Genomic DNA, 57,671 nt, shown 5'->3' with positions numbered 1-57,671 from the left:
TGGTAGAATGGAAGGCCGGAGTATCGCAGATCTATAAAAAAACCGTCGAGGCTAAAAATCCGTTATCTTTTAACGATTTGAACGTCGAATTTGGCTATGTGCTTTATCAGACCGAGATTACTACGGATGCCGAAAGTGAAGAACTAGCATTAGAGAATGTACGCGATTATGCGGTGGTCTATGTGGATGGCATGTTACAGGGAACTCTGACGGATCAAGATAAAAAACTGGTGATTAAAACAGGTTCGGGCACACATATACTTCAATTTTATGTCGAGAATATCGGGCGAATCACCTATGGGCCAGAAATTACAGACAATTCAAAGGGGTTGTTTGGTGCGGTTACTTTAGCTGGAAACGAACTGCACAACTGGAAAATGATCCCCTTGGATGCACGAAATTATCCACTTAAGAATCTGATTTTTGAACGAAGTGCACCCCCTAGTGGCCCTGGTTTTTACCAGGGTCAGTTCGAAATTAATCCGTCACAAAACAAGTATCTTAATATGACAGGGTGGGGGATGGGAGAAGTTTGGATAAATCAAAAATATTTAGGGTCTTATTGGGAAGAAGAAAAACAACAATCATTGTTAATCCCGTCAGAATATTTATTACCCGACCACAATGAACTGGTGATATTCGAGCTAAAAAACAAGCAACAAACGAAGATAAATTTGTCGCCTACTCCTGTTTTTAAGTAAATTGGCGGTTTTGATTGGTTTGGATTTCACTTGCTGAAAAAGAACTTATGCCATAATTTGGACGTGACTCTTTGTATAATAAAATGAGAATCGTAGTTTAACGGAATACTGTTTGTAAATAATATCGCTGAGCATTTTGATTGCAACTCGTGTCGGTAAATCTCTGATTGAACTTTAAGCAGCTTTAGAAGCATCTGCAAATGAATAAATACAGTCTAATAATTTGTTTTTTTATTTTCTGGGGGCAATGTGTTCTCGGTATTGATCTTTCAAGATACCGGTTTCACCTCATGCCCGAAACTTCGTATTATGGCGGTATTCAAAGCATTGCTAAAGACAGTTTAGGGCGTATGTGGTATACCGGACCCGATGCACTTTTCATGTATGATGGCAATAGCTTTTATCAGTTAAACGATATCGTTTCGGCGATGAAGCCAAAGCAGAAATGGGGCTATGGTTCTTTAATTCGCGATAGAAAAGGAAATTTATTTTTAGCGTCGGGACAGGGTTTGTTAAAATTTAATTACGAACGGTTTTCTTTTCATATCGTTGTCCCCGGAGTAATTCGTTCAGTTTGTCTACATCATGATGGTCAAGTTTACATGCTCTCTGAAAATAGTTTACTCCGCTATAACCCACAAAATGAACACATAGAAAGTTTTTTGTTGCCCAAAAACAAGTCTTTTCAAAATGTATTGAGTGTCAAAGACCAAGTATTTTTAACCCAAGATGCAATCTTACACACGGTAGAAATGTCTAAAAAGCGCCTTGTTCAGTTTGCGGATTTTAGCAGTACAGCAAATCAGGTGAACGATGTGGTTGCATACCGTGGGCTGTATTACTTTTTAACACCGCGGGGAGGAATACATGTCACAGATTTGACAGGTAATTTAAAGCAGAAAATTCCGGTAGCGGTTGCTGGAAATTCATTCGTTTTAACGAAAAAACTGTACTTGGACCAAACTGGGGTGATCTGGGTGGCTACCCAGGGAGGATTATTCCTTTATGATCCCGCCAATGAAGGTAGCAGCACCTTGCGGATGAACCTGAACGATATTTATTCATTGCCCAATAACTCCATTTGGACAATTTATCCCGATCCGGATCAGGGTGTTTGGATAGGTACCTACGGCGGTAAAATCGCCTATTGCTCGCTTTACGATTCGAGAGTACGTTACTTTAAACCGAGCCCTGGCGGTCTGAATCATCCCATTGTCAGTAGTTTTCAGGAAGATCATCTGGGAAATATATGGATCGGTACAGAGGGGGGGAGCCTAAATTACTGGGATAGGAAAAAAGATCAGTTTATTCATCCCGAAAAGTCGCAGGATAGGGGGCCAAGTCCCAATATGATTAAGCGGCTTAAGTTTGACGAAGCAAGCAAGAGCCTGTTGATTTCTGCCTATAATGGTGGAATTGGTAGTTATGATGTAAACAATCAGCGTTTCAGTAGTTTCGATTTCCGCTCTCCGGAAAGCCAGCAACTGCTGACGGTGTATGATTTTGCAAACGATCAGGAGGGTAACTGGTGGATGACAGATCCCGACAAATCATTTTTATATCGCAAGAACCGACAAGGTCCGATAGAAATGGTTAGAATCAAGGATTCCAAAGGCAATAAGTTGAATCTAGAAGTAGAAGCATTATATGTGAATAAGCAAAACCAGCTCTGTTTAATTAGCCATCAGGGATTTTTTGTCGTAAATACTCATACGCTAACCGTTTTAAAGCACTATATGGTCAAGGATGCTTCCTATTCTGCAAATAATCTGTGCAGTTATGCCGTGGCTTCGAATGGCGATGTATGGCTAGGGACCTTAGGGAAAGGTGTAAACGTGCTTAAAAAAGACGGAACGTATATAAATTATAGTGCAAGCAATGGTTTTCCGGCCAAAATGGTATTCGGTATTTTAGAAGATGCCGTTACGAAAAATGTGTGGTTAAGTACCAGTGATGGTCTTTTTTTCTTCGATTTGAAATCCAGAGCATTTGAAAAAGCGAGATTCTACCAGGAAGATAATATTGGTTCATTTTACATACATGCTGCATACAAAACTTCCAAAGGCGAAATGCTGTTTGGCGGCACCAATGGTTTTTTACTTTTTGATCCTACGTACCTCAATAAAAATCCGCAAAAACCAAAAGTTTTTTTTACAGGATTTCTGGTGAACAATACCTTGGTTAAACCCGATGACGGCTCGTCGATTTTATCCAAAGACATTGGAAGCCTGTCCAACCAAAAGGGAGATAAGATAAGGCTTTCTAGTAATCAGTCTAATGTCGAAATTAAGTTTTCGGCGAATAGTTATCTATTTGCCGAAAAGAATCAGTTTGCATATCGTATGCTGGGGCTTGGTGAAGATTGGCAAATCAGTCATGCCAACCAAAAATCTGTACAGTTTCTTAATCTTCCGGCTGGAGATTATACTTTCGAGATCAAGGCTTCCAATAATGATGGACAATGGGGCAATCAAATATCGCGCTTATACATCCACGTAGATCCACCATTTTTTTTGTCCTGGTGGGCTTATTGTTGCTATGTTGCCCTTATCTCTGCCCTGCTCTTTTTTATTATGCGATATTATAGCAATAAAAGAGTGTTTAAGGAGCGGTTGGCGCTGCAGCGTTTAAAGGAACGGAATATGCATGAGCTGAACCAGGCGCGCACTGATTTCTTTACCAATATCTCGCACGATTTAAAAACACCACTAACTTTGGTATTACAGCCGCTTAAGCAACTCAGAGAAACTATTGTACCTCATGATACTGCTTTGGTTTACATGGATTTAATAGAGAAGAATGTCTCTCGAATTCAACGTATGATTAGCCAATTGTTGCGCTTTAGGGAAATTGAAAGTCAAAAAATTACCCTAAATCCTCAAATTGGTGATTTTATTAATTTTGTACGCGATATATTTGGCCTATTTGAGCTCTATGCCAACAAAAAAAGTGTGGAAACGAATATTTCGGCTTTTAAGGATAACTTGTATGTCGCCTTTGATTATGATGTTATCGAAAAAATATTGACTAATCTATTCTCTAATGCCTTAAAATATACACCTGATAATGGGTATGTGGGGGTACGTATCTATCCTACCACGGCGGAGGAAAAAGAACGGTTTTCATCCTTGAATATGACGGAAGTCGAATATATCTCCATTGAAATTTTAAATACCGGTGACTGTTTTTCTGAAGAGCAGATTTCAACTCTATATACCTCTTTCAACAGGCTATCATCCCATCGGCCAACTTTCGAAGAAAGTTCAGGACTTGGGCTTGCCATTGTCAAGGAACTCGTAGATGTGCTGGAAGGCAAAATATGGATGGTCAATAAGACCGATAAAATTTCATTTACCATTTCCCTGCCTTTAAAAAATCAGGCCGGCTCGGGAGATATGCAATCTAATGTTTATGATTACACGGTTTCTGAAATCGATGAGATCATCACCCCGGATATTTTTGCGCCTGAAAGGGGATGCAAAAGCATAAAAAAGACAGATAATATCCTGCTCATTGAAGATGACCAACAACTTCGGGGTTATTTAGAGCAACGTCTGGCTGAAAAATATAATGTATATACTGCCAGTGACGGAGAAGAGGGCTTAATAAAAGCTGAAAAAATCTATCCACAACTCATTATTACGGATCTAATCATGCCGAATCGAAGTGGTTTGGATGTTTGTCGTAGCCTGAGGCAAAATTTTAAGACTAGCCATATTCCGATTATTATGATTTCTGGTACCGGAGATGACAATCAGAATAAAATAAAAGCGTTGGAATTTGGTGCCAATGTATTTATTGATAAACCTTTTCATATCGACTATCTGTTGCAACAAACAGAAACCATTTTAAGAAACCAGCAGGAATTAAAAGAAAAATACAGTAAACATATTCAAGTGGATCCGTCCAATGTTACCGTCACATCCATGGATGAGGAGCTATTAGTTAAGGCCATTCGGATCATTGAAGAAAACATCGATAATGCCAGTTATTCCGTAGAAGACTTTGTGGCTGACATGAATGTGGGCAGAACCATCCTCTATCAGAAAATAAATGATATTGTGGGCATGTCGATCAAAGAGTTTATTTTGAATATGCGTCTGAAAAGAAGTGCTTATCTGTTGGAGAAATCGGATTTGACCATTGCGGAAGTTGCTTATCAGACCGGGTTTAACAATGCCAAGTACTTTAGTGTCTGTTTTAAAAAGCAGTTTGAACTAAGTCCTTCAGATTTTAAAAAGAAAGTTTCCAGCGGGAAGAAATGAAAAACAGCCAATCCTAACGATGATGAAAATGATAATTTTTAAAAGAGTGCTTCTCTTTAGCTATTTTATTTGCTTATGTAATATTATGCATTTGACAGCAGCAGTCAACCAAGCGGTAGATGAAATGTATATTAGTCCCAATAATTATAAAACTGGTACGCAGTCTGAACGAATACAGAAGGCTATAAATGCGGCAAAAAACAGTACTGGAAAAGTAGTCATACCGAAATATGACGCCATAGCTAAAAAAAGTGTTTGGCTCATTGATCAGGCCATTTTACTTCCTGGTGATTTTGAACTCGAATTGAATAACTGCACCATTAAGCTTTCCGATAAATGTCGGGATAATTTTATTCGTTCAGCGAATTCTGGATTGGGAATCAATACTATATCTCCATTAAAAAACATCAAGATCATTGGGAAAGGTAATGTCCTTCTAGAAGGAGCTGATCATCCAAGAGCTACCGGCGATCATAATAAAACGCTATCGCTAAATCCCAGCAGATTTGACCAATCTTATGGCACTGATGCTGGCAAACCCGGAATGAATCAAAAGGGTGGTTGGCGAAATCACGCCATTATATTGGCTTATACCGATGTTTTTGAGGTTAGTGGCATTACATTGAAAGATTATCATGGGCATGGATTGGTGCTAGAGCGCTGTACAAATGGTAAGGTAAGCGATATTACTTTTAACGTAAGGCAAGCCGTGAATGTGGATGGAACTGACCATCAGATCTTAAACCAAGATGGGATGGGCATACGTTTTGGCTGTAAGAATATTCTTATTTCAAATTGTAGAGGAAAAAGTGGCGACGATTTTATTAACATCGGTTTGACAGATACTGGAGTGGGAGCTGGTGAAGAAAATGTTAATGTGGTCAGTGGCTCGATATACAGGGGTGAAATCGACAATATTTCGACTATTTATCTCCAAAATTGGCAGGACTTTTATTCGATCTCACACCGATCTATTCGGATTATGCCTGTAGGTAAACTCCGGATAAGCAATATTTTCATTGACAATATGGTCATCAGTCCCTTGGCGAAACAAGGTCTAGTGGTTGAGTATGCCGAGCATGTGAAAGGTTTGTTTGTGCGGAATTTCATCAGTCATCAACCTATAAAAGCCAGCGGTATTTCCCAGGCCAGTTTCAGAGACATCCTGTACAAAGGGCAAGGTGAGGCTATTGATGTGCAACAAAGCGATTCTGTACTTCTAGATCACGTAATGGAAATAAAAAATTAGTGATACAATCGCTCGCGATCTCATTTGTTTAAGGCAAAAACACCTGTTTTTGCCTTTTGTACAAAATCAAACCATTTTCGTACAAAAACGAACCCTAGGAATTGGTGATGATTATAGTTTTGTCTTAACCAATTTTAAAAAGGAAAATATGTGTATGAAAATTATTCCCGACCACGTGATCAGGCTCACGCAGGGTAATCCCAACTTTACAAAAACCAATGACATTACTTTTCGGAATATTGTATTTCGTCAATAGGTCGGCAAACGAGATGTTGCCTTCCGCATTGCGTATGTGTTTGCAGCCTCACCTATTATTTATCACAAGAAGTTAAATTAGTCCAAGCCTATTGAAGCATAATTATTTCAAATATATGTTCTCTACGAGAAAGGGAAAGTAAAGAACACAGGTAATTTTAAACTAACCATTATAAATCAATGATACAAAAGATACATATCTGGCTCAGGAGCTGGATAATGAGTGCTACCCTATTGGCGGTGGCATCCAATTACGCTTATTCGCAAGCAGCAGATCAAATGCAAGTCAAGGGTCAGGTGACTAATGATGCGGGAGAAGCACTTAAAGGTGTTTCGGTCATGATTAAGGGAGCGAGAAATGGTGTACAGACCGATTCAAATGGAAATTTTACTATCCAGGCGGCTCCCACTGCTACGCTACTATTTACCTATATTGGTTTCAATAGCCAGGAAGTAAAAGTCAATCCATCAGGAGTCATCCATGTGAAAATGTCTGGAACGAATGTTTTGGATCAGGTCGTTGTGGTCGGTTATGGTACAGCCAAGAAAAAAGATCTAACAGGAGGCTTGGCTGTCGTCGGAAAAGAGCAGCTAGGTATGGTATCGACCTCCAATCTGATGGATCGCTTGGTGGGACAGGTGGCCGGTTTCTCCATTACCACCGGTGAAGCTGCGCCAGGGGCATCGCAAAGCTTGTTGATAAGGGGCGAAAATTCAATTTCGGCCAATAATAGTCCACTCATTATCTTGGATGGTATTCCATACAGCGGATCTTTGGCAGATATTGATCCCAATAACGTTGAAAACCTTTCTATCCTAAAAGATGCTTCCGCATCGGCTATTTACGGTTCTCGAGCGGCGAATGGTGTTATTTTGATACAAACCAAAAGAGGAGCGCTAGGTAGAGCGCAAGTAAACTATAAAGGTTTGATTGGCATGGCTGAGCCAATGCAGCGTATCAATGTCATGGGCCCCAATGAATATATCCGCTTCCAACAAGACATTGCCCGTATCAAGCAGGGGTATACTGGTGCGTTGTTAGATCCTATAGCAGGCGATATTATTAGTGTAACTGAGCGTGGTAATTATGCGAAAGGCATTACCAATAATTGGCAAGACTACGTCTTTCGGAAAGCTTTGACCACGGATCATCAATTGAGCATTTCCGGGGGTACTGAAAACACAAAATATATGGCTGCCCTTGCAGCTTTAGATCAAGAAGGTGTAGTGTATAATTCCAAGTTGTCACGTTTAAATATAACCACAAATGTGGATCAGACTTTTAATAAATGGCTAACGACTGGTATTGGGTTGCAATACACCCGAAAAAGTGACGGTGGTATTACACCAAATTTGGAGCATGCCATTAAGCAAAGTCCTTATGGTAGTTATAAGGACGAATCTGGTAAGTATGTTCCTGAACCTATGGAGTACTCATTGATCGTCAATCCGATGCGTAACGTCAATGCGATCCAGGATAGATATAATAACAATTTCTTTCTTTCGGGATATGCCAATATTTTGTTGCCTATAGAAGGTCTTTCCTTACGATCAAATTTTGGCTATAATTACCGCAATGGATTTACAGGAACCTATTATGGGCGTAATACCTTTGAAGGCAGGGATCAGGGTACACAGGCCGGAGGCAGTGCTTCCATCAACAATTCTAATTATAACGATTATACCTGGGAGAACTTGCTTAAATACGAGCGGCAGATCGGCGATCATCGTTTTGATGTGACTGGTTTATTCAGTATGCAAAAAACAAAAAGCTGGTCGACGGGACAAAGCGGGGCTGGTTTTGTAACTGATGATACAGAATACTTTATGATAGGTTCGGCCAGCCGTCTTGTTTCCAACAGTGCTTCGTTGTCGGAGTCGGCCATGCTATCGTATATGGGTAGAATAAATTACGCCTACAAAGGGAAGTATTTATTGACCTTGACCGGACGTACAGATGGGGCTTCGGTATTTGGTATCAACAATAAATATGCATTCTTTCCTGTGGCAGCAGCGGCATGGCAAATTGGGGAAGAACGCTTTCTGAAAGATAATGTCAAATGGCTTGACATGCTGAAAATCCGCCTTTCTTATGGAGCCAACGGTAACCAGGCAATTACACCCTATCGCACTTTAGACCGCTTATATTCCAATGTAAAATATATCTGGGGCGATGATGGCGCTGCGGTGACTACAGCATATTTGGCCGGAGATGGTGTCGGTAACCCTAATTTGAAATGGGAAACGACCTATTCGACAAATCTTGGGCTGGACTTTCAACTATTTAACAACAGGTTTGGCGGAACTATTGATGCCTATCTTTCTAAAACGAAAGATCTGTTGATGACCCGTACCGTACCTATTATGAATGGGTACAATCGAATTTGGGACAATATTGGTGCAACTCAAAATAAAGGGATTGAGGTCACTTTAAATTCGGCGAATGTTAAAGGCGAAAATTTCCAATGGAATACGACTGCTGTATTTTCTCTAAATCGTGACAAAATCGTCGAGTTAAGGGGGGATGGCATAGATGATATTGCTAATAATTGGTTTATTGGTCAACCCTTGCGAGTTTTCTACGATTATAAAATGATCGGTGTATGGCAAAATGGAGAAACCATTACTGTTGACGGGGCAGCTCCTGGGGCCGCCAAGCTGTATGATCGCGATGGTAACGGCAAGATAGAGACCAGTGACAGAGTGGTTATCGGATCTAAAAATCCACGTTACACAGCTTCTTTGGCCAACCGATTCTCTTACAAAAATTTTTATGCATCTGCTTTAATCACTGGTGTTTTTGGTGTTTGGCGCGACGATCATATGGCCAATTTGGGGGCCTGGACTTTCGGAATTACTAACTATGTACACGATGCAAATTATTGGACACCGGAGAATTCTAATGCGACGATTGTTTCACCGGGCTATCTCAATCCATTGGGGCACGGGTACTATAAAAAGGTGAGCTATGTGCAGGTGAAAAATATCACCTTCGGCTATAAATTACCGCAAAAAATTGCTAAAAAGGTAGGTGTAAATGGTATTGATATAAATGCCAGCATCAACAATCTGAATACGATTTCTAATATCAGAGAGGTGCTCAATTATGACAATAGCTGGATGGCCTCTTATCCAACGGCACGTTCTTATATGTTTGGCTTAAATATAAATTTCTAATCGAATAGGACATGAAAATAAAAAATATTATCACAACAAGTTTAGGGCTTATCGTATTGTTCACCTTGGGAGGCTGTAAGAAGTTTCTGGAGGAAGAGCTCAAAACTGAACTGGCACCATCCAATACGTATACCAGTACCTACGGTTTCGAAGTGGGAAGTGCTGGTTTATACGCACTCACGCGTTCTGAATACAATACCTATGGTGAAGGTGGGGCGTTTATTCACAATGGCGCTTGTCCATACGAAGCCTTACAAGTATCGACAGATATCGCCGACGCAATTAATAGTGATGGTTCTTTGATGGCTTTTGCTAACCTCACGCTTACCGCTTCAGAGCGGTTTGTGGGCACTTACTGGAATTGGGCATATAATCTTATTTCTTCTGCAAACTTGATGCTGGTTTATTCCGAAAAAAACACCAATTGGGATACGCCGGAAGATAAGGCACGTTTCCAGGCCGAAGCTCGATTCTTTCGTGCTTATGCTTATCGTACCTTGGTTTACCTTTATGGTGATGTACCCTATGTAGAAACCATTCTGTATGACTTTCAGCTTAATTTTACCCGTACACCCAAAGCCGAAGTGATCGGGCACATGGTAGACGACCTAAAGTTTGCGGTGGATAATCTGCCCACGAATCCGGACGGTGTTAAAGAAGGTAAGCTGACCAAATGGGCCGCAAGCCATTTGCTAAGCGAAATATATCTGTTACAGGGCAATCATGCCGAAGCGGAAAAGGCAGCGTTGGCCGTTATCAATAGTGGTTATTATAACCTTATGAAAAGTAGATATGGGGTGAATAGCGGTAAACCGGGTGATGTATTCAGCGATTTATTTTTGGAAAATAATCAAAATAGAAAAAGTGGTAATAAAGAAAGTATCTGGGTATTGCAATTTCAGTTTAATACAATCGGTGGTGGAACCAACTCAGATGACTGGACCCGTAGGGCTTGGATACCGAATTACTCGACCATTACGGGATTTGTTTTGGCGGATACCTTGGGCGGTCGTGGTATCGCACAATTGGTTCCGATGAAGTGGTGGGTTGGCACCACTGGAACAAATGCAACAGGGAATGTCGCGGGTATTTTTGAAGCAAATGATATCCGTAATTCGGGCCATAATATTAAACGAAACTGGTATTATAACAACGTAAACGAGACCTCGCTTTATGGCAAAAAGGCTAATATTACTGAGCAAACTTGGTTTACGACAAAAAGCTTATTTCCAGCGATTACAAAATTCTTTTATGGACGGCCAGAAAATCTAAGTCTATCCGGTAGCTACAAAGACCGTATGAAATTTCGTTTGGCTGAAACCTATCTATTACTTGCCGAATCCTATTTGGGGCAAAATATGCCTGATAAAGCTGCGCAAGCTGTCAATGAGGTGCGAAAAAGAGCCGGGGCCTCCGAAATCACCGGTGCTCAAATCAATATGGATTTCTTGCTCGATGAGCGTATCCGCGAATTAGTTGGAGAAGAAAGCAGAAGATTCACTTTAGTGCGGACCAATACCTTGGTAGAGCGTGTCAAGAAGTATAATAATGCGATCAAGGATAAAATTACGGATAATAATATCCTGTGGCCTATTCCGCAGGTGATCAGGGATGCAAATACAGGAGCGCCATTCCCTCAGAATCCGGGGTATAATTAATGTTAGCGGGAAGCTGTACGAATGGCGCTCGAATTTTCGGCAGTTTCCCGATCTGATGATAAAACAGCAGTTGCGCCGGTCAGGCGCATGATATTATCCAAATGTTAGTAAAAACATAAACCAATGAAAATAATCAATTATTTATACAAAGCTTTATTTTTCTTATGCATGGTACTGTGCCAGTTATCGTGCAAACAGGAGATTCAGGATATACCCAAAGTCAATGAAACGATGGAGCTTCAGCCTTCGTCAGAAAACATTACGCTGGACGAGGTCAATATGACCAAAGATATTGTCACATTTAACTGGAAGCCTGCCAGGACACAGTCAGATGATCATTTGGTCAGCTACAGCACTATGTTGGATGTGGTGGGGAACAATTTCGGTACGGGTACGGCCATATTTAACTATGAAGACGACAATGTATTTAGCAGAAGCTTTACTTCCGAACAATTACAAAATTGGGCCAATGAAAAGTGGGGTATACCAGCAAACAAGAGCTTTACGCTGGAATTTAGGGTAGTTGCTCAATGGGAGGGCGGCGGTACTTTTGAAGCACCTGAGGTGAGGACGGCAAGAATTACAGTAAATCCAATCAAGACGGTTGTTTTTGATGCCGATAAAGTGTTCTTGAGCGGCAGCGCCGTTGGCGGAACTAAGGTGGAGCTGCCAAAAACATTGGAAAACCTAGATCAATATGCTTATGTATTGAATTTGCAGCCGGGCGAACTTGAAATTCCTGTCGAATTTAACGGAGAGACCAATTATGTGGTTACTGCCGATGGGAGCGCAGCAATAAACGATGGTAATGCGGTCGGGATAAAGATGAGAGAAACAGTATTCTCCTGGAAAATAGAAACTGCTGGTGAGTACCGTGTCGTGGTCAATATGCAGAAAGCTACCGCTACGATCTATTCGCCGGCGAAAGCACTTTCCGCAAAAACCGTGATATGGACAGGAGATCAACCTTATACGACCACCGTGACGGATTTATGGATGCATGGGAGTATTAATGGTTGGGGAGCGCCTGTTAAAATGAATTGTCAGGTAAGTTTGGCCGATCCGCAAATTTTGGTCTATACTGGTGGTAGAGTTGGTACTACTAAGTTTATTGTGACCGGAGATAACAGTAACAACAAAAATCTGGCTTACGCATTTAGTGCTCCGCCTACGTCCGACGGCGTCGCGCAAACTTTGTCTCTCAATTTGGGAAAAGTAACCGAAATGGGCGGGGGGACGATAAAGGGTAATCGCGATTCATATTTCACCATTCCCGCCACCACAAATGTGTTGATCCTTGATTTAAGAAATATGACTATTCTGGCGTTAAAACGATAAGAGATCGGGTAAAAAATACAAGTTAACCTCAACATTTCTAAAAGTGAAAAATATAACCTATAAAAAAGCCTATCTCAAAGCATGTCTTGTCATGCTTTGCTTTCTAGCATTTTCATGCAAGAAAAATGATGCTGATATCGAAAAAGATATATCAGGAACCTTGGTAAAACCCAGTTACAACAGGAGCACTATGTTTCGTAATCCCTTAAATGGTTGGGTAATGTACGCTTCGGCTTCGGGAAACCCTTCTTATTGGGATACCCAATTTTATGTACCTGATTTGGGTAAAACGGTCAAAGCGATTGATTATGCATCTGCCTGTTATATCCGTACCAGCTGGCGAACCTTTAATCCTGCAGATGGCGTGTATGCTTGGAGAGATCCTAGCACAGCAATCTACAAAATGATCAAAGGAGCACAAGATAAAGGATTACCCATCGCGTTTCGTATCGTTGTCGACGGTCGCGACCAAGGTGCAAATACGCCGCAGTTTGTGTTCGATGCAGGCGCTAAGTATTATTTGGCTAATCCTTCTTTTCCCGATAGAAAAACACCAGTACTGCAAGATCCTATTTTTAGGAAATATTATAGCAAGGTGATTGAAGAACTAGCGAAGGATTTTAACGATTTAAATAAAACCTCTTTTGTCGATGCCTATGGACTCGGTTTGTGGGGGGAAGGGCATAGTGTAATTTATGAAGATCCTAATCACCCTTCCGGTCAAAATATTGAAGTCATTAAAGAAGAAGTTGTTGACTGGATTTCCGATGTGTATTCCAAGAATTTTACAAAAGTACCCTTACTGATTAATTATCATCGTCTGGTTGGTGACCCTTCGGGCAGTGGAGCTGCGAACCCCAATTCGGAGAAGTTATTGAATAAAATGATCAATAAAGGCTACAGTCTGCGTCAAGATGCCTTTGGAATGACAGATTATTACCAAAGCTGGGAGAAGAATTTTGCTAAGGTGTGGAATTTTAAACGTCCCGTTATTATGGAGGGCGGTTGGATAACCACAGGTACGCACCGTTATTGGACTGATCCCAGCGGTAAATACAGACAAAACCACCCCGAAGATGTTCGGCAGGGTGAATTTGACAGCTCCTTGGAAGCGGCTGTAAACATGATGGATTTCCGGATCGGTGAAATTGAAAGCTGGTTTACCAAGTCCTTTACGTTATGTCAACGTTTTATATCTGAGGGGGGCTATCGTTTATATCCTGATCGGGTTTATTTACCGGAAAAAGTCAATGTCGGTACTGAAACAACAATTAACCATCGTTGGAGGAATATGGGCTGGGGTTATTTCCCTAATAATATTCCGCAGTGGAACTATAAATATAAGGTAGCCTTTGCCCTTCTGGACGGCGAAAATAACGTTAAAAAGGTTTTTGTAGATGATCAAGGAGAACCTTCGACCTGGCTTAAAAATAACCCGATGACCTACGAATTGAAAGCTATTGTTGATCTTCCTACGGGGAACTATACCTGGGCCGTCGCTATTGTAGATACCACAAATGATAATCAGCCTGGGATACGGCTTGCGGTGAACGGTGATATTACCAGCACTGGATGGTTAAAGTTATTGGGAGTACAGGTACTGTAATAGTTTGCATGAAGGTTAGAATGCAAAATTATTGGATGTTTTTTAATTAAAAAGGGGGCTGTCCTGACCGGACTGCCCCTTTCTGATGTCGTTTTTTATTTACATTGCCGGAACACACCCTATTTGACCTCCGATAACGGATTCTAAGGTTAGATAAAATCTTATAATCCGAACGAAATAATTCTCAGACTATAGTTCGCCATTGGCTAGCATATGCCTATAAATCGTTTTGCAATTTCCGAAGAATCCTGAACATGAGTTCTCTACATACGTTTCCGAAGTATGCGTAGCTACCACTTGGCCACTATTATTGTATACGTTTAATACGTAGACACATCTAATCAACCTCGAATTGTCTTCTTTTGTTTTGGCGGTGGTTTTAGCATCTACATTGGTTTTGGCTACCTTGTAGGCAGTTGTTTTTACATTGACATTTTCTTTGGATGCGTTTGCATCTGTGCTGGCGAAAGCTGCAGTTGATAGCGTAGCAACGGCTATCACACTCATCAATAATTTTTTCATTGTTTTTAAGTTTTTTTGTTAAATAATGTATGCCCTTTGAGCATATTTTAATTCTCTCATAATAAAAGTAAGAACAAGAAAATTGCGTGAGGTGAACGATCAGTATTCGCGAGAGACGATCTATTATTCGCAGCGACTCAGTCGATATTTATTTTGCTCAGGAAGTTAATGCGATTGTCAGCAAAAATCAGGCTTACCAGACCTACAGTCAAAGCCGTAGCGAAGTTGTTAAATCCTTGAAAAAATGGAATAAACTAAACTTTGTATTGCGTACAGGCATCCTCTAATCATCAGAAAATTATACGGTTATTAAATTGATGTTGAAATCGAAGAACTTCATGAATACTAAACTCGTTAATTTGGAGCATTTACCGGCCCATGAAGATTATGCCATTTGCATTATTTGCGCAATTGGGTTCGCATTATCCTGTAGAGGCTTACAACAATAACAACAGCTGCGAATGCTAGCACATGATGTGTTCCAGCGATAGGATAATGCAGAAATCCACCTATCCCCTGTAACATTAATACAAATTCATTCAAAAATATTCCAATAAGTAAACCGTAAATACCGTAGTGAACGCCTTGTTCCATTTTTAGCAGACAAATCTGAAAAGCATAACCAATTAAAAAGAGGGTAATGATCACCAAAAGAACGAGGTGCAGATAAGCAATGACAATTGGCCGAAAGCCATAAGCTTGTTGACTCAGCGCAGGTATGACGGACAGACCCTGTAATAACAGCTTGAGGAAAATAGCCGCTAGGACACATATCCAAATCTTTGCTGTGTCTTGGTTTAAGCGAAGTGCAGCATTGTTTCGGATCAGTCTGACGACTCTTTTTGCTAAGGTTACCCAAAGAACAAATTGCAATCCGACTGTCATAACGATAATGATATACAACCAAAGAGGTAGATTCTTCCACCATAGCACGGATAGGAAATAGGTAGGTATAACAGTCATGGCATAGGTGAGCGAGAAACGTGGGCTCATGGGTATTTTACCACCATGTTTATACAGCCAGCCAGCAAGCAGGGCGACACAAGCGAAGAAAAACCAACCATTGTACTGAAAATGAAGATAGAAATAGACCGATGCAAGTTGTTTTAATGGATCCATTTGGTGGGTCGCTTTGAGATAGGCGAGAAAATAGGTTCCAAATGAACTAAATATATTGAAAAATAGGGCCGCCTTTATTAAAATCGAAAGAGCTGGAGGAAGCATAGATGATTTAAGATCCCTGAATAATTGAGCGCAAAACCAATAAGAGACAAGGATTGATAAGAATGACCATATAATTGAATATATACTATAACCAGTACATAAAAAGGAAATAAGCATACCTGCAGAAATTGTGCAATTGGCCAATAGGATATGCTGATATTTTCTACATAAAATTTGATTGACTTTTATTTCCAGAACGGTCATCATGAGAAAGATCATGAGCGCTTGGGATACCCAGCCTGAAAATGCAAAATGCGAATGTGCGTGCATGATGTTTTTCTGGTCGATCCAGGGAATGGGAAATAAAAATTTTAAACGCATAATCAATCCCAAAATACCGACGATAAGCAAGTTGAATAGGGTAATGACGATCCATTTCTTAATACTTAAATAGTTCATTATTTTATTCATATGTTGATTTTTTCAGAACGCGGTATCGTTGTTTCAGCGTTCAATCTATGCCATCGGCGGGAACAAAGACTTTTCCGCGGACAATGTTTAATTTATCATCCTTTTCCATTTGCTTCATTGTCCGGATGATTGTTTCTACTCGTAGTCCAGTCATATTTGCCAATTGTTGGCGCGTAAGCATAAGTCGGTTGCATTCCTGACAAACGAGCCTTTTGCTTTCATTTAATTTGTGAATCAGATTGGACAGGATTTCTTCAGGTGAGCGATTGTAAATTAATTTGATCATGAATAGTTTAAAGTGCAGCTCACGGGCGATCTTTTGTGAAATTACATGATGTAGATGACCGTATTCATGCATGATTTCGAAGAATCTTTTCGAACTGATCTTCAACAAAGTACATGAACTGTCTGCAATTGCTGTTACTGTATTCAGTCCGTTGTCTAATATGGCCACTTCACCAAATCCCTCGTTGGCGCAGATCACGTTATGGAGGACTTCTCGGCCGTCGGACAAGAAATTAGAAAGACGAACTCGTCCATTTAACACCTGATAATAAAATAACGCCATGCTGTCCTCGTGAAAAAGTATTTCACCAACATCGGCATGTATGCTGCTCGCTCCCTTTTCGAGAAGTATTACGCTTGGAATCATCGTTCGACATTAGTTAAAATTAACTATACGGAATAAAGATATAGCATCATCGAAAAATAGATGTTGATGTTGGTCACAGGAATGAGTGATTAAAATCAATTTTGTTTTAATGTGCTTATATATAGTGTTTTATGTCTTTTGGTCGGTGTTTTTTTTGAAGCTGAAGCACTTTATGATTTGCCTCATAAAATAGCTACAACCTTCCCCTATACCTTTGGATTACGTAAAACACAATCAAGTTTGAATACAAAACCAAAATAAGATGAGAAAGCTAATTGTATGCTGTTTGATGGGATTATTTATCTACTCCTGTTCATCAAACAATGGCGAGAAAAAAACAGTTGCCAACAGTGCGAACGAAACTGGAGCTACGGCAAATGACGCCAGTGGATATGATCCACACCGAGGTGAGGGAAAATTTGACCAGGTTGAAATCGGCGAACATTTGGATGCGCCAATGGCCACAGCCGGAAAAATGATTGTTGATTTAAAATGTGCTTCCTGTCATAAGCTTACCGACGAAAAGCTGGTAGGACCCGGGTGGAAAGGCGTGACACAACGGAGAAAGCCACAGTGGATCATGAATTTTATCACGAACCCTGATCCGATGATCGATAAGGATCCTGAATTACAGGCACAACTTGAATTATGTATGGTCCGAATGCCCAACCAGAATCTAACGGATGAGGAAGCCCGAAAGGTATTGGAGTTTATGCGACAAAATGATGGCGTAAAATAATAAAGCTGAATAAGAATCAACAAAACTGCATAGGTATTAACCTTAAAATAAGAATAGAATGACTTTAACAAAATACATATTGACGAGCCTAATGGCGAGCGCAATGTTGTCAAGTTTCCACGCCTGTAAACCCAAAGGAGCGGGATCCGCCGTGAGTGGCGATGCCGCCGAGAAGGTGTATGTTGCCCCAGGGAAATACGATGAATTTTACAATTTTGTATCTGGGGGATTTAGTGGACAGCTCTCCGTTTACGGACTTCCATCCGGCAGATTACTGCGTGTAATCCCCGTTTTTTCACTAGACCCTGAAAAGGGCTGGGGCTTTAGTGAAGAGACTAAACCGATGCTCGAAACGTCCCATGGCAATGTACCCTGGGACGATTTACACCATGTGCAGCTTTCCAAAACAGATGGAAACTACGACGGTCGTTGGGTATTTGTCAATGCTAACAATACCCCCCGTATTGCCCGGATCGATCTGACAACTTTTCGTACGGCAGAAGTCCTCGAGCTCCCGAATAGCGGTGGAAACCACTCCTCACCTTATATAACTGAAAACACCGAATATGTTGTCGCAGGAACCCGATTTTCGGTACCGCTTGACGGCGAGTCTGGCGATGTACCTATCAATACCTTCAAAAAGAATTTTCGCGGAACATTGAGTTTTGTCAGCGTAAGCAAGGATAATGGCAACATGGAATTAGCTTTTCAGATTGAGACACCCGGTGTAAACTATGACCTGAGCCGAGCCGGTAAAGGGACTTCTCACGGCTGGTTTTTCTTCTCCACCTACAATACTGAACAGGCAAATACATTGCTGGAAGTTAATGCTTCCAAAAATGATAAGGACTTTATATTAGCCGTCAACTGGAAAAAAGCCGAAGAATATTTGAAAGCCGGAAGGGGGAGAAAGGTAACTGGTTTGAAGTATGCCCATAACACTTACGACGAGAAGTCCCATACTGCGAAGACAACATTCAACACAGAAACTGTCGTATTGAAGGCGGAGGAACTGGAGGGGCTATGCTACTATATTCCTTGTCCTAAATCTCCGCATGGTGTCGATGTTGATCCTACCGGAGAATACATTGTAGGATCGGGTAAATTGGCTGCTGTCATACCTGTATTTTCATTTGCTAAAATGCAGAAAGCAATCCAGGAAAAACAATTTGAAGGTAAATTCGGTGGGATCCCAATTATAAAATACGAATCTGCACTGTATGGTGAAGTACAAAAACCTGGTTTAGGCCCACTACATACGGAATTCGATGGTAAAGGAAATGCAATTACCTCATTCTTTGTGTCCTCCGAATTGGTCAAATGGAATATTAAAGATTTAAAGGTGCTAGACCGAACACCAACATTTTACTCAACAGGTCATTTGATGATACCGGGAGGAGATACCAAAAATCCAGACGGCAAATATGTCATTGCGTATAATAAAATCACGAAAGACCGCTTTCTTCCTACTGGACCTGAGTTGGCGCAGAGCGCCCAATTGTTTGATATCTCGGGAGACAAAATGCAGTTGTTGTTAGACTTTCCGACGATTGGGGAACCGCATTATGCGCAAGCCATTAAGGCTGAGAAGGTAAAAGATAAAAGTGTGAAAATCTTTAAAATTGAAGAAAACAACAGCCCATATGTCGCCAAAGGAGATAAAGATGCACGCGTGGAGCGTAAAGGTAATCAGATACATGTATACCTGACATCCATCCGTTCACACTTCACGCCGGATAATATTGAGGGCGTACAGCTTGGCGATGAAGTCTATTTCCATGTGACCAACATTGAACAGGACTGGGATATGCCACATGGTTTTGCTGTCAAAGGTGCAAAGAATGGTGAATTGCTCATTATGCCAGGAGAGACACAGACGTTGAAATGGATTCCGGATAGAGTAGGTGTGTTTCCATTCTACTGTACTGATTTTTGTAGTGCGCTACATCAAGAGATGCAGGGTTATATCCGCATATCAAAAAAAGGAAACAACGTTCCGTTGATTTATAGTCTGGGAACCAATCAACCGCAAGAGAAGACCAATTAATATAACCTACAATGATGAAAACTACAAGTCACCTGTCAGCAGTGCATCGGATTCTTTTGATCCTGAGTGGCCTGGCCCTGGTAGCGGTCATCTTCCTACCCATCTGGCGTATTGAGCTCGACGTAGCACAATACCCAGAAGGGTTAGAACTACAGATCTACAGCAACAAGTTGGCCGGACAAGTTGATATTATCAACGGACTGAACCACTATATCGGGATGAAAACGCTGCATGCGGAAGATTTCATAGAATTTACGGTCTTGCCTTATATCATCTTATTTTTTGCGCTTGCTTTTCTGCTTACCGGTTTCGTGCAGAATAGAAAACTGCTCTATGGCTTATTCTTTTGTTTTCTGCTTTTTGGAGTCGCAGCCCTGGTTGACTTTTATATCTGGGAATATAACTATGGGCATCAGCTCGATCCATCTGCACCGATAAAAGTTCCCGGAATGTCTTATCAGCCACCACTGATCGGATACAAACAGCTTTTAAATTTTGGCGCCTATTCTATACCTGATATCGGGGGATGGATCTTTATACTCTGTGGAATTATCTTGGCCTTTTGTACAGTGCAGGAGTGGCAAAATAATAAAACCCTAAAACTAAAATAATATGAGAAACTATAAATTATTTGCGTTGATCTGTAGTAGTATATTGCTGTTTATGTGTAGTTTACAGGCCTGTCAGGGCAACAATAAACCCAAGCCTATTAAATACGGTAGCGAGCAATGTGCCCACTGTAAGATGACAATAACGGACGCGCGTTTTGGTACGCAGCTGCAGACAAAAAAGGGGCGGGTCTTTAATTTTGATGACGTACAATGTATGATCGCTTTTGTCAAAGGGAACTCGGTCAAAAAAGAAGAGATTGCCGTTTATTACCTGCCGGATTATGTTAGCCATAAGCTCATACCGGCTGAAGGTGCATATTATCTCAAAAGTGAAGGCTTGAAAAGCCCAATGCGAGGCAATGTTGCTGTATTTGAAAAACGCGTCGAACTGGATAAGGTCAAAGCAGAGATCGGTGGCACGGTGATGACCTGGAATGATCTATGGAAATAAATGAATAACAATGAAGAATCTAGCTTTAGCGTTGTACTGTGCATTGGCTTGTCTTTGGCTCGTAAACGTGCCTGTATCGGCGACAACCATTCAGGTAGGAAAGGGGCAGTCTGTCGGGACAATAAAGGCTGGCCTAGCACAAGCGAAATCAGGTGATACCGTTTTAGTAGCAGCGGGTGTGTATAAGGAGGGGAATATTGTTATTGATAAGGCAATTTTCCTGAAAGGCCTGGGAAAACCTGTGCTGGACGGCGAGAAAAAATATGAACCGCTCTCGATTAAATCGCCGGGGGTTACTGTTCAAGGCTTTTCAATACAGCATTCGGGACATTCTTCCATGAATGATATTGCCGGTATTAAAATTTACAATACAGCGCATATCAAAATTTTTGACAATGAGCTCGTGGACAATTTTTTCGGGATCTATGTGCAGAATGCGACAAACGTTGAAATACGGGGCAATATCCTCAAAGCTTTTGGTACAGCGGAACAGCTGATTGGTAATGGTATTCATGCTTGGAAATCAGATAGTTTAAGTGTTGAAAATAATGAAGTGTCAGGACATAGGGACGGTATTTATCTTGAGTTTGTGACCCATACGCGAGTACAGGGCAATCTTTCTGAAAAAAATCTGCGCTATGGTCTCCATTTTATGTTTTCCCATCAGAACAGTTACATCTCAAACACCTTTCGCAGCAATGGTGCAGGTGTAGCTGTTATGTATACCAAGCATGTCCATATGGAAAACAATAATTTCGAAGAGAATTGGGGCGATGCCGCCTATGGATTGTTGCTCAAAGATATTTCTGATAGTCAGATCATCAACAATCAGTTTAGCCGCAATACCACCGGTATTTTTATGGAAGGATCGAATCGAATCCATATTGAACATAACAATTTTAAGAGCAACGGATGGGGGCTCAAGATTCAGTCGAGCTGTATGGACAATGTGCTTAAAGACAATAATTTTCTTCAGAATACCTTTGATGTTGCTACCAATGGCACCCTTACACTCAACAGTTTTGTGCATAACTATTGGGACAAATACGAGGGATACGATCTGGATAAAGACGGATTTGGGGATATCCCTTTTCGTCCCGTAAGCCTATTCTCGATGATGGTTGAGCGCTATCCTTCGGCGATGTTACTTTTTCGAAGTTTTATGGCCATGTTGTTCGACCGGACTGAAAAGCTATTACCAAGTCTGACACCCGAGGGGCTTAAAGACGATAAGCCTCGCATGAAATCAATAAAAGTATGATTAGTATCCAGCAGTTAACGAAAAGCTTTGGCAAATTCAATGCATTAAAGGGCATTGATCTGACGTTGAATGGCGGCGAATGCGTTGCCCTAATTGGCCCCAATGGCAGTGGTAAGACCACCTTGATCAAGTCTATCCTAGGTATGGTCATGCCGAGTGCCGGACGGATCACTTTTGAAGGACAGGACATTGGACGGCAATGGGCTTATCGGAACCATATTGGCTATATGCCGCAGATCGGTCAATATCCTGAGAATATGTCCATCAAACAGGTCCTGGATATGATCAAAGATATCCGCAAACAGCCCCAGACGGATTCGGATCTTTATCAGGCTTTCGGCGTGGACAAGCTATTGGAAAAACGGATGGCGACGCTTTCCGGTGGTACAAGACAAAAAGTAAGTGCCTGTATCGCATTTATGTTTGACCCCAAGGTACTCATCCTGGACGAACCTACAGCAGGACTGGATCCTCTGTCTACCGAAATTCTCAAGGATAAAATCAAGAAAGAAATCGGACGCGGTAAACTGATCATCATCAGTTCCCATGTACTTAGTGATCTCGATGAGTTTGTATCGCAGATTGTCTTTCTGCAGGAAGGAGAGCTGAAGTTTCATAAGAGCTTGCAGCAATTAAAAGAAGATACAGGTACTGAAAAACTATCCAAAGCAATCGCTTTTTTGATGCAGAACCGCGACCTGTCTAATTAGAGAAAAGATGAATAAAATTATACGCTACGTTTTTGTGGATCTCTTGCGCAACAAGACCATTTTATGCTACACCATATTACTCTTTGTACTTTCCATGACGGTATACAGCATGGAGGACAATTATGAAAAGGGATTACTCAGTCTACTGAATATTGTGTTGTTTGTAGTTCCGCTGATGAGTATCGTTTTTTCTGGCATCTATATCTACCAGAGTTCCGAGTTTATCAATTGTCTTGTCAGCCAGCCTTTGCAACGGAAAAGCATTTGGGGCAGCCTGTATGTGGGTTTGGCAGGTGCACTCAGTTTAGCTTTTTTTATCGGGGTCGGCGTACCAACTTTTATCTATGCATTTAGCTATTCGGGTATTACTTTGGTCGGTTGCGGACTGTTACTTTCCTTGATTTTCGTTTCCATAGCGATGTGGACATCTGTATTGATCAGGGATAAGTCGAAGGGGATAGGATTGGCAATTTTGCTTTGGCTTTATTTCACGCTGCTTTTCGACGCATTGGTGCTTTTCATCCTATTTCAGTTTGCGGATTATCCCATCGAACATGGAATGATTGCACTGTCTATGCTCAATCCCATCGATATCAGTCGCATCCTTATTTTATTACAGGTGGATCTTTCCGCCATGATGGGCTATACAGGAGCGATATTTCGGGAGTTTTTCGGTAATACATTCGGCATTGCGATCACCCTGTTGGTCATGTTGCTCTGGAGCATCATTCCTCTAGGACTATCTATTCGCTATTTTAAGAAAAAGGATTTATAATAATTTATTTACCATTTAATACTATTATCATGATTAAATCACCTTTATTGGAGGTTTTCAATATAGAACCTCGACTTAAACACCCAACCATATTTGATCACTTCGATGCCCTGGATTCGGGCGAGTCATTTATTATCAAAAACGATCATGATCCCAAGCCGCTCTATTATCAGTTGTTGGGTGAACGTGGAAAGGATCTCATTTGGAATTATCTGGAATCGGGACCCGAATATTGGCAGGTTCGCCTTGGCAAACCGTTGGAAAGCGAAACACTAGAAACCGTTGGCAATATTGCGGCCACGGATATCCGCAAGGCCCAAGTTTTAAAACAGCTCGGAGTAGATTTCTGTTGCGGTGGTAAGCAGACGCTTAAGGAGGCCGCTCATAGTATTGGTCTCAATGAAATTGAATTGCGCAGACGGTTAAATCAATCCGAAGAGCTTCCTATAGCGGGGCCGCCGCTAAATTTTAAAGATTGGGATACCGATTTTTTAAGTGATTATATTAAGAATGTCCATCATCGGTATGTTCGGGAAAAAGGACCGATTATTCAGGAACTCGCACATAAAGTAGCCGATGTGCATGCACAGCAGCATCCCGAGCTGGTCAGCTTGTCCAAAGAACTCGATGCTTTTCTTGATGACCTCTATCATCATTTGGATAAAGAGGAGAAACAGCTTTTTCCGGCAATCAAGAATGAACAAGAATTGACCAGCAAACAGGTGGATCAGCTCATTCAATTTTTGATTTCAGAACACGAGGATTCAGGAAAGGAGCTTCAGCAGCTGCGCAAAATTACCGAAAACTATACATTGCCAGCCAATGCCTGTAATTCTTACACGTCATTATTTTCACAGATTGAATCATTTGAATCCGATCTTCTGCAGCATATCCATCTGGAGAATAATATTTTATTTCCAAAGTTGCTCGCGAGCTACGGTGTTCAAGTGAATTAAAAACTAGAAAAGCCATGCGGATAAACCAGCATACCAAAATTTCAGAACTCATCAGCTATAATGTCTTGAGCATTGAAGCCATTGCCGCTATTGCCAAACCCTTGCGCAAGATCCGTATTCCGGTCTTGCGTCGAATATTGGCCCCTCGGGTCTCCATAGGCGAAGCAGCAAAAATTGGCGGATGTTCGGTTGCAGATTTTCGAGCTGCGCTGGTGCCGCTCGGCTTTGTTTGGATGTCAGATGAAGCCGAGAAAACCATAAATTTATTCGATGCAGTAGAAAGGCCAAGTTGGATGGATGAAGCAGCAGTGACGGTTATATTAGATGTGAGACCCCTCTTGGAAGTGGGTCAAGATCCGTTAAAAGATATTTTTCAGTTGTATCGCTCACTCGCCGCAGGCGGGATTCTTTGCATCAGCAATTCATTTGTCCCCACTCCATTGATCAGGCGAATGGAAGATCGCCAGGTACCAAGCTATACCCACGAATGGGCGGAAGGCGAATTCAGAAGTTACTTTTATAAAAATGATACAGCTCTGTCTGTTCAGCCTGCTGAGGACGATTATATTTCATTTGTGCCGAAGGAACTTTTTGAGCAGAAATTAACGAGCCTTTCTCCGCTTCATCTGGTTACATTGGATGTCAGCGAACTTCCTATGCCACAGCCGATGGAATTAATTCTTGAGGCCCTTACCCAACTGAAAGCCGATGATGTGGCTTATATAAAACACCGCAAGATTCCGCTCCATCTGCTGGAAGAACTTGATCATTTATCTTATCGTATTTTCATCTATGATCGACACCCTGGAGAGGTCCATCTGTTAATTTATCCCGTAAAATAAAATGGCAAATATTTCTATTCATAAAGCACCTGAACAATATGTCGTATTGCCATTCTTTATCACTTCAGGCATTTTTTTTCTAATTTTCACGGTCCTGATCGTCATTACCGGAGGGGGGCTCTTTGGACACCATTTTCAACCTAAAGTGCTGGCTATTGTCCACAGTCTAGCACTGGGATGGGGGACGATGGTCATTTATGGGGCGGCTTATCAGCTGGTGCCGGTTATTTTCGAACGTCCGCTTAGCTCTTCCCGATTGGCATTTTCCACTTATATCCTATTGACATTGGGAACCTGCTTGTTGGTTTATAGTTTCTGGCATTTCAAGATCGGTTTACTCATGTGTCTTGGAGGTTTATTGATTACCCTCAGCTCCTACCTATACTTCTATACGCTGTGGATGACTACTAAAGATGTGGAGCACCTATTTGAACTACGCCTTTACTTTACGCTATCGGCCTTTTGGCTTTGTTTTACCACAACCTTAGGCCTTTTGCTCGCCATTAATTTATTTCATGGTTTTCTAACTAAAAGTCACCTCGATATTCTAAAGCTACATGCCCACGTTGGTATTGTTGGTTGGTTTTTGCAACTGATCCTGGGAGCAGGAGCAAAGATGCTGCCCATGTTTCTGTTGGGGCGATCTGCCAAAACAAAGTGGCTCTATGTTTCGATCATTTTGATAAACCTTGGCTTGGTCCTTTTTTTATTGGACGGCTATACTCATCCTGTGGGATTAAGATCTCTTATTTTTGGAGTAATTGTGTTATTGGGAGTTATATGCTGGGCTGTTTTTGTTGTAGACTGTTATATACACCGTGCACGTAAGATTTTGGATATTCCAATGAAACATAGTTTCATTTCCTTTTTGAGTTTACTTTTCGCTTTCTTCACATTGCCTATGGTTGTGCAGCAGCAGTTTGGTAGTTGGGTTAATTTATATTTCGTATGGTTATTTTTTGGATGGATAACAGGCCTTATTTTGGGAATGACTTTTAAGACCCTGCCTTTTATGATCTGGAACTGGCGCTATAAAGATCTCAATGGAACCAAAAAAATACCTATGCCTAAGGAGCTTTATAGTCAGCGGCTGCTTTCGATACAATATTACCTTTACCTATTGGCACTTTTTGTTATGGCCATTGCTGTGGCCTTTAAATTCAAGTGGCTACTGAATTGTGCTGCCTGGACTTGGGTAGCACTAGCCGTTGTATATGTTTTTAATATCGTTAAAGTAGTTTTTCATCGAAGAACACTATAAATAAAGTATGCATCAGTTTGTATAATGAATGAAAGATAATATGAAAATTGATCTAACAAAACCCGAGGCCTTTGAGGAGTTAAAAGCTGTTCAGGCATTGATGCTTGTGATGGATCCCGAACTGGGAATCAATATCGTAGATATGGGTTTAATTTATCATCTTGATTTAACTGATCCGAGTTGCATTGTCGTAACCATGACATTATCTTCTGCATATTGCCCAATGGGTGACTCTATCGTTCAAGGTGTTGAAAACACATTGCAACAGCAATTCCCAAATAAAGCCATAGTTATCAATCTCGTTTGGGAGCCTATTTGGACGCCGGATCGGATCAGTGAGGAGGGAAAGATCCTATTGGATCGCGGATGATCTGATTAAGAATAAATTCAACTTTCCATACGCATCATTAAAGGAGTTCCCTAATCGCTGGTCTGCGGCCTGAGGTTTGTATGCTACCGTAAATATTTGTCGATGTAAATATTTAGCATTGCCTTTTTGTACGGATTAAGACCTTCGGAAACGGCTGAAATTTCCTTCTGAAATTCCGATTCTCTATTCAGTTTTCTGTATTCTCTTGCTAATTCAAGCCTGATTCTCATCAATTTTTAAATTTGAACAATCATCAAGACTGACCTAGTGAATTTAGAGCGCGAGGGTAATACCCCATCTACACGGTCAAATACCTGTCGGTCTCCGTATAAACCTCCCTTTGCACAATATACTTACCTGTATATTTATTTCATAGCGCATGCGGCATTTTTTTTGGAGCGTATTGTCACCATTAAGGGTAAAACTGAAGATATAAAACTATGGGCTTACAAATAAGTGACGTAAAGGGAATAAGTAACCTGGCATTGGGAATAGGAAATACGCAATTAACATCGCTATCTTCGCTCAGTTCCAGTCTAGGTATGCAAATCTATGCGAAGATGGAAATGGGTAATCCTAGTGGTAGTGTAAAAGATAGGTCGGCTACAAACATTTTACTTGAAGCCATTCGAAAAGGTGATATTAATAACGAAACGACTATTATTGAATCTTCCTCTGGAAATATGGGTATTGCACTGGCGCGGCTCTGTAAGTTGCTTTGCCTCGATTCTTATATTGTTGTAGACCCGCATATTAACCAGCACGCAAGGAAACTTTTGAATGCTTTCGGTGCAAATATCGTCGAGGTAAATGAGAAAGATGAGAATCAGGGTTACCTCGGCAACCGTCTAAAAAAAGTGCAGGACCTTTTGGATAAAGTTCCCAATAGTTATTGGACGAATCAGTACGGTAATCCAAATGTGCATATTGCGCATGAAGGTATATTTCGTGAAGTAACCAGTCAACTCCATGCCGCCCCCGACTATATGCTGGTTGCCACCAGTACATGTGGTACAATCCGCGGCATTGCCGACGCGATTGAGAAAGCATCTGCTACCACCAAGTTGATTGCCGTTGACGCAGTGGGTAGCATTCTTTTTAAAAATAAGCCGAACGCTAGAAATATTCCGGGAATGGGAGCAAGCCATCCCTCTGCGTTTTTGCAAAAGCATCAGATTGATCATTATACATTAGTCTCAGATCTTGAAGCTGTAAAAGGTTGTCAATTGTTGCGCGAACGCGAAGGTATGCTCATCGGAGGCTCTTCTGGAGCGCTAGTAGCTGCACTCCATAAATTAAAAAAGCAGATCCCGACAAACTCTTCAGTAGTGCTGCTTTTCCCGGATAGTGGCGAGCGCTATCTCGATACCATATACAATGAGGAATGGGTAGAGCAGACATTTAAAGAAGTATTGGTATGATTTGGAATACGCAACACATTAATCCACAACGAGACCTATATTCCTATTATCAAGAACGAGAGCAAAAAAAATTGCAGCCACACGGGGATAATACAATTGCCATTGTTGGGGGTGGGCCGAAGGGTTTGTATGGACTCAATCATTTCATTAACCGTATGCGTCTCCACCAAGCTACAAAACCCTGTAAAGTTTTATGGTTCAACAGAGATGAACTATTTGGTTGCGGCCCAAACTACAGTATACACCAACCTGATTACCTGTTAATTAATTACTGTATTGGCCATTTGAATGCTTTTCATGATAAGTATAGTCAGAAAGAAGATCAACAAAGTTTTATGGAGTGGCTCAGTAAGGTGAAGTGTATAGATACAGATGTCCAGCCAACTGACTTTGCTTCGAGAGCTTTGGTGGGCTATTATTTGCAGTGGGTAGCTAAGGAGACGATGCGGCAGCTCCCCGCAAATGTCCAACTTCAGCTTATCGCAGAACCTGTTGTGGCAATAGCGGAACAGCATTCTAAGGCAAGGATTGAAACCAACACGGGGAGTTGGGATGTTGCAAGTATATTGCTCGCTACAGGACATTGTTACAATAACACGCCGCTAATCACTGAATCTGAAGTCACAATGGCAAATTTTATCAGAAGTCCATATCCGGTGTCAAAATATGATGATATTACTTCTGATGCCCAAGTAGGTATTACCGGCATGGGACTTACTTTCATCGACATTGCATTGGCTCTTACTGAAGGACGCGGCGGCACCTTTGATGATAACGGAGAATATTGTCCTTCAGGAAAGGAACCATTGATCTATTCATTTTCAAGAACTTCCCTACCTATACTTTGTCGTGGTCCACAGTATCAAGAAAAACGTTCGCTATATTTATTAAATGCTTCGAAGTTTAAATTATGGATGCAACAGTCTACAAAAATTGATTTTGAGAAAGATATGCTCCCAATAATCGAGCAGGAAATTCAACTTCGTTATTATGCTGTCCAATTCAACGAGAACGACCTCGAACGTCTACAAAGCTTAATAAATGCGATCCCTTTACAACAACGTTTTACATTACATAAACTTTTAAAACCCAACTTAACGAATGAGAAGGAAATATTGCGCTATATCGAGAATAATATTGAGGAGGCGCAGCAAGGTGAACAGAATAGCCCATTAATGGCGGCTGCTTCGGTGTGGTCTGAGATATGTCCATATATTGCTGAATTATATTCTTCCGTAGGGTTTACCGGCAATTCGCAACAGCAGTTGGATCAGTATTATTTCGGTGCTTTCAACCGCGTAAGCTATGGTCCGCCGATTGCCAATATGGAAAAAATATTAGCCTTGGCAAGAGCGGGTATCATCCGTTTCTTGCCTTTAAAAAAGCCGACCATTCGATGGCAAGAAGTGGGGAGTGTTTTCGTCGTTTGTGACGAAAATGGAAAAGCTACATCTTTTAATACCTTAATCGATGCACGCATAGGCAGACCCTCCTTACATCAGCATAATGCTGCTTTATATGATACACTTTTAAGCCAAGGGCTAATTTGTCCCCATCGAAATGAATCTTATTTTCCTGGTACTTTGTCCATGGATCAGCGTGGCAAGTGCAATACCTTGGCCAAGGTGCCCATTTACTGCTATGGGGCTAATACCGAAGGCGTATTCTTCGACAACGACACCTTGTCACGAACAAAAAACGATACTTCCTGTTATTGGGTAGACGATACAATCCGAACACTATAGAAACACAGCATGAACACCACTTTTTTTTCTTTAACACCTATTCTGCATCCTTGGGTAAATCATCTTACCAAAGAGCCCCAAGAACTTTTTGAACGAATTGAACAATACGGATCACCAGTCAATATACATCACTTTAAGCCTTTAAATGAAAATATCCATGCTTATCAAGCTGTGCTGAATAAGTATAATGTCATTCACAAGATATTCTTCGCCCGTAAAGCAAATAAATGCCTGCAACTCGCTCAAACCGTAGCGGATGCCGGCCAAGGCGTGGATACCGCAAGCCTTAGGGAACTACAGCAATGCCTTGATGCGGGAATAGCCAGTGAGCAACTCGTGCTGACTGCTGCAGTCAAAAATCGACAACTCCTTGAATTGGCATTAAAGTATAATGTTACCGTTGTACTGGATAACGAAGATGAATTGCAATTGGCACAGGATGTTGCCGCAACATTTGGGAAACCTATGCTGATTAATATACGTGTGGGAGGATTTCTTGTCAATGGCCAACGACTACCAACACGTTTTGGCTTTACTATCGATAGCGTTGCAGAACGCATAAAACGTTTGGCAGAAAGCTATCCTCAGGTCAAATACAACGGGCTGCATTTTCATCTTAATGGCTATTCAATTGACGAACGTGTTGCTGCCATTGAACAGTCAGTACAGGTGATTGATGAATTGCATGACTTAGGAATACACACGCGATCTCTCGATATTGGCGGGGGTATCCTGATGAATTATCTTAAATCGGAACAAGAATGGTTATCCTTTCATACAGCACTACGTGAAGCCTTGCTAGGAAATCGACCTGAACTTACTTACCAGAATGATGCCTTAGGTATGGTCAAGATCGAGGATAAGCTTTATGGCGAACCTACTGTATATCCATATTTCAATGAGATCCACAAGGAAAAATTATTAGAGCAGATTCTTACAGCCCGTTCCAGCATCTATGGACTCCCAATACACCGACTCTTTACAGATCGGAGGCTGGAATTACGCATGGAACCTGGTCGTTCATTGTTGGATCAAGTAGGTTGTACGGTGGCAAAGGTGGCCTTTCGTAAGAAAGATAGCGAGGGTCGTCTGCTTGTGGGTTTGGAAATGAACCGTACACAGCTGCGTAGTTCGAGTGCCGACTTTTTATTGGATCCTCTTCATCTACCCAAACAGCAAGGTGATGATTCAGATGAACCCTGTTATGCATATCTTGTCGGCAGTTATTGTCTCGAACAAGAGTTGATTCTCAAACGACAAATTAAGCTGCAGAAATATCCCGAAATTGGAGATCTTATCCTTTTTCCCAACACAGCGGGTTACATGATGCATTTTTACGAATCGGAAGCACACCTCTTCGAACTTGCAAAGAATGTATTCATCTAGTCAACATTTAAAGATTTCTATGAAGTAGCTAGATGTAGCCCCCGAGTTCCCTAATAGTGTGGTTAAAGCCGCCTTACTGACATTAGCAATATTTTCTTATGGTAATTGAATATTTAAAACAAATCACAAATGCTAGTTGTCGATTATTAAACGGTGGAGTAGGCAGATAAAACTTTAGGTAAGTTTAAATGAGTGTATTGGAATCGGATATGCAGAATAACGAGTATACAAATCTTTTTGGACATGCGAGGCTACTAAAGCAAAGTTTATGAACATTAAAGCAAAAACAGGGAAAGAGTTTTTTACAGATGGCTTACTACGTCGAAGTCGAATCATCATTGGCATTATGCTGTCGGTAACACTTATACTTCCGGTTGTTTTTTTCATCGGTACAATGATGGAAACGATGTCTTATGGAAAAGCAGTTTTGGGTGACGATCGTTATAATGCAAGGATAAGCGACAGCTATATTTATGCATTGGTTCTTTTAGGCTTTGCCTTAATGATTGTTACTCCAGTCATTTTTTTTGTTAAAAAAATGACCAATAATTATCTGCAGTCAATTAATTCGCTGTCAGAAACAGATATGGAAAAGCTGATAAAGGTCAATAATATGGCTCCGTTTTATGAGAAATTTATGCCATCTTATATAATAAAAGAGGGTACTGTGTGCTTTTTTTATCTATTTAAGCATACTACCATTTTTTTTAAAGATATAGTCGCCATTAACGTAAAACATTCTTATTACAAGGGATATACTGCTTCGGTATATATCCAAACGATAGCAAAGACTTATCGTTTTCGCCTATTCGGTAACGTTTTTATAGTGAAAAATCTAACCGATGAAGCCGTGAAAAGCAATCCCGAGATAATTTTAAATAAAGATTGGAATATAGCATAATAGCGTGGATGTAAAGTTATTCGTTAGTTATCGCCTTGCGGTGCATCAATAACCATTCATAAATCCAGGGCTCAGTTTCATAGAGGTACTGGATGCTGTGACCTTTTCCTGTAAGACGGTGGAAAATAATTTCACCATTGCACTCCTCTAGAGAGTTGACTATCCTTTCTGTTTCATATATGGAGATTTGGTCATCCGCCGTTCCGTGATAGGTCAGGATGGGGATGTCTCTGAGCGTGCAAATGCGAGTAGTATCGCTATCATTTATTCCTCCACACAATGGGAGAATTGCCGCAATTTTTTCGGGATGATCCAGTGCTGCAGCGTAGGTTCCATATCCACCCATACTTATTCCAGTCACATAAACACGACTCTTGTCGATGCGGTAGTTTGAGGTTATTTCATTTTAAAGCGAGTCGAACCAATTTTCCGTAGACCAATATCTACCCTCCGGACATTGTGGTGCAACCATTACAAAATCAAATTCCTTTCCTTGATCTACTAAATACGGTAAGCCATAAATCTTCAATTTTTCAAGATCATCGCCCTTTTGAGATCCTCCGTGAAGATAGATAACCAATGGATGTGTGGACGTATCTGTATGGTAATTTTTAGGGAGATAGGTTAGGTGTTTATAATTGACTTTTAGCTTTTCTTGGGCAATAGACTGTGATGTAAAGAGAGCGACAACGATTATTGCGATCAGTTGAGGATAAAGATAGAACATCTTACTATAAATTTTGATGGGTTCTTGACAAGTCATACTGGAAGAAGATGAGAAGTTTACTGCAATCTATTCATGTTTTTACCGCAATATCATTCCTATCCTTTCCCGTTCTTTATCCGATAGGGGGATTGCCTGCTCAATGATGGGTAATATCTCTGCTTTACGATCTGTTTGTAGCAAGAGATCCAAGAAGCCTAAGTATGTCCTAATTAAATCAGCTTTGATACCGACAAAAGCACGTGGATTAGCAATGTATAGCTCCTGCACCAGCTGGAGTAACTTGGCCTTACGATCGCTATCAGAATCAGCATGCCCGTAGTGGGGTAAAAGATTCTTCTGTGTGAGTTCTTCTAATTTGATATCCACCGCTTTTTCGCGGACATATTTCTTCTGTTTTCTTTCCAGCATATCACGTAATTCAGCTAAGAGCTTGCGATACACTACTTGTTGTTCTTTCTCGCTGAATAAGTTTCCTTCAGTAGATAGCGTCATATCTGACATTTCAAAACTGTCAAAAAAAGCCGACTCTACATAAACCGAATGGTGAAATTCAATAGCATTATTATTAAAACTACTCAGCAGTTTGGTTACCTCCACTTTATGACTGTTCAGGAAATAATAATAGTAACGGTCCCCAATAGAATATTTCCATCGGATATAATTAATCTTAAATACGAACGAATTCTCTTGGGGACTATATATCGTGACTGAGGTTTCATCGGTCTCCTGAATCAGCTGCTGATAGGCGATCGGATTACCATTTATGGTGATATTGTAGCCCATCTCCTTATTTAGATACAAGAACCAGCCAAATTCCTGTGCTAGAAAATCCTTAAAATCTTGCGACTCGAATGTCATAGCATTTAGGCCAAATATTCCATCGAGTAAAACAGTAGTTCCTGTATGCTGGTACTGGGATGGGAGCGATTCGGAGCTATCGTATGTTTCTTTAGTATCTCTATTTATGGTTAATGTGTACGCTATCAGACCCTGATGCTGCGCCACCACAGTATGCCAAGTGGCACGGGTGGCAAAAAGGGAAAATGAGAATCGCCCTTTTCCCTTTTTGCCCCGTGTATAGGAAGTACGTTTGGGTTGCGCTTTTTTGAGTGAATCCAGAAAGTTGCCAAATGAATAGTCCAATGTATCCGGTGCTATACCTTCTCCATTATCACTGATGCTAATGTGTTCGATGTAGCCAAGTTCATTACTCCTAATAGCAATGGATACTGCTGTAGCCTTAGCATCAAATCCATTCCATATATATTCAGCAATGGCTTGCTTAGCATCCTTTGGTAAACCCGCGGATTCTATGCTTGCATTTGTGATCTTTGTACTATTCCTCATGATAATTGACCTTTATGTCAAATCTATTAAAATTATCATTTATTTTATAATTCTACTAAAGAAAATAGTAATTAGACAATATTTCAGAATTCTTCATCTTGAAGCATATGAAAGACTAGGTGCTCCTTGCGGAATTGGCAGGCTATATGGTCGCTAAAGTAACTTTGAGATTTGAAAACTTCACCAATACCTACATGGTCATCTTGGAGTGCGACGGTAAAACTATACGTTTGGGAAGGTACAGGTTGGTACATGATGGCTATTAGGAATTATTGCTTTATCTTGGATTTTTCCATTGGACCAAAACTATGATTACCTTATCTAAACACATCTTAGTTTCTTTTATCCTTTGCCTGTTATTTTCGCAGTCGAAAGGTCAGTCAGATTCTGCAAATGGATTTTTGAAGATTAAAAATGATATTTTTTGGGACACCCAAGATGGAGGTCCTATATATAGCCAAGGGGGAGGCATTTTTTCTTTCAAAGACCCTGAAGATGGGAAGACTAAATATTTTTGGTATGGAGCAAAATATCAAGAATCGGAAAAATACCGAATTGATCCTAGTGTCACCCCTGAGCGTGATAATTTTGTTTCTGTCACTTGTTATGTGTCTACGGATCTAGTAAACTGGACCTCTCGCGGAGATGTACTGACTCTTGATGAACTTAATAGAAATTATACCCAGACACGTTGGGCAGGACGTTTAGGTGTCGCATACATCAAGGAAATAGACAAGTATGCGCTGCTGATCCAACATAATGATCAATTATTGGTTACCTTATCGGAAAGTCCCAACGGTCCATTTAAATGGCACCGGCGCATCGATATGACTGCTATGATAGGAACAAGCAACACTGGCGATCAAACGGTATTCACCGATGAGGATACTGGAAAGTCATACTTGGTGTATTCTTATGGAAGAGGCAGGAACAAGATTTACATCTCACAGATCGGTATAAAGGACGGTAAAGTTGGACTACTGGATTGTAATATGATCTTCAAAGGTGAGGGAAGAGAGGGGAACTGTATGTTCAAACAGAATGGAAAATACTATTTATTCGCCTCCAACTTATACGGCTGGGATTCCTCTTTTGCTTATTACTTAGTTTCAGATCATATTTACGGTCCATATACGCCAACCAATAAGATGCTGATCATGGAAGGCACAGAGGCAGATTATGCCCATGTCACGCAAACAGGATTTTTTGTTACGCTAAAAGGGACTAAAAAGCAAACAGTGATATATTGTGGTGACAGATGGGCTAATTTTGCGGGCAATGGTTTAGGATATAACCAGTGGTGTCCCCTTTCCTTTGATGGCTCAAAGCCTATTTTTAATTCCTTAAGTTCATGGAGTCTTCATCCAACAACAGGAGAATGGCTGGTGAATGGTGATAATAATTATGTTAAGAACGGGAGTTTCGAGGCCGATAGAAGACATATACCAAGTCCAGTTAAACCTGTTCAGGAACAGTTATTGGGGTGGCAAACCAGTATCATTAAGGGAAATAAAATCGCTGTTAGTGATTCTTTATCTCCCGTGCTTAATTATTGCAATACTACCGAGGATAGAAAGCAGGTAATCGGTGAAAAGAGTCTGCATATTAATGATAAAGTAGATTTTAAACGCAAGGTTTCACAAATTATTCAGTCAAGCCAGGAGGTGAAACTAGCGGATGGAAAATATACTTTATCTGCAAAATTTAAACGCGGGAGCGGATTTGCGGATTTATATATGTATGCCTTAAGTAATGGTAAAGAGTATCAACAAAAACTGAGCAAAGCGGATCAAAATTGGAATGATATTACCTTAGCGAATATATCCGTAAAAAATGGGCGCGTTGAAGTCGGTTTTATTGCCAGAGGAAAGGCGAATGCTTATTGCTATATAGATGATGTAACGCTTATTCGCGCTAAATAACCCACAATGGGATTAAATAATAAGGTCGTTAAATAAGTTTCTCCCAAACAAATAGACTCGTTTTGGCATAATTTTCGTCATGAAAATATAAAAATTAAGTGTATTCTATTGCGGATGTATTTTAAAGTCATTTTATGAACATGATACATAAATACCTGATAATTACATGTCTTTGTCTATCGATAACAGCATGTAAAAAAAATGATTGTTTCACACCCCCCGAGCCCGTAGTGTTTGAGTTTGTAAATGCTGAAGGAAAAAACTTGATTACTACAGGCCAACTTAATAAAAACAACTTTGAGTTTCGCGAAGAACTGGGAGATCGTGAAAACAAACTCGTAGCGTATGATATACAAAGCGATGATCGCGTTATACTTCCTAAAGTTGGCTGGACTGAAGGATTTATAAAGTATAAATTCCTGTCGACGATAAAATCCTTTCCATTTACCGTAAAAACTTCTAAAAATCAGAACTGTGGCGGCACAACAATTGAAGAACTAAAGCTGGATGACGTACACTATCATCAGAAGGATGGATATATTTTAGTCATCCTAGAGCGCGAATAAAGGTTGTCCAACAAAATGTCAGTAAATAAAATTATCGCTATTCATACAGTGACGACATCATTCTGTCCATACGACGGGTCCATTTAAAGCCTCTGCACTTCGTTTCCCTGCAGCTATAATCGGAATAACACCATTTCCATCCGTATCTACCGAGTAAGTCCTCCCATCAACAGGAACAATCTTCATGTAACCCTGATAGGATGGTACGCCGCCGGGAACCCCTATGACTTTTACACCCGTACTTATAGCGACGAATCGACCATCAGGTGAAAAGGCAGGAGATGCTTCCTGACTATTGCTTGCGGTGACCTGATAAAATTCCTTGGTTTTAAGATCAAATACCCAAACATGCTTTTCATAAATCATGGCTATTTTACTTCCTTGTGAATTTGCTGTGATATGGTAGAAATCTTCTGTTGGAAATTCCCTGATAACCTCTCCTTCTGTATAAGGGGCTGGAAATCGAACTAGTGAATTTTTCCACCTGATGATCAGTGAGTTGTCCGGTAACCAGCAAAAAGGGGTATTGCGTGAAATCCTTTCGTTATTAATATTTTCAAGATGCTTTATCAATTTCCCGTCTCGCGAATCGAGAACGACAAAACCCTCTTCAAATGTTGGAGCAATGCAAAATAAGCTTTTATCTGGTGATAAATTTGCGGAAACATAGATGGATCCTCCTTTTATAGGGCGGTAGTAGAACTGATGTATAGGCGTTTGGTTATCGAATCGCCGATAAGTAAACTTAACATGATCCGCTTTGCCATCATTTATACCGCTCTGCATTTCCAAGATGTGGCGGTCAAGCGTCATATCCCAATTGTACCAGGTGGAATTTTTTTTCCAGATAGTTTTCTCCATTGCGGGAAGAGTGATTGACGTGTGCCCATCATAATTTTGAAAGAATAGATTCCCAGAGAGTGCTATACCTCCATCAGGTTGACCAGTATCAGAATCTTTTGAACAGCCTAGCGCAAAGAACAACGCTAAGAAAAAATAGATAGCTCTTGTATTCATTCGTTTTTCTATTAATTTCAACATACCCTAATTTCAGTCAAATAACGCGAGGTGTCAATCCACGAATACTAGGATTTTTGGAGGGCATATTCATCCGGCTGATGTGATTACATAGGTTTACATTGTACGAATAAGCTTGAGTGCCTCTGTTTTCCAGTCATTGCTAATCGGTTCCAGATCGGAATAACAGTTTTCAAAATTATACGTCCATTCACTATTTTCTGGATCTGGCATATAAACGGAGAGATAGCGCTGGTTATCGCCTTCCGTTTTAAAGCTATAGATCATATATTGCTTATCATTTTCTGTTAACTGACCTAAATAATCAATTTGCAAGGGGTATGTATCCCATTCGGATTCTAGGTATTCGTTTACAACAATCTTTCCAATTTCGTTTTGTGCTTTATAACTAGCCGGTACCAAATGTTCGCACTTTTTAGCTTTCAGTCCATTCATCAGTACATACCTTTGCGATAAGTTGGCGTAGATACTGTCCAATAGGCTTTGATGAATTGGAAGGTCCAGGACCAAAAACTCGCAGGCAGTTGTTGCGCGCAGGTAACCTATTGGCTCGTCGGCGAGCAACTGTAGCCTAAATTTCTGGAGCAGATCTTTTTGTTTGTACAACGCCATTATTTTTACATAATCTGCTATGGAATAATAATTGAAACTAGCGGCCAGTTTCTGTTCGGAAGTTAATTGCGATAAGTCCTCAGCGAAATAGTGCATTATATCCGGTAAATAGGTATGTATCATTCTGTAAGCTTGTTGCATTGTACTGTCCGAAGCGATTTTTAAGCAAATATTCAATAAGGTAGGCCGATAGCTGTTTACAGAAAAGAGTGGTATTAATTTTTCCAAATTGTGGGCCACATAGTTTCGCGCAGCGCTCAGAGGCTGCAACAAGCGCCATACATCATAACCGGCATCAGGGCGATACTTGTTTAATGCCTGGACGTACCAACCTAATTGCGTAGAATCTATGTCACATACGGTCGGTAAGATAGCAATTTTGATCAGATCTGTCGTTGTCGGATCTAAGAGTAAGCTTTTTAAAGTCGGTACACTGCGCTCATCATGATTATTTACCAAGCTATAGATTAAAGTCCTCCGTAGGCCATCACTCTGATGATCATCGGTCTTTTTTTTGCCCAGTATTTCGTATATTAACGGAAGATCGTCCTTGGCAAATTTGTAATTGAGTCCCAATATTTTTTTTGCCTGTCGTGAAACCAACGTGTCTGGACTATACAGGTCTGCAAGTAGCATTGCTGCTTTTGAACTGTAGAGATCAAAATTTGTAATGCTGTCCTTATAGCGGACAGATTTGATTGTCTGGTCAAGATCCATTTGTTCAATAGCTTCTTGCGTACCGATCACATCAAGCGCATAGGACATATTGCCCCTTGTCCAAATGATTTTTTTGTGGTAGTTGGCTGTTAGTGAATCCCGATATGTATAGGTTGCAGCAGTGATCCTACCAGAACGTAGTGTATCATAGCGGACTAATTCTTCAGCCTGTTTTTTTGTACTCGCTTGTATTTCTGAATATAGACTATCGTTTCGTTCTAACCGGAAATATTTTGGAAGCTTGCTTACTTCCAGAAGAAAGGCTGTACTCGAATTGCTGTCCGCGGCTGCGTATACCTGAACTTCTCTATCCAGTTGTTCAGTTGTATCGACGTCATTTACTTTGATTAGTGAAGTAGCAGGAAGTTTTAGTTGTACATGATCTAGTGTATAATCTTCCCATGCTGGTCTTTTGAAAGGAATCATCCGAAAAGAGCTGAAAAAAGCGCTATCCATTTCTTTATTTTCCTTGTCCAGATTTTCTTGCATAACCTGATAGATACGGTTGCCACGAATCCAGGTTTGCGCAAAAAGATTTGATTTTTCCAGCTGGGCGCGTAGGGTTGCACCAATGGCATTATCCTTTTTACAAGCCTCAAAAGATGTGATCGTGATGGCCGGATTTTTTGCTACATTTTTGTGAAGTTCCTTTAGTACCAAAGCCCTGTCAGTCATGGTATAGCCAATCGGGTAATCATGGTATTGCACCAAATAATGTGTTTTTCGGATTCTATCCATTGAAAAGTAACTGTATATACCATACTGGAGCTTCTCATCACCCAGCAACTCCTCACCCGTTTGATAAATATACTGAGTCTTCGGAGGCATTTTGATTGCAAAGGCGCCAGTTTCATATATGGATTCCCCGAGGTGAGTATCTTGCGCAATATTCAGGATTGTGAGGCTATTAAAAAAGTGGTCTGATAGGTAGCTGTCCAGTTGGCCATTGCTGGTAAATGCCGATAAAGTATATAAAGTGTTGTTTTTTAACCAAAACTCCCATTTCGTCAGTATATGATCATGGTCGGTAATAATCTGCATACCCTGTATACCATTCTTTTCGAGGAGCTTTTCGGATACAATTTGGTGTTTTATATTTGCCGTTCTTTTTTCATATTCCTGTTTGAGAAACGCTTCCGCAGTCAATCCGTTCAACCCGCCGACAAATACTGCTGATACCATCAGTTCTGTTTGCGTACTCAGATCACCATACATCATGCTGGTTCCACCAAGAATCCTTGTCTTATGGACATAACCCTTTGGAAGAGACACTGCATACCCATACACTGAATCCGTGTGAGCGGCCCATTCCATTGTACTGTAGTCAATTTTATATTTGGCGGCTAGGTTTGTTTTTCTCGTCATTACCGGACGGAGCCTATAGCCTTTGAGCTTTAGCAGGTGAATTAGGCCGATGTCGCTTGGTAGATGCGCGGCGCCCACTACGGCGCAAACTGTACCCTTGTCAAGTTGGGCAATGATATTATTTAGCATGGTGTTATTCCTGCTTTGCATTTCCTCGATATCGATATTGGGTGATATGACCTTCCATAGGCTGTCCAAATTTCCTGCGCTATAGAGCTGCATCAGCAGCTCAAAGTGTTGATAATAATTATTACTGTCTTTTTTATTTTTGAGCTGAACTAAACCTCCACTGTTTCTCAGGTCACGTTGATTAGCCATTGGCTCCAAACCGATAATTTGCTTTCGCTGAGATCGCGCCACTCCATAAAGATAAGCGTCGAGCACCGCCGTAATGTCGTCTGGCTTATCGTGGCTAGGATTCAAGAGGTATTCCGCCATATAAGGGGATGCCATTTGCTGCGAATCAGGCATCACGCCATATTTCTTTTTATAGCGTTGTACAAACTCTTTTTTTTGCACATCGGTAAGTTCGATCTTTTTGCTTGAAGGACGCTTGTTGAGTCGGATATCCCAAATCTCTTTATAAAGTGTGTCGGGGTGTATTTCAAGGGCAAAAGCATCCGTATTGGTGATAGCGACAAATATAGAATCATTATTATTGATGAGGCGCCTGTCTTTTAAATGAACTGATCCGAGTAAATAGGAGGATTTGCTTAGGCCGTTTCCGGTGATTTCCCATAAAAAGCTACTGTACTTTGTTTGCTGGGCACGTAAACTATGTCCAACTAGTACGAGACAGGAAATCAGGAGCAGTGATAGCAGCTGTGCAGATTTTGTAGATCCAATAGATTTACACATGTGATTAAAATAGATAATATTATGGTTTCTAGAAGATGTGGTCAATAGTTGACATACTACTCCTACAGCGATTATCCTTTAGATCAGGTATAGAGCTCGTAATCAGATAACGCCTCCTAAAAATAGATAAATTTCTGCATCTGCACAATAGCATAACGAAGTCAGCTGCCCATTGCTGTCATTCGCCAAATTTGCTAGTCATTAGTCTAAAGCTCTTAGGCTAGGGGCGTATTGTGCCGTATAACCCATGGGTGGATAATGAGACAGCATAATATCAATCTACACGTCGGATTCCATGTCATGAAAAAAGAAAACTACTGATTGCTGCGATCCGGATGCTATTGATACTAATCTAAAAAGGCTTTCTGATCAAAAAAACATAGATTCTGTGAGCAATAATCGACAATATGAACATGTTTTAATCTATGCAATTCCACATGATCATTTCTTACAAAACATGGGTTTAATGTTGAAAAGGGCCTATAATTGACCATTATATAAGGTTTCTAGAATACTTTTGGTCTTGAGCTATTCAGGCAGGACATCTTTAACAGAACTAGAAATAAAAAAATACTCTTACCTTTTTTTACATTCCTATTTCCATTCTTTCGTCTTCTTTTTCTATACATCTATCAAATGGGTGAAAATTTTCTCTTATGTGCTGAATTTGTTATATTTGATAGTATCACTTTTAACAATGCCTAAATATCCGTTTTTAATGAAATATCTTTTTGCAAGTCTATCGGTTTTGTTTTTAAACTTGGCACAAGCTCAAACCTCGATTAAGACAGAACTCTATATCATTGGCACAGTGCATGACTCCTCCGCCATTTTGAGCCCGGGTATGCTATTTGAAATTATAGATAAAATCAGGCCTGATATACTTTTGCAAGAAAATGATAGCGAGCAGATAAAAGATTACGCAAAGGAAATTCGTCTAACATCCAATGAGCAGACTGCTACATTACGATATCTTAAAAAATATCCTGAAACACGCAATTTACCATTCGAGTTCGAGGGTAGAAATCAGTACCGAAAAGATAGGGGTATGGTCCCGGCTGATTACCTTACCGTAAAGCTTATCGATAGCTTGTATCAAGTCGGTAAGTTAAGTGATACCAATAAAGCCATCTATGAGAAATATAAAGAAGCGAATAAAGCGCTACTTAACTTTTCAAAAACAGATATCAAGACATTGAATTCAGTCGCTTTTGAAACTTTAAATAGATATAGACAGACTCTTCAGCATCATGAGATCCCCAAAATAGCTAATTCCGAAGCAATTTTTGAAGAGAAATATATAGTAAAGCCAAACGGTCAAAAGATATCTTACCGAGATGGTTATCAGCTTTGGTGTAATTTTTGGGACCTAAGAAATACCACAATGGCTATTAATATCATCAAACATGCTAATCAGTATAGTGGAAAAAAAATAGTTGTCTTAACCGGAGTTCAGCACAAGTATTATTTAAAAGAACTGCTCGATAAATATCAAGATGGTAGTTATCGTGTTATTGAATACTTTCAATAACACGATAACTATATCATTGAGCCTTACTCTCTAAACCTTTTGTTAATCTTGGAGCTTGTAGGTAATGACTAGAAAGTATCTCACTGAAAAAACAAAAAGGTTAAAAGCTGAACTGTGCAACGTCAATGAAAAATTGGGTATTGCTAGCTATAATATCGTTTTCAAATTTGTGTTGTCCAAACCTTTGTCTTTAAAAAAATCTTTGAGTGGTATTCCATTTATTTTCTTTGTTTTATAAAAAAGGTTCAGTTTCCTATTGAGCTGTTTATCGGGCATATAAATTAACTTGGCTTTTTTAAAATAGTCCAAAAAATTACCGTTTAATATTCCATTGTCCCAATAGAACTCAAAATCTCCAATCCCTTCTACTGCATACCAATCGTTACCTTTATTTAGGCCTGCACTTTTTGTAAAAGGAATGTAAGGTTCATTTATCCAAAATCTATCTATCACTATAGTTCGGCCTTGATTATTTAAATATAAGGTAGTATCTTTTATAATTCCCCCTTTTAGCATATTTAACCTTTCAGTAGAGAGATAACTTTGTTTTGAAAAATTCCTACTCTGCGGATATATTCCCGCTGCATTAATTCTATATGGCTCTATATTGCCTTTACCTATAAAATAGGACTCAGTTAAGGTCTCGTTGTCGACTAGGAAATATTCATTTTTCCGCTTTATTACGATTTTATAATCCGTTCTTTTCAAATTGAGTAATGGCGTCTCTGAAAAAATACCTAAAGGAGCATAGGTTGCATAAAATATATCTTTTGCAGCGGTTCTTAGCAGGCTGTCCGAAGAAATTAATTTTATATCATTATTAACAATGGCTTTCGAGATATTTTTTACCTCAAATTTAGACCTTGTCAGCGGCGTTATTGTAACTAAGATATCAACGGGCAAATTTTTCCCATCGCGCTCAAAGCTTATAAAATTCTGAAATACTTTTTGATTTGAATCATCAGTAATTATGCTTTTTTTAAACAGAAAATTATAAATAGTTAAATTTGGGAAATTGGTACTGTCGGATTCGATTTCTGCATATGTTCTTTTGCACAATAAATGCTCATCCAATGAATCGGTTAGTATGTCTTGATCAAATACAACATATTTGGTTTGAGCAAAGCAGCTACCAATAAGTTGAAAGGCTGATACGGCTAAGAAAGTAAATATGGTTATTATTTTGCACATGATATTTTCTTATTATTTAATAGTCCAAATGGTCAGCAGATAAGGAGTTATTAAAAATACACCTCTCGTTTTATGCTTCACTGACCTTTGTAATTTTCTATTTAAATATAGCTGAATTGAAGCGATATTTCGAATGATAACTTTCAACTCCCCATTTCCGCCATTTACCGAGTTTTCCGGTCTGTTAGTCTAACGCCCATAGACTAGGGGCGTATTGTGTTGTAGTTTTGAATCAACAAATAAGAACAAAAACCATCATGAGCATAGATTGAAAATACTCATGATAGCTTTATTACAAATGAAGAACCAATTATTTAGATGAAAAACTAACACAATAAAATAAAGACATTATGAGAACTCTAGTAAAGACCTTTGCAGCAGCAGCTTTAATCGCAGTATCAACTTTCGCTATGGCAGCTGAAGGACCAGGAGCAAAAGTAACCAAAACAGACGTTAAGCTTTCATCAGCGGACTTCGCTTTAGCGCACTATGTTGCGGTAATGACGGAGGGAGAATCAGCAGGAATAGAGCAATTATTCGCGGAAGATTTCAATCAAAAGATCCAAGCCTCCAATGCACGAAATTATAGCCGTAATGCGGTAGTTAAATTATTGAAAAAGCAAAAAGGCGAGAAGCTGAACTGTACAGTAAAAACCGATATCATCGATGAATCTGCAGACTATATGGTCGCTAAGGTGACTTTAAAATTTGAAAACTTCACCAAGACTGATCTGGTGACTTTGGAGCGTGTTGGTAATGACTGGAAAGTATCTAAATCAATCAATTCGTATAAATAAGTAGGTCGCTTAAAATAAAAATATGTTAGAGAGCTATATCTGAAGATATGGCTTTTTTAATGTTAAAATGGCATGATGTTAATCAGACTCTTTATCTGACCTTTTTCTTACACAGCAGGTTTTAATTTGATCCTCTGGATAAGTAATACATTATAAGTGTCTTTTATATTAAAAACAATAAATATTTAGTTATAATCGCTAAATATTTATTATTATTGCATTAAATATAAAACTTATCAATTATGAAAAAAATGGACAACATCGTTTTTAAAGGATTATTCGTAATCGCCTGGATCATATTTGTTGGATTATCTATCGAAGCAGGAGCCATTATTGTTAATTTGGTTTGCAGTATTTTCAAACCGGAATTTGTTGGAAAACTCTATCAAAAACTTGATCTGTCGGCTATGTACAGGCAAAGCCAAATGTATTTTTACACAATCTATTCTTTTATCCTTGTCATTGCAGTATTGAAAGCATATTTATTTTATCTGGTGGTCGAAATGATGCACAAATTGGATATGAATAAACCTTTCAATAATTTAGTTTCCAAACAAATTACAAAAATCAGTTATTTTACATTTTCAATTGGGCTGTTGAGTTATATTGCACAAGAGACCGTAGGTAGAATTATAAGAAAGGGCTACGAAGTCGGGAGCTTACATCAATTCTGGACCGATAGTCAAGCATTTATTTTAATGGCTGCGGTAATCTATATGATATCTGTTATTTTTAGCAGAGGAATTGAATTGCAAAACGAAAACGATTTAACTGTATAAGATGCCGATAATTGTAAATTTAGATGTCATGATGGCTAAGAGAAAAATGTCATTGAACGAACTATCAGAGAAAGTTGATCTTTCACTTTCAAATCTTTCAATATTAAAAACTGGAAAAGCCAAAGCGATAAGATTTAGCACATTGGAAGCAATCTGTAAAGTGTTAGAATGCCAGCCGGGAGACATCTTGGAATTTGTAGAGGGTTGAGGAATGAAAGAAGGATCCTAAAAAGAAGACTTCTTATAATTAATGACTATATTGAATATTACAACAATAGACGGATAAAACTCCATTTAATGGAATGAGCCCTATAGAATATCGAGAGCAAGCGTAAACCTGTCCAGAGCTGACTTCGTTTAATCCTTTATACATGGAGCAGCGTTTTTTAGAAATTATTCAGTTTATTAAAGAATCTCAATCTAAAGCTATTAAGGCAGTTAATACGGAATTAATGAATTTATATTGGCGTATTGGAAAGTATATTAGCGCGTGGATTGAAATTTCCGAATGGGGACAGTCGGTCGTCAAAGAATTAATTGCTCTTTTTCATTAAACAGCACGAACCTGAATGAAAGGCTTTTCAGATAAGAATCTTTGGCGAATGAAACAGTTTTACGAAACTTATCGCAGCAGTGAAAGACTCTCGGCATTGACGAGAGAATTGAGTTGGACAAATAATGTCCTAATTTTTAGTCGTACCAAGACAATTGAAGCGCGAGCATCTTGGTCAGTTGAATTTTTATCTAGAGGCTCTTGATCGACACGTTAAGCGATCCAATGAAAATGCAAGTATTGGTACTCTATTATGTAAAGATAAAGATAGTGAGGGGGTTGAGTATGCTTTGAGCCGAAGTCTTTCACCAACACTATTAGCGGAATATAAAACACAATTACCAGATAAAAAGCTTACTTCAACAAAAGTTATATGAATTATTTGAACAGGCTGATAATAGTTATATCAGTTTTAGACATTGAAGGACATTCATTCATAAAATACCTTCAGCCGCTCCAGCCTCTTCTTTACCAGCTTAATCTTCATCCGTTCAAAACTCATTATTTCGTAGCTGTTCTGTTTTAAGGATACCCGAAAAGGCTGGTTTAGCCTCGCTGATAAGTGTTGATGTGCTTTCGGTTATTTCTCTGATGGGAAAAAAAAACTAATCCTCAATCCAAGCTCCAACAGAAATTAATAAAGGAAGAGGAAGAACGGTATCTTTATAGTACCTTTTCAAAACGTATGGTTCAAAATTTGACGGTCCTTAGAAGGGACTCTCTACAAACTTTCATGCAGTTGTATCGTCTGAATATTGATACAGCGAAATACATGTCCGACTATGTTATTATCCTGCACATCAAAAAGAGTTATCAAGAATATATCAAACCTTAAGTTAGCCAAACCTGCAGAGTATGGAGAGTACTGCTTTTTTATAAGGCGACTGAACTCATAATTATGGATATTAATGTTAATTTTATATGAAATTAACATCTGTTAGGTTAATTTGCATCAATTAAACATACCGAATTCATGATCGTTGGACTGAAACATATTTCCATATCAATGGACGATTTTCTCCTATTACAAGCCGGAGATCAGTGTGTTTTTAGTATTGTGTTCAATTATTATCAGCCGATTATTTATTTTAAAGTCAGACAACTCTGCAAAAGTGACAGTGATGCGGAGGAGGTCACACAGGAAGTTTTCATTGAATTCTATTTAAAAAGAATGCAGCTTTCCGGTCCGGAAGCCATTTTTCCTTTTCTATTTGCTATTTCAAAGAGAATGGCCATATCTAATTTCCGTAAATCGCTAGTCCGGTCCAACTATCTGCAGTCTCTTCAGCACAGTTGGCCTGAAAGTTTTTCGTTGCAGGATGAGTTGGATGGCAAAGAGCTGCAGGTCATCCTGGAATCCATTATTGAACAATTGCCGCCGCAGCAACAGGCAATTTACCGGCGGAGCAAGTTTGAAGATCAATCTTATCAGGAAATTGCCGATGAAGAAGGGCTCTCCAAAAATACGGTGCGCAATCACCTCAGCCTCGCCTCGAAATTTGTGCGGTTTAAGCTGGACAAAATCCTGTCTATCTTTTTTTTCTGAGCAGCTCGGGTTGGCATCTCTTTTTTTTGCAAGTGCATTAGCCATCCTATAGGCTAAAAAAAATAGATCATCTACTATCCATAAAAAAAATATTTTTCAATTGGTACTTTTTCAAGGTTCGCGCGATTATGTAGTTGAAATCGATCCAAAGGAATGAACCAAATTGAACAATACAGCCAATTAATACGTAAATATCTTGCTGATCAAGCCAGCAAAGAAGAACAGGAATTGCTTGTAGGATTAATGGATGATCCCGTATTTTTTCAGGCTTGGGAGAAAGTCTGGCGGGAGAACTCGTACTCTGCAAAGCCTGCAACATACCCCGATCCACATCGGATGTTGGAAAATATAATGGCTGATCCCCGAATTATAACAGCGGCATCTACTCCCCAAAAGACTAAAGATAGTCATTTTAATTTCAGAAGAAGTTGGTGGCAGGTTGCGGCAGTCTTTCTTGCATTCTTCGGTGCAGCGCTCTGGGGCTACCACAACTATTATGCAGTGGATACGCAGCCAAAAGAGCTGCTGTCTAATGTGTCGATCGTACCGGGGTCTGATAAAGCCATGATCATTCTTGAAAATGGAAAAGAGATCGACCTCAGTTTACTCCGTGCGGATACGGTGCTTGATCAAGGAGAATATTTGATTACCAAAGATAACAAAGGTCAAATCAGTTATCGTCTTAAAGACAACTTATCACCAACAAAGAACATTGTCTACAATACAGTCGTAACCCCTAGAGGGGGAGAATATACGTTAAAGATGGCGGACGGAAGTCTGGTTCAGCTCAATGCAGGCAGTAAGATCACATATCCTGTAAGATTTGATGCGAAGTTTCGGTCGGTGCAGCTCGAGGGTGAAGCCTATTTTGAAGTGGCTAAAATGGATAATAAAGGCAAAAGGGTACCTTTTACTGTGCAAAGTGGAGCACAGACACTCGAGGTGCTTGGAACGCATTTTAACATCAAGAGTTTTGGTGATCGCATCGTTACCACGTTAGTAGAAGGAAAAGTCAAGCTCTCTTATGCCGATGCTGCTTTGAAAGAACAGGTCCTTGCGCCCAATGATCAGGTAGTCTTCAATAAAAGCCGTAAGAGCGTGAAAAAGGAGCAAGTTGATCCGTTCTATAGTCTTGCCTGGAAAAATGGAAATTTTGCTTTTGATAATGCATCCATTCAAACGGTCATGGACGAGGTCGCACGTTGGTATGATGTCGAGGTCAGTTACCAAGATCAGCTGCAAGGACAGCACTTCTCCGGGACAATCTCCCGCTATGAAAATATCGATAAACTATTGAAAACAATTGCTTTCGCCGGTGGCGTACATTTCGAACGTAAAGGAAGGAGGATATATGTGCTAAACTAACGCTGATGAGAAGATAGCATATATAACAATCAGGAGCGCGCCAACGCCCCTGAAAGTTTTGTCTTTTTCTCGACATGGATGAATAGTAAAACCGTTAAATTTTATCTCAACCGAATGCAATTTACTAAAAAAAAATTGATCGGACCGAGGCAATTATGCCAGGTAAGATCCCAGAAAATACCAATTTCTATGAAATTGTCTTTAGCAATTCCACTCCTGTTCGCGGCCAATTTGCAGCTGCACGCCTTTACTTTCGGCCAGACCGTCAATCTGAAGCGGAACAATGTCAAGGTGAGTGCTGTCTTGAAAGAACTGCAGAAGCAAAGTGGATACAATATTTTTTACAACGAATCGCTGATCGCAAAAGACGACCGTATCAGCGTCAGCTTCAACAATATCCCTTTTGAAGAAGCGCTGAAAGATTTATTGAGCCAGCTTCAGTTATCTTATGTCAAAGCGGATAAAAATATTGTCTTAAACAAAAGACCGGATCAGGCAGTTCGTCAAGCGTCCGCTATGGCGGCTCCGCAGCTGTACCCAGTCAAAGGATTTGTCAAAGACGATCAGGGCCGACACTTAGACAATGTTACAATCAGCGAAAAAGGCAAAAAGGAGAAAACGCTCAGTCGTGAGGATGGCAGCTTTCAGATCCAGGTCAGTAGCCATGATGCCATACTTGTATTTACCATGGTCGGCTATCAGCCACTGGAAATGGCGCTCGCACAGCAGTCTACATTGCATGTAACCATGAAACCGGCCATCAATGCAATGGAGGAGGTGGTCGTCGTGGGCTATGGCGTGCAAAAAAAAGCCAATCTGACGGGGGCCGTGTCGCAGGTCAATGGGGATGATATCGCATTGCGTCCAAGTCCAAATATAGCAGGTACGCTCCAGGGGCTTATGCCGGGCTTAAATATCCAGCTCAACAATGGCGATCCATCCAAGACACCAGACATCAATGTGCGGGGATTCAATTCCATTAATGAGGGCGGCCCGCTGGTATTGATCGATGGGATCGAAGGGAATATCACACGGGTTAACCCCAATGATATTGAAAGTGTTTCTGTCCTGAAAGATGCCGCTTCGGCGGCCATTTATGGAGCCCGTGGTGCTTTTGGAGTCATCTTGGTCACCACAAAAAAAGGAAAGGCAGGAACAGTTAAGGTCGATTATGTCAATAATTTTGCCTGGACTACACCCGCCTCCCGTACCGATTATATTTCCGATCCCTATGTCTATGGGAAAACCGTAGATGCCGCACTGTACGGTTATAACGGCAGTTCCTATACACGTTACAATCCAATGGACTGGGAAGCGATCAAAATGGTGGCTGCAGGTGAGATTGCGCCCTTTCATGAGAAGCAGGCGGACGGAACCTATAAATTTTTCTATAAAACCAACTGGTGGGATTACCTATTTAAAAAATATCAACCCTCCAACTTCCATAATATCGCCATTTCAGGCGGCAGTGAAAAGTTGAAAGCTTATCTCTCTGGACGTGTGTTCAAACGGGAAACGATCAACAATATCAATGATGATGCGAATATGGACCGCCAGAATATGAAATCCAATTTGGTATTCACGCCCAATAGCTGGTTGGAAATTTCGAACAATACGCAGTTCATCAACGAAAAGGATAAAGAATATGGTGGCTACAGCAATGGTCTAGGGGGACTTTGGAGTACGACTACCTGGTATTATTTGATGCCTTTTTACCCCAATTTTGTAGACGGTATTCCAACAGATATCGGTGTAGGTACTGGGGGTCAAGGTGCGAATGCAGGACTCGAATCAGCAAAGAACTGGGAGCTGCGCAATAGTGAAGAATTTACCAATACCTTCCGTGTCCTGCTCAAGCCATTGAAAGGCCTTCAGGTAAATTTTGATTATAGCAACCGTATCGAAAACTTTTCACGGAGCACACGCCTTAACCCCTTCAGTTATTATTCTGGCAATAAACTCAATTATGCGACTGCAGGGCTTAACCGTCTGACAGAATACCGCTGGAAAGACAAATATAATGCGATGAACCTGTTTGCGACCTACGAAAAAAATGTGGCGCAAAAACATCAGTTCAAAGTATTGGTAGGCTACAATCAGGAATCCTTTGACCGGGACCGTATTGCCGGGGCCATGGACGACCTGCTGATCGAAGATCTATCTAACCTGGCGCTGGGGACTTCCATGTATAGCCTGAGCGGAACAGCTGAAAATTGGGCTATTCAGGGCGTATTTGGCCGTTTTAATTATGCCTACAATAATAAGTACCTGCTGGAAATAAATTCACGGTATGATGGCTCATCACGGTTTCCAAGCGGGAGCAGATGGGGATTTTTTCCCTCCGTCTCATTAGGCTGGCAGCTGGACCGTGAGCACTTCTGGGAATCGATCAAAGGCAGTATACCCACCTTAAAGCTCAGAGCTTCGTATGGCAAACTCGGCAACCAGACTGTAAGTGTCAATACCTTTAAGGAATTGATGACGGTGCAGCAGTTGGCTTGGCTAAATGGGGGTTCCCGTCTTATCGGGGCCAGTACGCCGGCACCTTTGCCGAACGTTGTCACCTGGGAACGCACCAAAAGCATTGACTTCGGTGTTGATCTTGGGCTGATTCAGAACAAGCTCAATGTTAATTTTGACTGGTATCAGAAGGATGTTGAAGGCATGTATCTTCCGGGCCAACCACTTCCAGCGGTATTTGGAGCTAATGAACCGCGCGAAAACTATGCTGCTTTGCGCAATAAAGGTTTTGAAGTGGGGCTAAGCTACCAGGACAAGTTTGACCTTGCAGGCTCACCCTTCCGTTTCAACATCGCCGTGAATACCACCAATTTTAAAGGGATCATTACGAAATATAATAATCCACAGGGCTTGTTGAGCTCCTATTACGAAGGACAGGTGCTGGGGCAGATCTGGGGATACCATATCGACGGACAGTTTCAGTCCGATGCGGAGGCATTGAGCTACCAGAATAGTTTCCAGGATCCACAATTGTCCCTCTCCAAAGTATATAATGATATTCTGAGTGTATCGCAAAATAGTGAGTGGAATATGTTGCGCGGCGGTGATGTGAAATACGTGGATCTCAATGGTGATGGACGTATCGACAAAGGTGACAATACGCTTGCCAACCATGGTGATATTAAACCCATTGGTAACGCCATGCCGAAATTTCCATTTGGTATCAATATGAGTGCTTCCTGGAATAATTTTGATCTCTCGACAGCCTTTGCTGGTGTGGCCAAGCAGGACTGGTACCCGACCGGGGATTTATACTGGGGATCCTACCAGCGGCCTTATCTTTCCTTTGTACGTAAAGACCTGGTGGATAATGCCTGGACACCGGACAATAAGGGAAACAGGTATCCGCAGATCTATCGGGGATACTCCTCCTTGCAGAGCGGAAGGTCACTGTACGAATTGAACGATTATTATCTGACCAACGTCGGGTTTCTGCGGATGAAAAATTTTACGTTAGGATACACCTTACCGCAGAAATGGACAAGGCGCTATAAAGTGGAAAAACTACGGTTTTATTTCAGCGGCGAGAATCTGTTGACCTGGAACTTTGGCAATCTGACGAAGTATATAGATCCAGAGCAAGCAGGTGCAATGATCAATTATAATTCGCCTGCGAGTGCCAATGATCCTGCAGATTCCTCGGAGCGGGGCCTGCTACGTGACTATCCCATGGGTAAAACCTATTCTTTTGGTTTAATGCTTACGCTTTAATACTTGACAACGCAATGATAATGAAACTTACAACAAACACCTATAAACTACTTGGTCTGTTGATCTTGCTATCACTGGCAGCTTGTCAGAAAGACTATTTGGATCGTCCTTCGGAGGACCAGGTGGAAGCGCCTTATTTTTTCAATACAGCAAAGGATCTGGAGGTAGCCACTAATGATTTTTACACCTTTTTGCCTAATGAATCCTGGTATACAAACGATGGTAGTTCGGACAATATGATCCCCCTTACGGTAGCCGATCGGATCAAGGGCAATCGTACTGTCCCTGTGGGCAGCGGCTCGGGTGGTTGGTCTTGGAGCCAGCTGCGCAAAATTAATTATTTTCTGGCCAACTACCATAAAGTGCCCGACGCTGCAGCACAAAAGAAATACGGCGGCATAGCCCGCTTTTTTAGAGCGCATTTTTATTACGATAAGGTCAAAACTTTCGGTGACGTGCCCTGGTATGGAAAGGTGCTGAGCGCCAAAGATGAAGATCTTTTCAAAGCGAGGGACTCACGGCAGCTGGTGATGGATTCTATTATGGCCGATCTGGACTATGCTATTGAAAATATCCCAGCGGAAAAACAGCTTAATCTGATCACCAAATACACGGCACTGCTGCTGAAAGCGAGGGTAGCACTCTTTGAAGGGACATTTAGAAAATACCATCAGATCGCAGGACATGAAAAGTTCCTGAATGAGGCTGTTAGTGCATCGGCCGAACTGATGAATGCTGGGGCATATACCTTATATAGCCAGGGCGGGGCGGATCAAGCCTATCGGAATCTGTTCGCCCGAAATAATCAAGATCAGGTGGAGACTATCCTTGCCATTGATTTTGAATTGGGTATGCGTGTGCATGGCCTTGGCTATTCCTTCACCTCAGCGACTTCGGGGGCCTATGGTATCGCCAAAGATATGGTCAATAGCTATCTGATGAAGGATGGAAGCCGTTTTACCGATAGATCAGGTTACAAGACTATGGAATTCTATCAGGAAATGCAGAATAGAGATCCAAGGCTTACACAGACAACGGCGGGGCCTGAGTTCCGTGCCAATGGCGAGACAAGCAATGAGCCAGTCAACTTGACCATCACCACGACTGGCTATCGTCTGATTAAGGCCTTGCCTGATAAATTGCAATGGGGTGTATCGGCTTCCTATTTTGATGTCATCTTATTCCGTTATGCGGAGGCATTGCTGATCAATGCCGAAGCAAAAGCGGAACTTGGGACAATCAGCCAAAGCGACCTTGACCTGACAGTCAATAAGCTGCGTAGCCGCGCGGGAATGCCAATGCTATCCCTCGCTGAAGCGAATGCCAATCCTGATCCTTACTTGCTGGCCATGTATCCGAACATCGACGGAGGCGCATTTAAGGGAGTACTTTTGGAAATCAGACGCGAAAGACGTATTGAATTGTTCAACGAAGGACAGCGGTGGGATGACTTAATACGCTGGAAAGCCGGATCCAAACTCAATCAGCCTATTGTTGGGGTCTATTTTCCCGGTGTCGGCGCGTATGATTTTACCGGCGATGGCAAGGCGGATGTGTATGTCCATACCGGCAACACATCGGGGGCACCGGGTACCGTGACCACATTGATCAATATCAATCAGCGGACGCTTTGGGACCCGGTTTCAAATACGCAAAATGCCAATAAAGGGTCATTGGATCCATTTTATCAACGGGGTAAGTTTGATGAAAAACGGGATTACTATGCACCGATCCCCATCGAAGATATCAAGTTAAACCCAAATCTGAAACAAAATCCTGAATGGGAGAAATTATACCGATAACATGAAACAACTTATTTTTATTTCGATCCTCTGTTATCTATTGATCCCCGGATATACCTACAGTCAAAAGCAGGGTCGGCCTGATTATGCAGTTGGCTACTCACTCGATATCCGGAAGATAGCATTGGAAAAGCTAAAGGCCGACAAAGCAGCTGGTATGGATTATATCGAGATTGCTGGGTTAGGAAGTTTTGTCAATGCAGATCTCAGTTTAAACATTCCACAGGATGAATGGTTGCTTAAATGCGATTCGTTGGCCACTGTATTGAAGGAAGCGTCGGTGAAGGTATGGTCTATCCATATGCCCTTTTCCGCCAAAATAGATATCTCTACGTTGGATGAACAGCAGCGGCAGCAGGTGATCCGTATGCATTTGCAGCTGCTGGAAGGTCTTTATCGTCTTCATCCGCAGGTAATTCTGTTTCATCCTTCCTATTACCTCGAGCCCAACAAAAGGGAGGCCCGCAAGGATCAGCTGGTACGTTCTGTCAACGAGTTGTCCACTGCGGTATCGGGGACGGGGCGGCAGCTTGTCATCGAAAATATGCTCGGGCCTTCGCTGACGGTGGGTGAGCGGGAGCGACCCCTACTGCGAACCGTGGAAGAATGTCAGGAACTTTTCGCCCGCTTTCCTCATCAGGTCGGCATTGCCGTGGACATGAACCATATTGCGCATCCCGAGCGGCTGCTCTTGGCTTTTGGTCCACGCGTCAAGACGCTGCACGTCGCGGATGGGAATGGAACGAAGGAAAGTCACTACCTGCCTTGTAATGGTAAAGGGCAGAATGACTGGAATACCATATTGGCCGCACTTGAAAAAATTAAATATAAAGGTGTATTCATGTTTGAGTGTCATTATGAAACCACAGCCCAGCTGATAGCATGTTACCGTCAGCTGCAGCAGAATTATAGCAACACACAAAACAATAAGTACGTTCAAAACATTGATTAATGAAAAAAGCGTTATATATTTTTATGGTTCTATTTTTTGCCCTCAGCATACAGAGCTGTAAAAAAGATAAAATAGAAAGTGAGCAGCGGCTCCTGATCGATCGGGATTATATGGAGGTCGGCAGTAGGGCCGATACCTATCAGTTGGACATCTTGGCGAATGCGGCGGTTACCGTCAGTAGCGACAAAGATTGGATCAAACTGGATAGTACGGTGTATCCCAAAGGGAAAAATAAGATCCGGTTTTCTGTTTCTAAGAATTCGGAAGACGAACGTTCAGCGACATTGTTGCTCAGGCTGAACGATAATCTATCGCAGGAGATCTTGGTCTTGCAAGAATCCGGAAAAGTGCCCGTTTTTTATGTGACTCCTGCGGGTAAGGGGGATGGCAGTTCGTGGAGCAGTGCTACAGATCTCGATCAGGCACTCGAAAAAGCAACGACAGGTAGTACCCTATTCTTGGCCGAGGGAATCTATGTTCCAAGCAAAACCATTCGAAATGGCGATGTGAATGAGGAATCAGACAAAACCATAGAGATTGCAAAGAATGTCAGCCTTATCGGCGGATACGCGGCCAATGCCAAACCTGGAGATCAGCCCAATCCCGCGCTGTATAAAACCATCTTTCAGGGAAAGCTTTCCAGTGGAAAATCGGTATTTCATACAGTCACGGTGACGGCAAGCCTAGATCCTGAAAATCAGGTTATGTTGCAAAATATCAGCATCAAAGGGGGGAATGCCACCGACCGTAGTGCCAGTACAACGATTGACAACGTAAAATTCAGCCGTGGCCAAGGTGGCGGTATGTTGATCGGTATGGCTAAAGTCTTGCTCAAAAATGTGGATGTGGTTGACAATAAAGCGACTGCAGATAAGGGGACTGCTGGTTTTGCTGCTGGCATATATGCGTTTTCAGGGGCCCAGCTCAGGTTAGAAAACTGCCGTATCAACAATAATAGCAACAGTGGAAATAACGGCGGCGGACTATGGATCGCTGACGGGTCACTGATTGCCTACGATAGTCAGTTTAATCATAATAGTGCCAAAGGCACCGCAGGGGGCTTACATGCCTATCCAAATGCGGCGATTACACTCTATAATTGTGAGGTGATCGGAAATTCAAATACATCCTATGGAGCAGGTGTTTATCTGCGTGAAAAATCAAAAGGTGTATTCGTTAATTGCCTGCTGGCTGATAATTCGAGCACATCAGCCAACGGCGGCGGCGGACTAATGCTGTATGATAACTGTCAGGCAGATGTGATCAGTACAACCATTACCAAGAATGCCGTTGTTGGTCCCGGCGGTGGTGTCTATCGCCGCAGCAATGTCAACAACCTGACTTTGATCAATTCAATCGTATCGGGCAATATCCAGGCGGGAAGCTCATCTGATGTTGATGCTTATTCAGATAACATCGCTGTCGTTCCATTAATCCAGCACACTGTTGTTACGAAAGCGGTGTATGGCGCTGATGGAAGCATTGATCCAAAAGTAAGTTTTGAACCTTCGACTATGCTGAATGCAGATTATCTACCTATCGGTGCCGGAAATCCCTCCATGAGTAACGGCTTAAGCTCTTCCGGATTACTGGAGCTTGCCAAGAAATACAAGCCGGCATTGGACGACAATCGTATACAAAAAGATATTAATAATAATCCACGCTCGTCCAACTGGATGGGTGCAAAAGTGAAATAAGATGAAGAAATTAAGCTGCTTATTTATTTTTATCCTTCTT

The 57,671-nt window shown here is 40.9% G+C and carries 45 protein-coding genes and 1 pseudogene (2 of these 46 cut by a window edge); 37 read left to right on the top strand and 9 right to left on the bottom strand.

Features of this window, described 5'->3' with window-relative positions; genetic code table 11:
- The 7 genes from B3E00_RS03505 to B3E00_RS03475 all read left to right on the top strand — a co-directional run.
- Window positions 1-701 carry the 3' portion of a hypothetical protein gene (locus B3E00_RS03505; RefSeq protein ID WP_293936946.1) on the top strand. The gene continues 70 nt to the left of window position 1, outside the view, so only the last 701 of its 771 coding nucleotides appear in the window; the start codon falls outside the window, past its left edge; the stop codon is at window positions 699-701.
- A 200-nt stretch (window positions 702-901) separates the two neighbouring features.
- Window positions 902-4,966: a hybrid sensor histidine kinase/response regulator transcription factor gene (locus B3E00_RS03500; protein ID WP_293936944.1), complete on the top strand. Its 4,065-nt coding sequence runs from the start codon at window positions 902-904 to the stop codon at window positions 4,964-4,966.
- Between the two features lie 85 nt (window positions 4,967-5,051).
- Entirely contained in the window at window positions 5,052-6,215 is a 1,164-nt protein-coding gene (locus B3E00_RS03495) for a glycosyl hydrolase family 28 protein (RefSeq protein ID WP_293887686.1), read from the top strand.
- A gap of 435 nt (window positions 6,216-6,650) precedes the next feature.
- Window positions 6,651-9,647, top strand: coding sequence for a SusC/RagA family TonB-linked outer membrane protein (locus B3E00_RS03490; RefSeq protein ID WP_293885440.1), 2,997 nt, complete (start codon window positions 6,651-6,653; stop codon window positions 9,645-9,647).
- Window positions 9,648-9,658: 11 nt separating this feature from the next.
- Window positions 9,659-11,305: a RagB/SusD family nutrient uptake outer membrane protein gene (locus B3E00_RS03485; protein ID WP_293885442.1), complete on the top strand. Its 1,647-nt coding sequence runs from the start codon at window positions 9,659-9,661 to the stop codon at window positions 11,303-11,305.
- Between the two features lie 123 nt (window positions 11,306-11,428).
- Complete coding sequence (locus B3E00_RS03480) at window positions 11,429-12,643, top strand: SusE domain-containing protein (protein WP_293885444.1); 1,215 nt, start codon at window positions 11,429-11,431, stop codon at window positions 12,641-12,643.
- Window positions 12,644-12,686: 43 nt separating this feature from the next.
- Entirely contained in the window at window positions 12,687-14,249 is a 1,563-nt protein-coding gene (locus B3E00_RS03475) for a DUF4832 domain-containing protein (RefSeq protein ID WP_293885445.1), read from the top strand.
- Between the two features lie 189 nt (window positions 14,250-14,438).
- Here the strand turns inward: B3E00_RS03475 and B3E00_RS03470 are convergent, their stop codons facing one another.
- The 3 genes from B3E00_RS03470 to B3E00_RS03460 form a co-directional block, all read right to left on the bottom strand.
- Window positions 14,439-14,771: a hypothetical protein gene (locus B3E00_RS03470; protein ID WP_293936942.1), complete on the bottom strand. Its 333-nt coding sequence runs from the start codon at window positions 14,769-14,771 to the stop codon at window positions 14,439-14,441.
- A 399-nt stretch (window positions 14,772-15,170) separates the two neighbouring features.
- Window positions 15,171-16,406 carry a hypothetical protein gene (locus B3E00_RS03465; RefSeq protein WP_293885448.1) on the bottom strand — a complete coding sequence of 412 codons (1,236 nt, stop codon included), beginning with the start codon at window positions 16,404-16,406 and terminating at the stop codon, window positions 15,171-15,173.
- Window positions 16,407-16,446: 40 nt separating this feature from the next.
- Window positions 16,447-17,058 (bottom strand): Crp/Fnr family transcriptional regulator, encoded by a 612-nt coding sequence (locus B3E00_RS03460; RefSeq protein WP_293885450.1) that lies wholly within the window; start codon window positions 17,056-17,058, stop codon window positions 16,447-16,449.
- A 262-nt stretch (window positions 17,059-17,320) separates the two neighbouring features.
- Here B3E00_RS03460 and B3E00_RS03455 point away from each other — a divergent pair, with 262 nt between their 5' ends.
- The 15 genes from B3E00_RS03455 to B3E00_RS03385 all read left to right on the top strand — a co-directional run bounded on the left by B3E00_RS03455 (window position 17,321) and on the right by B3E00_RS03385 (window position 32,534).
- Window positions 17,321-17,797 carry a c-type cytochrome gene (locus B3E00_RS03455; RefSeq protein ID WP_293885452.1) on the top strand — a complete coding sequence of 159 codons (477 nt, stop codon included), beginning with the start codon at window positions 17,321-17,323 and terminating at the stop codon, window positions 17,795-17,797.
- Between the two features lie 58 nt (window positions 17,798-17,855).
- The gene (nosZ, locus tag B3E00_RS03450) at window positions 17,856-19,844 is read left to right on the top strand and encodes a Sec-dependent nitrous-oxide reductase (protein ID WP_293885454.1); all 1,989 of its coding nucleotides are present in this window, start codon (window positions 17,856-17,858) and stop codon (window positions 19,842-19,844) included.
- 11 nt (window positions 19,845-19,855) lie between these two features.
- A complete protein-coding gene (locus B3E00_RS03445) occupies window positions 19,856-20,455 on the top strand; it encodes a hypothetical protein (protein WP_293936940.1) in 600 nt (199 codons plus the stop codon).
- Window position 20,456: 1 nt separating this feature from the next.
- The gene (locus tag B3E00_RS03440; RefSeq protein ID WP_293885458.1) at window positions 20,457-20,906 is read left to right on the top strand and encodes a nitrous oxide reductase accessory protein NosL; all 450 of its coding nucleotides are present in this window, start codon (window positions 20,457-20,459) and stop codon (window positions 20,904-20,906) included.
- A 10-nt stretch (window positions 20,907-20,916) separates the two neighbouring features.
- Window positions 20,917-22,167, top strand: a complete 1,251-nt coding sequence (locus tag B3E00_RS03435; protein WP_293885460.1) for a nitrous oxide reductase family maturation protein NosD — start codon at window positions 20,917-20,919, stop codon at window positions 22,165-22,167.
- Window positions 22,164-22,877 (top strand): ABC transporter ATP-binding protein, encoded by a 714-nt coding sequence (locus tag B3E00_RS03430; RefSeq protein ID WP_293885462.1) that lies wholly within the window; start codon window positions 22,164-22,166, stop codon window positions 22,875-22,877. Before B3E00_RS03435 ends, B3E00_RS03430 begins: the two co-directional genes overlap by 4 nt.
- A gap of 7 nt (window positions 22,878-22,884) precedes the next feature.
- Window positions 22,885-23,652, top strand: a complete 768-nt coding sequence (locus tag B3E00_RS03425; protein ID WP_293885464.1) for an ABC transporter permease subunit — start codon at window positions 22,885-22,887, stop codon at window positions 23,650-23,652.
- Window positions 23,653-23,681: 29 nt separating this feature from the next.
- Window positions 23,682-24,608 carry an iron-sulfur cluster repair di-iron protein gene (gene ric, locus B3E00_RS03420; RefSeq protein WP_293885466.1) on the top strand — a complete coding sequence of 309 codons (927 nt, stop codon included), beginning with the start codon at window positions 23,682-23,684 and terminating at the stop codon, window positions 24,606-24,608.
- A 14-nt stretch (window positions 24,609-24,622) separates the two neighbouring features.
- Entirely contained in the window at window positions 24,623-25,450 is an 828-nt protein-coding gene (locus B3E00_RS03415; RefSeq protein WP_293885468.1) for a DUF2249 domain-containing protein, read from the top strand.
- Window position 25,451: 1 nt separating this feature from the next.
- Window positions 25,452-26,711 carry a hypothetical protein gene (locus B3E00_RS03410; protein ID WP_293885469.1) on the top strand — a complete coding sequence of 420 codons (1,260 nt, stop codon included), beginning with the start codon at window positions 25,452-25,454 and terminating at the stop codon, window positions 26,709-26,711.
- Between the two features lie 40 nt (window positions 26,712-26,751).
- Window positions 26,752-27,081 (top strand): metal-sulfur cluster assembly factor, encoded by a 330-nt coding sequence (locus B3E00_RS03405; RefSeq protein WP_293885470.1) that lies wholly within the window; start codon window positions 26,752-26,754, stop codon window positions 27,079-27,081.
- A gap of 440 nt (window positions 27,082-27,521) precedes the next feature.
- Window positions 27,522-28,502, top strand: coding sequence for a 2,3-diaminopropionate biosynthesis protein SbnA (gene sbnA, locus B3E00_RS03400; protein WP_293885472.1), 981 nt, complete (start codon window positions 27,522-27,524; stop codon window positions 28,500-28,502).
- Window positions 28,499-30,247, top strand: a complete 1,749-nt coding sequence (locus tag B3E00_RS03395; protein ID WP_293885474.1) for an FAD/NAD(P)-binding protein — start codon at window positions 28,499-28,501, stop codon at window positions 30,245-30,247. Before sbnA ends, B3E00_RS03395 begins: the two co-directional genes overlap by 4 nt.
- 9 nt (window positions 30,248-30,256) lie before the next feature.
- A complete protein-coding gene (locus tag B3E00_RS03390) occupies window positions 30,257-31,633 on the top strand; it encodes a Y4yA family PLP-dependent enzyme (RefSeq protein ID WP_293885476.1) in 1,377 nt (458 codons plus the stop codon).
- A 268-nt stretch (window positions 31,634-31,901) separates the two neighbouring features.
- Window positions 31,902-32,534 (top strand): hypothetical protein, encoded by a 633-nt coding sequence (locus B3E00_RS03385; RefSeq protein ID WP_293885478.1) that lies wholly within the window; start codon window positions 31,902-31,904, stop codon window positions 32,532-32,534.
- 16 nt (window positions 32,535-32,550) lie between these two features.
- Here B3E00_RS03385 and B3E00_RS03380 read toward each other — a convergent pair whose 3' ends face one another.
- The 3 genes from B3E00_RS03380 to B3E00_RS03370 all read right to left on the bottom strand — a co-directional run bounded on the left by B3E00_RS03380 (window position 32,551) and on the right by B3E00_RS03370 (window position 34,608).
- Window positions 32,551-32,916, bottom strand: coding sequence for a dienelactone hydrolase family protein (locus tag B3E00_RS03380; protein ID WP_349681457.1), 366 nt, complete (start codon window positions 32,914-32,916; stop codon window positions 32,551-32,553).
- Between the two features lie 24 nt (window positions 32,917-32,940).
- The gene (locus tag B3E00_RS03375) at window positions 32,941-33,261 is read right to left on the bottom strand and encodes a hypothetical protein (RefSeq protein WP_293936937.1); all 321 of its coding nucleotides are present in this window, start codon (window positions 33,259-33,261) and stop codon (window positions 32,941-32,943) included.
- A gap of 78 nt (window positions 33,262-33,339) precedes the next feature.
- Window positions 33,340-34,608 carry an ATP-binding protein gene (locus B3E00_RS03370; RefSeq protein ID WP_293936935.1) on the bottom strand — a complete coding sequence of 423 codons (1,269 nt, stop codon included), beginning with the start codon at window positions 34,606-34,608 and terminating at the stop codon, window positions 33,340-33,342.
- 308 nt (window positions 34,609-34,916) lie between these two features.
- On the opposite strand from B3E00_RS03370, the gene B3E00_RS03365 reads away from it, so the two are divergent.
- Together B3E00_RS03365 and B3E00_RS03360 are read left to right on the top strand one after the other, a co-directional pair.
- Window positions 34,917-36,530 (top strand): family 43 glycosylhydrolase, encoded by a 1,614-nt coding sequence (locus B3E00_RS03365; protein WP_293936933.1) that lies wholly within the window; start codon window positions 34,917-34,919, stop codon window positions 36,528-36,530.
- A gap of 263 nt (window positions 36,531-36,793) precedes the next feature.
- A complete protein-coding gene (locus B3E00_RS03360) occupies window positions 36,794-37,096 on the top strand; it encodes a hypothetical protein (protein ID WP_293936930.1) in 303 nt (100 codons plus the stop codon).
- A gap of 57 nt (window positions 37,097-37,153) precedes the next feature.
- Here B3E00_RS03360 and B3E00_RS03355 read toward each other — a convergent pair whose 3' ends face one another.
- Together B3E00_RS03355 and B3E00_RS03350 are read right to left on the bottom strand one after the other, a co-directional pair.
- Window positions 37,154-38,113, bottom strand: coding sequence for a hypothetical protein (locus B3E00_RS03355; protein WP_293884707.1), 960 nt, complete (start codon window positions 38,111-38,113; stop codon window positions 37,154-37,156).
- A gap of 117 nt (window positions 38,114-38,230) precedes the next feature.
- Window positions 38,231-41,686 carry a TraB/GumN family protein gene (locus tag B3E00_RS03350; protein ID WP_293936928.1) on the bottom strand — a complete coding sequence of 1,152 codons (3,456 nt, stop codon included), beginning with the start codon at window positions 41,684-41,686 and terminating at the stop codon, window positions 38,231-38,233.
- A 718-nt stretch (window positions 41,687-42,404) separates the two neighbouring features.
- Between B3E00_RS03350 and B3E00_RS03345 the strand changes: the two genes are divergently transcribed.
- Entirely contained in the window at window positions 42,405-43,217 is an 813-nt protein-coding gene (locus tag B3E00_RS03345) for a hypothetical protein (RefSeq protein WP_293936926.1), read from the top strand.
- A gap of 147 nt (window positions 43,218-43,364) precedes the next feature.
- Here the strand turns inward: B3E00_RS03345 and B3E00_RS03340 are convergent, their stop codons facing one another.
- Window positions 43,365-44,408, bottom strand: coding sequence for a hypothetical protein (locus B3E00_RS03340; protein WP_293936925.1), 1,044 nt, complete (start codon window positions 44,406-44,408; stop codon window positions 43,365-43,367).
- Between the two features lie 350 nt (window positions 44,409-44,758).
- On the opposite strand from B3E00_RS03340, the gene B3E00_RS03335 reads away from it, so the two are divergent.
- The 12 genes and pseudogenes from B3E00_RS03335 to B3E00_RS03285 form a co-directional block, all read left to right on the top strand.
- A complete protein-coding gene (locus tag B3E00_RS03335) occupies window positions 44,759-45,205 on the top strand; it encodes a nuclear transport factor 2 family protein (protein ID WP_293884711.1) in 447 nt (148 codons plus the stop codon).
- Window positions 45,206-45,447: 242 nt separating this feature from the next.
- A complete protein-coding gene (locus B3E00_RS03330; RefSeq protein WP_293936924.1) occupies window positions 45,448-45,984 on the top strand; it encodes a DUF2975 domain-containing protein in 537 nt (178 codons plus the stop codon).
- A 1-nt stretch (window position 45,985) separates the two neighbouring features.
- Entirely contained in the window at window positions 45,986-46,192 is a 207-nt protein-coding gene (locus B3E00_RS03325) for a helix-turn-helix domain-containing protein (RefSeq protein WP_223580226.1), read from the top strand.
- 163 nt (window positions 46,193-46,355) lie between these two features.
- Window positions 46,356-46,742 (top strand): annotated as a pseudogene (locus B3E00_RS03320) (DUF1016 N-terminal domain-containing protein).
- A complete protein-coding gene (locus B3E00_RS22215) occupies window positions 46,693-46,914 on the top strand; it encodes a PDDEXK nuclease domain-containing protein (protein ID WP_414711836.1) in 222 nt (73 codons plus the stop codon). The pseudogene B3E00_RS03320 and the gene B3E00_RS22215 overlap by 50 nt, the downstream one beginning before the upstream one ends.
- Before the next feature lie 596 nt (window positions 46,915-47,510).
- Window positions 47,511-48,083 carry an RNA polymerase sigma factor gene (locus B3E00_RS03315; RefSeq protein ID WP_293884715.1) on the top strand — a complete coding sequence of 191 codons (573 nt, stop codon included), beginning with the start codon at window positions 47,511-47,513 and terminating at the stop codon, window positions 48,081-48,083.
- A 153-nt stretch (window positions 48,084-48,236) separates the two neighbouring features.
- Complete coding sequence (locus B3E00_RS03310; RefSeq protein ID WP_293884716.1) at window positions 48,237-49,448, top strand: FecR family protein; 1,212 nt, start codon at window positions 48,237-48,239, stop codon at window positions 49,446-49,448.
- A 189-nt stretch (window positions 49,449-49,637) separates the two neighbouring features.
- Window positions 49,638-53,180, top strand: a complete 3,543-nt coding sequence (locus B3E00_RS03305) for a TonB-dependent receptor (protein WP_293936922.1) — start codon at window positions 49,638-49,640, stop codon at window positions 53,178-53,180.
- Between the two features lie 20 nt (window positions 53,181-53,200).
- Window positions 53,201-54,982 (top strand): RagB/SusD family nutrient uptake outer membrane protein, encoded by a 1,782-nt coding sequence (locus B3E00_RS03300; protein WP_293936920.1) that lies wholly within the window; start codon window positions 53,201-53,203, stop codon window positions 54,980-54,982.
- A 1-nt stretch (window position 54,983) separates the two neighbouring features.
- Window positions 54,984-55,934: a sugar phosphate isomerase/epimerase family protein gene (locus B3E00_RS03295; protein ID WP_293936918.1), complete on the top strand. Its 951-nt coding sequence runs from the start codon at window positions 54,984-54,986 to the stop codon at window positions 55,932-55,934.
- The gene (locus B3E00_RS03290) at window positions 55,934-57,631 is read left to right on the top strand and encodes a right-handed parallel beta-helix repeat-containing protein (RefSeq protein WP_293936915.1); all 1,698 of its coding nucleotides are present in this window, start codon (window positions 55,934-55,936) and stop codon (window positions 57,629-57,631) included. The genes B3E00_RS03295 and B3E00_RS03290 overlap by 1 nt, the downstream gene beginning before the upstream one ends.
- Window position 57,632: 1 nt before the next feature.
- A protein-coding gene (locus B3E00_RS03285) for a YdcF family protein (protein ID WP_293936913.1) crosses the window boundary here: on the top strand, window positions 57,633-57,671 show its 5' portion. 1,110 nt of this gene lie beyond the right edge of the window; only the first 39 of its 1,149 coding nucleotides appear in the window; it begins with the start codon at window positions 57,633-57,635; the stop codon falls past the right edge of the window.

The organism is Sphingobacterium sp. UBA5996 (assembly GCF_002429765.1).
Taxonomy (GTDB): Bacteria; Bacteroidota; Bacteroidia; order Sphingobacteriales; family Sphingobacteriaceae; genus Sphingobacterium.
The sequence above is the reverse complement of the archived record's forward strand: the minus strand, read 5'-3'. Positions and strand labels throughout refer to the sequence as shown.

Excerpts from the sequence above, each read along its gene's own strand:
- B3E00_RS03500 (WP_293936944.1), top strand. The coding sequence starts at position 902 with ATGAATAAATACAGTCTAATAATTTGTTTTTTTATTTTCTGGGGGCAA.
- B3E00_RS03495 (WP_293887686.1), top strand. The coding sequence starts at position 5,052 with ATGCATTTGACAGCAGCAGTCAACCAAGCGGTAGATGAAATGTATATT.
- B3E00_RS03490 (WP_293885440.1), top strand. The coding sequence starts at position 6,651 with ATGATACAAAAGATACATATCTGGCTCAGGAGCTGGATAATGAGTGCT.
- B3E00_RS03485 (WP_293885442.1), top strand. The coding sequence starts at position 9,659 with ATGAAAATAAAAAATATTATCACAACAAGTTTAGGGCTTATCGTATTG.
- B3E00_RS03480 (WP_293885444.1), top strand. The coding sequence starts at position 11,429 with ATGAAAATAATCAATTATTTATACAAAGCTTTATTTTTCTTATGCATG.
- B3E00_RS03470 (WP_293936942.1), bottom strand. The coding sequence starts at position 14,771 with ATGAAAAAATTATTGATGAGTGTGATAGCCGTTGCTACGCTATCAACT.
- B3E00_RS03465 (WP_293885448.1), bottom strand. The coding sequence starts at position 16,406 with ATGAATAAAATAATGAACTATTTAAGTATTAAGAAATGGATCGTCATT.
- B3E00_RS03460 (WP_293885450.1), bottom strand. The coding sequence starts at position 17,058 with ATGATTCCAAGCGTAATACTTCTCGAAAAGGGAGCGAGCAGCATACAT.
- B3E00_RS03455 (WP_293885452.1), top strand. The coding sequence starts at position 17,321 with ATGAGAAAGCTAATTGTATGCTGTTTGATGGGATTATTTATCTACTCC.
- nosZ (WP_293885454.1), top strand. The coding sequence starts at position 17,856 with ATGACTTTAACAAAATACATATTGACGAGCCTAATGGCGAGCGCAATG.
- B3E00_RS03445 (WP_293936940.1), top strand. The coding sequence starts at position 19,856 with ATGATGAAAACTACAAGTCACCTGTCAGCAGTGCATCGGATTCTTTTG.
- B3E00_RS03440 (WP_293885458.1), top strand. The coding sequence starts at position 20,457 with ATGAGAAACTATAAATTATTTGCGTTGATCTGTAGTAGTATATTGCTG.
- B3E00_RS03435 (WP_293885460.1), top strand. The coding sequence starts at position 20,917 with ATGAAGAATCTAGCTTTAGCGTTGTACTGTGCATTGGCTTGTCTTTGG.
- B3E00_RS03430 (WP_293885462.1), top strand. The coding sequence starts at position 22,164 with ATGATTAGTATCCAGCAGTTAACGAAAAGCTTTGGCAAATTCAATGCA.
- B3E00_RS03425 (WP_293885464.1), top strand. The coding sequence starts at position 22,885 with ATGAATAAAATTATACGCTACGTTTTTGTGGATCTCTTGCGCAACAAG.
- ric (WP_293885466.1), top strand. The coding sequence starts at position 23,682 with ATGATTAAATCACCTTTATTGGAGGTTTTCAATATAGAACCTCGACTT.
- B3E00_RS03415 (WP_293885468.1), top strand. The coding sequence starts at position 24,623 with ATGCGGATAAACCAGCATACCAAAATTTCAGAACTCATCAGCTATAAT.
- B3E00_RS03410 (WP_293885469.1), top strand. The coding sequence starts at position 25,452 with ATGGCAAATATTTCTATTCATAAAGCACCTGAACAATATGTCGTATTG.
- B3E00_RS03405 (WP_293885470.1), top strand. The coding sequence starts at position 26,752 with ATGAAAATTGATCTAACAAAACCCGAGGCCTTTGAGGAGTTAAAAGCT.
- sbnA (WP_293885472.1), top strand. The coding sequence starts at position 27,522 with ATGGGCTTACAAATAAGTGACGTAAAGGGAATAAGTAACCTGGCATTG.
- B3E00_RS03395 (WP_293885474.1), top strand. The coding sequence starts at position 28,499 with ATGATTTGGAATACGCAACACATTAATCCACAACGAGACCTATATTCC.
- B3E00_RS03390 (WP_293885476.1), top strand. The coding sequence starts at position 30,257 with ATGAACACCACTTTTTTTTCTTTAACACCTATTCTGCATCCTTGGGTA.
- B3E00_RS03385 (WP_293885478.1), top strand. The coding sequence starts at position 31,902 with ATGAACATTAAAGCAAAAACAGGGAAAGAGTTTTTTACAGATGGCTTA.
- B3E00_RS03375 (WP_293936937.1), bottom strand. The coding sequence starts at position 33,261 with ATGTTCTATCTTTATCCTCAACTGATCGCAATAATCGTTGTCGCTCTC.
- B3E00_RS03370 (WP_293936935.1), bottom strand. The coding sequence starts at position 34,608 with ATGAGGAATAGTACAAAGATCACAAATGCAAGCATAGAATCCGCGGGT.
- B3E00_RS03365 (WP_293936933.1), top strand. The coding sequence starts at position 34,917 with ATGATTACCTTATCTAAACACATCTTAGTTTCTTTTATCCTTTGCCTG.
- B3E00_RS03355 (WP_293884707.1), bottom strand. The coding sequence starts at position 38,113 with ATGAATACAAGAGCTATCTATTTTTTCTTAGCGTTGTTCTTTGCGCTA.
- B3E00_RS03350 (WP_293936928.1), bottom strand. The coding sequence starts at position 41,686 with ATGTGTAAATCTATTGGATCTACAAAATCTGCACAGCTGCTATCACTG.
- B3E00_RS03345 (WP_293936926.1), top strand. The coding sequence starts at position 42,405 with ATGAAATATCTTTTTGCAAGTCTATCGGTTTTGTTTTTAAACTTGGCA.
- B3E00_RS03340 (WP_293936925.1), bottom strand. The coding sequence starts at position 44,408 with ATGTGCAAAATAATAACCATATTTACTTTCTTAGCCGTATCAGCCTTT.
- B3E00_RS03335 (WP_293884711.1), top strand. The coding sequence starts at position 44,759 with ATGAGAACTCTAGTAAAGACCTTTGCAGCAGCAGCTTTAATCGCAGTA.
- B3E00_RS03330 (WP_293936924.1), top strand. The coding sequence starts at position 45,448 with ATGAAAAAAATGGACAACATCGTTTTTAAAGGATTATTCGTAATCGCC.
- B3E00_RS03325 (WP_223580226.1), top strand. The coding sequence starts at position 45,986 with ATGCCGATAATTGTAAATTTAGATGTCATGATGGCTAAGAGAAAAATG.
- B3E00_RS03315 (WP_293884715.1), top strand. The coding sequence starts at position 47,511 with ATGATCGTTGGACTGAAACATATTTCCATATCAATGGACGATTTTCTC.
- B3E00_RS03310 (WP_293884716.1), top strand. The coding sequence starts at position 48,237 with ATGAACCAAATTGAACAATACAGCCAATTAATACGTAAATATCTTGCT.
- B3E00_RS03305 (WP_293936922.1), top strand. The coding sequence starts at position 49,638 with ATGAAATTGTCTTTAGCAATTCCACTCCTGTTCGCGGCCAATTTGCAG.
- B3E00_RS03300 (WP_293936920.1), top strand. The coding sequence starts at position 53,201 with ATGAAACTTACAACAAACACCTATAAACTACTTGGTCTGTTGATCTTG.
- B3E00_RS03295 (WP_293936918.1), top strand. The coding sequence starts at position 54,984 with ATGAAACAACTTATTTTTATTTCGATCCTCTGTTATCTATTGATCCCC.
- B3E00_RS03290 (WP_293936915.1), top strand. The coding sequence starts at position 55,934 with ATGAAAAAAGCGTTATATATTTTTATGGTTCTATTTTTTGCCCTCAGC.